This is a genomic window from bacterium, assembly GCA_037147175.1.
Classification (GTDB): Bacteria; Cyanobacteriota; Vampirovibrionia; order Gastranaerophilales; family UBA9971; genus UBA9971.
This window is the reverse complement of sequence record JBAWVS010000012.1, coordinates 1-54079: the sequence shown is the minus strand read 5'-3', so window position 1 is coordinate 54079 and position 54079 is coordinate 1. Positions and strand designations below refer to the sequence as shown.

The following is a 54079-nucleotide window of genomic DNA, read 5'->3' as shown; positions in this document are numbered from 1 at the left end:
GGAGAAAAGAGAATGGTTAACGTATACGAAGGCAATTTGACGGCAAAAGAAGGAAGATACGGCATAGTAATAGGTCGTTTTAACGAGTTTATCGGGTCAAAACTTCTTGACGGAGCGATTGACGCACTAAAAAGACATGGTTTGCCTGAAGAAAACATTGATATTGCATGGGTTCCCGGTGCTTTTGAAATTCCTTTTATTGCCAGGAAAATGGCTGATTCTAAAAATTATGACGCTGTAATTACCCTTGGTGCTGTCATCAGGGGAAATACACCGCATTTTGATTATGTAGCCTCCGAGGTTTCTAAAGGCGTGGCACAGGTTGGATTAAGTTCCTCTATTCCTGTAATATTCGGCGTTTTGACTGTGGATTCTATAGAACAAGCTATCGAAAGAGCAGGAACAAAGTCAGGCAACAAAGGTTCAGAAGCCGCCAAAACCGCTATCGAAATGGTAAACCTAATTGCCGCCATCGATAAGAAGTAAGTAATTTATAAAGTATTATTATTTTTTCACTACATAATATTAATAAAATTACCGGGCGTAATATATCCATTATCTACGATTTCATTTATATCATTATTCTTATGACGAACACAGCCATGAGATGCGTCTTTTCCCATTGACTCGGGATGATTTGTACCATGGAAAAATATACCTGTCGGCTTTGTATCACCTGACTTAGTATCTATAACCCTGTCATATAGAATATGCGGGCCAAATGCGTTTGGACTTTTCTTTGGTGTTGGTGTATCATCAGAAGTTTTATAAGGCGCACTGCCTATTCTCGTTATATATCTTACACCTGCCGGGGTAGGTGTAGTTGGCGCACCCACAGCGTCAGGAAATACTTTAATAAATTTGCCTTCTTCATTGTATATAAATGTTTTATGGGCTTTTCTATCAACTACAGCCTGCGCCAAGACATTTGTATTTTTAATCACCAGTTCAGGCGAAGGCGCACCATGTTTACTGTTAAAAATCTTTATATCCTCAGCCATATGAGAAGAATGTTCTTTGAGTTCTTCTTGTGACAGCTTTAATGACTTAGTAGTTACCGTTGGATTTTTTGTTTCAAAAATTCTAATATTCCCTGCCATTTTTCCTCCTACACTATTACCATATTTTTTTATTCCCTATATGTAATTAAACAATTATTATTTGCAAAAATTGCTAGTAAGAAAAAAAATATAATATAAAACAAGAATTACATTTTGCAGGGTTTAAATTACATTTTCTTTGTAGTAAATTAAATTCAATTAGAAATGTAAAAAATACTATGCGATTAGATAAATACTTAAAAGTCTCCAGATTAATAAAAAGAAGAACAGTTGCAAACGAAGTAACTTCAGCAGGAAGGGTTTTTATTAATAACAAAGCCGCAAAACCCTCTACAGAAGTAAAAGAGGGAGATGTTTTGAGGCTGGAATACTTTAATAAAACGCTAATCGCCAATATTTTAAAAGTTCCGACAGGGAACGTGTCTATACAAGAATCAAAAACATTGTACGAAATAACAGACGAGATAACTAAATTACAGGAAAAAGAATAGGAGAAACAAATGGGTACATTTATTGAACACATTCAAGCCAGACAAATCCTTGATTCAAGAGGTAATCCAACAGTTGAAGTTGATGTGGAACTTTCCAGCGGAGCTGTAGGCAGAGCAGCAGTACCTTCAGGCGCAAGCACAGGTATGTGGGAAGCTGTTGAATTAAGAGATGATGACAAGTCAAGATACGGCGGAAAAGGCGTTCTTCAAGCTGTTGATAACGTAAACGACATCATAGCAAAAGAACTCATCGATATGGACGCAAGCAACCAGTATGAAATCGACAGAACAATGATCGAGCTTGACGGTACGGACAATAAAAGCAAATTAGGTGCTAACGCAATATTAGGCGTGAGTTTAGCCTGTGCTAAAGCTTCGGCTGTCACTTTTGAATTACCTTTATACAGATATGTAGGCGGAATTAACGGAACTACACTTCCTGTTCCCCTTATGAACATAATCAACGGCGGCGCACACGCTGATAACAACGTTGATATTCAAGAATTCATGATTGCTCCTGTTGGCGCTTGCTGCTTTCAGGAAGCTTTAAGAATGGGTACTGAAACATTCCACGCACTTAAATCAGTATTAAAAGGCAAAGGCTATGTTACTTCCGTAGGCGATGAAGGCGGATTTGCTCCTAACCTTTCTTCTAACGAAGAAGCTCTTGAAGTAATCCTTACAGCTATTGAAAAAGCAGGTTATACAACCAACGATATCAAACTTGCTCTTGACGTTGCCAGCTCAGAATTCTACAAAGACGGTAAATATGTCCTCGATGGCGAAGGTAAAACCTTCTCAAGAGACGAAATGGTAGGCTTCTTGAAAGACCTTTCAAACAAATACCCTATTATTTCAATCGAAGACGGCATGAGCGAAAACGATTGGGAAGGCTGGAAAACTCTTACTGACGAAATTGGCGGCAGAGTTCAACTGGTAGGTGATGATTTATTCGTTACAAACACCAAAAAACTTGCTGAAGGTATCGTTAAAGGCGTTGCAAACAGCATACTCGTTAAAGTTAACCAGATTGGAACACTTAGCGAAACAATGGCTGCTGTAAACCTTGCCCATAAAGCAGGATATACCGCTATAATGAGCCACAGATCAGGAGAAACAGAAGATTCAACCATCGCTGATCTCGCTGTAGCTTTAAATTGCGGACAAATCAAAACAGGCTCAGCTTCCAGAAGCGACAGAATTGCTAAATACAACCAGCTCATCAGAATTGAACAAGAGCTTGGATGTGCAGCAAGATACCCTGGAATGAAAGCTTTTGGTATAATCAAAAATGCTTATTCAGCCCAGGAATTATGCGTGTAATTCTTTAAAAAGCGAAATCACTAAAACTAAAACAAAGAGAGCCGACTGAAAAGTCAGCTCTCTTTGTTTTTAAGATTATTTACTTTTTCGAAAAAATTATTAAAATCAACTAAATAGACTACAAAGTTTTTCCCCGTTTTTATCGATATATAAACTATATTGGGGAATTTTTTAGAGAGAACGAGCGATAAAAACTAAAACTGACCGTTTCAGTTTTTATCGCTCCCGCTTCGCACAGAGAGAAAGAAGGCAAAAGTTTTGGGTTTAAATGGCATATATCCGGTAAATTTATACCCGTATAACATTCAGTTTAGTAAAAAAACGCCTGTCAAAAAGGTGTCACCCGAAGCTGAAGGAAAACAGACCCCCTCTGATAATGCTGAGTTTAGCGACAACAAGCAATCTTCCGGATACAAGCAAACTATTGATTATTCTGTCGGCAAAGTTAATATCAGCCAGATTGTTAATGATTTTAAAAACACCCTCACGGCTATCGGGGCGTCAAAAGACGTCAATGAGGAGGTTGAAACCTATCTAAAGCTGGTAGAACTTCAATCTGCTAAAGAAAATCCTTCCCAAAAGATTATTAAATCAAATTTGACCAATGCAGCAGCGCTTCTTGACGGATACATCACAGAAACTCTTAATAAACCATCTGAAGTTGTAAAAAACTGGATAGATGCGATTTTACTGCAAAAAGTTGACTATAAATCAGACAAACCCGTAACTACAGACAATAATTTTATAAATAATATTGAAAAACCCTCTCAAATTTTAACTACACCTGTATCACAGCAGATAGATTCTTCCGCACCGGTAAAAAATGACAATATAACCAAAGCAAACAGACCTGAAGACACCAAATTAGAAGAACTTTACAAAAAAACAGAACAGATTGTCGATTCCGGAAATTTTGAAGAAGCACTCTCTGTCTATGAAAAACTAATTCCTCTCTCTCAAAAGTTCAATAACACAGAAGTTGAAACAAAGTTGTATATGGATAAAGCCTATATTCACGATGAAAGCGGCGATTATATAAAAGCATTGGAAAGTTATAATAAAGCTGCAAATATTGCTTTTAATACAGGAAATCAAGAGATTCAGTCAAAGGCGCATTACAATATGGCATCAATCTATGATGATTTCGGAAAGCTTGACGCGGCACTCTCGCACTATTACGAGTCGATTTCCCTTGACGGGCAGGTTGATAACCTAAAAGGGCAAAGTATCACGTTAAATGACGTAGGAAACGTCTATGTAAGCAAATATGAGTATAAAGAAGCTCTCGGCTATTTCAAAGTAGGATTTTCTCTCACAAAAGAAATCGGCGACAGCAAAGGGCAAGCTTGCATTTTGAGCAACACAGCAGGCGTTTTCAGGGATTTAGGCTATGATGACAAAGCTATTAAGTACTATAAAGATTCTATCAAGATTGACACAAAGATAGGCAACGTTGAAGGCTATGCCAAAAGCTTTGAACAAGCTGGCGACATAATGCTTAGAAATGATTATAAGGAAAAAGCCCAGAATTTGTACAGAAAATCACTTTTTGCCGCTCAAAAAGTAGGTGATCACAGTTGGTCAGCAAAAATTCTCGACAAACTTCAACTAAATTCCTTTTCTTACTAAGATAGTTGTAATTTTTTAAGCACACCCCTGAAATAAGCTTTTGGCGATTTTGCCTTATCGAGATTGTTCAGCGTAATATCAACCGCCATCCGAACAAAAGACGGCCCTTCCCGTTTAATTACCGCCCCTGAAGAACTTACGCCCCACAAAGTCAACTGATTCGCTATGCGATGAAATTCCGGTTTTTCTATCGGATAAAACCCGTTAATTAAAGAAACTTCTGTAATTTTCTCTGTGTTATCCTTTTCCTGCGACTCTTCTTTGTCTAAACTCTTCATTTTTTCTTTAACATGCTGCCTTAGCGGCGAATTTTCCATTTTTTCAGGATCAAAATAAAACTTATTCAACTTTTCTCATACCCGTAATTTTTTTGTTCAATCATCCTGTATAAACTCTGTATTAAACTATGTTTAATAAATTTATTCTATAAACACAGTTTATACCCTGTTTAAACTAAGTTTATACTCTGACTAAACGCACATAAGTAACCACACCAAACTCCTCCTCCTGCAAAAGAGGGTATATAATTGCTTTCTTGACATAAAAACGTTTTTATTATTCACTATAACATATTTTTTTATATCCATGTGGCTATAGTTTATAGCCAAACGGCCAGAGTTTTTAAGAAGCACTTTTGAAATATATTTTGTAATAGCCCAAAACCCTCTAATATGTTAGACTATTGTAGAGAGTTAGGCATTCTAAAAGGGCTATTTAAATGCAAGAAAAAAACATTAATGAAAATCGGGATAAAAAGGATTTTTTACGGACAATAGTTGAAGAACACCTGAAAACAGGCAAATACAACGGGAAAGTTATTACAAGATTTCCTCCTGAACCGAACGGATTTCCTCATATTGGGCATGCAAAATCTATATGCTTGAATTTTGGCATTGCAAAAGACTATAATGGCGTCTGCCACCTTCGCATGGACGATACAAACCCGACAACAGAAGACATGTCCTATGTTGAAGCTATTAAAGATAACATCAGATGGCTGGGATTTGACTGGGATGACAAATTATTTTTTGCCTCAGATTATTTCGGACAGATCTATGATTATGCGGTAAGGCTTATAAAGTTAGGTAAAGCCTATGTTTGCAGCCTTAGCGAAGAAGAAATCAGAGAATATCGCGGCACAATAACGCAAGCAGGCAAAGAAAGCCCTTATAGAACCAGATCAATCGAAGAAAATTTAGATATATTAGCCAGAATGAAAGCAGGAGAATTTAAAAACGGAGAACACGTTCTCAGAGCCAAAATAGATATGGCGAATCCGAATATGAAGATGAGAGATCCTCTTCTTTACAGGATTAAACACGCTCATCACTACAGACTTGGTGATGAATGGTGCATATATCCTATGTATGACTTTGCACACTGCCTTTCTGACTATATAGAAGGCATTACTCATTCAATTTGTACACTTGAATTTGAAAATAATCGTGAACTTTATGACTGGATACTCGATGAGATGGAATTAGAACCTCCTCGCCCTTACCAGTATGAGTTTGCACGGCTAAATCTGAATTATACGGTAATGAGCAAGCGCAGACTGCTTGAACTTGTCGAAAAGAAATACGTGAGCGATTGGGACGATCCTCGTCTTCCGACCCTTTCCGGTATTCGCAGAAGAGGCTACACACCTGAATCAATAAGAGCTTTTTGCGAATCCATTGGAATTGCGAAATCTAACAGCACGGTTGACTTTGCGCAGCTTGAATTTTGCATTCGTGACGACCTGAACCTGAAAGTCCCCCGTGTACTTTGCGTATTAAAACCGCTTAAAATAGTTATTGAAAACTACCCTGAAGACCTGACAGAAATGCTTGATGCGCCGTATTTTCCGCATGATGTCCCTAAAGAAGGCTCAAGAAAAGTTCCTTTCTCGAAAGTTATTTACATTGAGCAGGACGATTTTATGGAAACTCCGTCCAAAGGATACTACCGCTTAGCCCCAGGACAGGAAGTCAGACTGCGACACGCTTATGTTATCAAGTGCGAGCAGGTAATAAAAGACGAAAAAACAGGTAAAATAACAGAACTTCGCTGTTCATATGACCCAACAACCAAGAGCGGTGAAGATACCAGCGGTAAGAAAATAAAAGGCACTATTCAATGGGTTTCCGCAAATCACGCAAAACAGGTTGAAGTGCGCATTTATGACAGGCTTTACCTCATAGAAAATCCTGACGGACCAGAAGATTTGAACCCTGACTCTCTGGAAACTCTTACTAATTGTTACATAGAACCTGCTGTTGCAGAAGAAAAACCCGATGAAAGATACCAGTTCGAAAGACAGGGCTACTTCTATGTTGACCCGATAGACTCGGTTGACGGAAAACTTGTCTTTAACAGAATTGTTCCTCTTAAAGATTCGTGGTCTAAAACCTCTAAAACGGCTGCCCCAAAAGCAACACCTCAAAATGAACAGGCTAAAAAACCTGTAGTTAAAAAACCTCCAGCTTCTAAGCAAGAAGTTTCCGCACTAACTCAGGAAGCAGAAGCCAGATTAAACCGCTTTCAAAGCGAACTGGGGCTTAATGCAGAAGTAGCAGCTATCCTCACAAAAGATGACGATTTATCAAACTTATTTGAGTCCGTTCTCGCTGTTTATAACAACCCTAACAGCGTTGGGAACTGGATAGCTAACGAGCTTTCACGTGAATTAAAAGACAAAAAGTTTGATGAGCTTTTGTTTGATGCAAGTCAATTAGCGGAACTTATTAAGTTAATTGACAAAGGCACTATTTCAGGCAAAATAGCAAAAGAAATATTTGCGCAAATGCTTGAAAAAGGCGGCAATCCGATAGACATAGTTGAAGCAAAAGGGCTTATCCAGATAAATGATTCTGCTCAACTCGAGCCTATTATTGATAAAATAATCAAAAACAATCCTGATAACGTTTCTAAATTTAAAGAAGGCAGAACCAATTTGCTGGGATTCTTTGTTGGTCAGGTAATCAAGGAAACCGGCGGCAAAGCAAACCCAAAACTGGTCAGTGATCTTATTTTAGAAAAATTAAAGTAAAAAAATAATTAAATTAAAGCCCCTCTTTCTGAAATAGAAAGAGGGGCTTTAGTCATTTTAAAATAAGTATTTTTTTATTCAGTTCTTTACACCCACCCCCAACCCCCTCCCTTAAGGGAGGGGGCTAGAGTTATTTTTTGGCTCGCTTTTCGTCGCCTTCGGCGACTCGCTCGCCTAATATTTTTAATGTATAAAAATTCACCTAATAGAGCATAATAAAAGGGGCATAAGCCCCTTTTATTAATGATATTAACGTTTTGAGAATTGGAATCTTTTTCTTGCTTTTTTGCGACCGAATTTTTTACGTTCTTTAACCCTTGGATCTCTTGTTAAAAGACCTTGTGAACGCAAAATCGGTTTGTTTTCTTCGTTTACAACCAATAAAGCTCTGGAAATTCCGTGTCTGATTGCACCGGCTTGAGAACTAACGCCGCCGCCGACTACTTTTACTCTTACATCGAAATTATCCTGTTTTTCGGTAAGAACTAACGGTTGATATACCATCATTTCAAGAGCTGCTCTTCCGCCAAAATATTCTTTAGCTGTTTTATTATTGATTATGACTTTTCCTTTGCCGGGAACTAGTTTAACACTTGCTATTGCGCATTTTCTGCGTCCGGTGCCTCTGATTTCAGCGTCTGCCATTATTTAATAACCTCCGGTTCTTTATATTCTGTCGGTTGTTGAGCTTCATGAGGATGTTCCGATCCTGCATATACTTTTAATTTATTAAATTGTACCTGCCCCAAAGTATTGTGAGGAAGCATGCCTTTAACAGCTTTTTCAATAGGCACTGTAGGATCTTTTTTCATTTGATCTCTGAAACTTATTTGTCTTAAACCACCCGGAAAGCCTGTGTGGTGATAATAAATTTTATCGGTTTCTTTTTTTCCTGTTATTTTAACTTTTTCAGCGTTAATAACAATTACAAAATCACCCATATCAATATGTGGTGTGTATTCCGGTTTAAGTTTTCCGCGTAAAATATTCGCTGCCAAAGATGCCAATCTTCCTAGTGTATAGTTTGAAGCATCTATAACATACCACTTAGCTTCTACTTCAAGAGGCTTTGCAGAGTAGGTCTTCATTATCGTTAATCTCCATAATTGCTTTTCTATTGTACTGTTCATCATAGCCGACAAGCATAAATGTCAATCCGCAAGCTTCTGCAGTTGGTCCTGCACAGGTTCTGTCTTTAGCCTCGAGAACTTCCAGCATATGTTCCGGAGGATAAATGCCTTTGCCGATTTCAATTAATGTTCCTGCTATTATTCTTACCATATTATACAAAAATCTGTTTGCAATCAAATCAATATTGATAACTCCTGCTTTTTCACTGAGTCCAACGTAATACATAACGCACTCCTTAACGGGATTAGGAGAATTTACCTTTTTGAAGCTGGTAAAGTCATGCTTTCCGATCAGATAATCAAGAGCTTTTTGCATTGATTCAATATTCAGTTTTTCATAAATATGACTGCTGGTCTTATTTAACCACACTGAACGCTGTGGTCTGTTGTTTATTGTGTATCTGTACCATCTGTAATTTGCGCTTATTTGGCTGTGAAAGGTTTTATCCACCTTTTGCACATTTTTTACACTCAAATACTCTGATAAAATCGCATTTAATGAGTATAAAAATCTGTTTAAGTTCAGTTCAAAGGGAACATTAAAGTGCGCTACCTGATTTTTGGCATGCACTCCTTTGTCGGTTCTTCCTGAAAAAATAATTTTTATGTCGCATTGCAGTAATTTTTTTAATGCATTTTCAAGCTCGGACTGAACTGTTTTCACTCCGGGTTGTTTTTGACTGCCGAAAAACGCCCAGCCTGCATACTCCACAACTAAACTATATCTGAAGAAATTAATTTCTTCAGATATAAATTTATTATTTTCAATTGTCAGAGTGTTTTTCTGCATTATTTATTCCGATTATCGCCTGATGATTCGCTATACAAATTGTATAAGAGCCATTTCAGCATTATCGCCTCTTCTTGGCGGCATTCTAAGAATTCTGAGGTATCCACCGTTTCTTTCGGTGTAATTTGGAGCAACTTCAGAAAACAATTTTCTTAAAATTGTTTTCTCTGTAGCTTTACCACCACATTCACATTTTTTTGCGTCTTCAGCGGATGGTTTGAATGTTTTGCAATCCGAACAAACTACACCATCAAGACTTTGATCATATATGAAAGCAGCGGCTTGTCTTCTTGAATGCAAATCACCTTTTTTACCGAGAGAAATAACTTTTTCTGCATAAGGTCTTAAAGCTTTAGCTCTTGGCATGGTGGTTTGTATTTCACCATAAGCAAATAAAGAAGTAGCTAATGTTCTTAAAAGCGCTTTTCTCTGATCTGCAGGTTTTGATAAAGTATGTCTTTTGCACTGGTGCCGCATTGTTCTGTTCCTTTATGTTTTATTTGAATTACTAATTATTCTTCGTCAAGATTTTCCGGATTCGGTTTAAGTTTTAAATTAAACGCGTGAAGTCTTTCTATAACTTCATCAGAAGATTTTTTACCAAAGTTTTTGATATTTAACAAATCATGTTCTGATTTTAATAATAATTCTTCAAGAGAATTAATACTTGCTCTTTTTAAACAATTATAAGCTCTTACAGAAAGATCAAGCTCTTCTATGCCTATTGAAGGAGCTTTTGCTTCCGGTTCCGGTTCTTCTTCAATAACAGGTTGAGTTCCTATAACTGTTGTTTGTCCGGTTAAAGAAGCAATCGGGAGGAAATGCTCTATTAAGAGATTAGCAGCTTTACTAAGCGCAGCATTAACTTCGATACTTCCGTTTGACCAAACTTCAATTATAACTTTATCAAAATCAGTTACATTTCCTACTCTGGTATTTTCTACTGTGTAGCTGACTTTTTTGATAGGCATATACACTGCATCCAGAGGCAATACATCAACTGCTTGAGCATATTTACCTTGAGGAAGCATATCAGTCGGAACATATCCTTTTCCTGTTTCGACAACTATATCGGCATGGAAGCTTCCGCCTTCTGCTACTGTACAAATCAACCAATCAGGGTTAATAACTTTAACGCCTGCCGGTAATTGAATATCGCTTGCCAAAATAGGACCTGATCTGTCTATGTCTAATCTTAAATTATAAACATCATTGTCTTCGATTTTAACAACGAGACCTTTAATGTTGAGAAGAATATCTGTTACATCTTCAACAACGCCCGGCATTGAAGTGTATTCGTGTGTTATTCCTTCAATTCTTACTGAAGTAACAGCAGCACCCTCAAGGCTTGATAAAAGAACTCTTCTTAAAGCATTACCTATTGTTGTGCCATAACCTCTTTCTAAGGGTTCAATTACGAACTTGCCGTATATTGAGCCATCAGAATCAGTTGTTGTATTTACGCATTTTATTTTTAAATCCATGACGGGTATTATAACCTCCTAGACCTACTTAGAATAGTATTCAACGATAAGCTGTTCTTTAACTGTAGGATCAATTTCTTCTCTTTCAGGTAAAGATTTTACTGTTATTTTTAAACTTGATTTATCATATTCCAGCCAATTTACGCCTTCAATCGGTGTTAATGAATCAATAATTGATTTAATTAATTCTTCGCTGCCTTTTTTGACAGAAATTTTATCACCGGCTTTTAATCTGTATGAAGGGATATCGACTGTTCTATCATTAATTAAAAAGTGTCTGTGTCTAATAAGCTGCCTTGATTGTTTTCTTCCGGCAGTGAATCCTGCTTTAGCCACAACATTATCAAATCTTGATTCAAGCAACTGTAATAATACAGTACCTGTAACGCCTGATTTGCCTGCTGCTATTTTGAAATATCTGGAGAATTGTTTTTCTGAAACCAGATATGAAAAACGGCATTTTTGTTTTTCTCTTAAATGCACCGCATATTCGGATAATTTTTTTCTGCTCTGACCGTGTTGTCCTGAACCATAAGGTCTTTTTGTTGCAGAACATTTAGCCGAGTTGCAACGATCTCCTTTTAAAAAGAGCTTTTTGCCTTCGTTTCTGCATATTTTACAAACTGCTTCTGTATGTCGTGCCAATTTCCTTGACTCCTTGTTTTATTATCGGTAATTACTTAGACTCTTCTTTTCTTTGGTGGTCTGCAACCATTATGAGGTATTGGAGTTACATCTTTAATTAATGTAATTTCAAGCCCTGCTGACTGTATTGACCTGATGGCTGTTTCTCTGCCTGATCCGGGTCCTTTTACATAAACTTCTACAGATTTCATGCCTTGTTCCATGGATTTTTTTGCAACTAATTCAGCCGCTGATTGTGAAGCAAACGGGGTGCCTTTTCTTGCGCCCTTAAATCCGCTTGTACCTGCACTTGCCCATGCTATTGCATTTCCGAGCATATCTGTCGAAGTTACGATTGTATTGTTAAATGTTGATTGGATATGCACTCTGCCCTGAAGTACATTTTTCTTTTCTTTTTTCTTAACTCTAGCCTTTGGTTTAGCCATGATTAACTATATTCTCCATTATATTTAAATTATTTTTTCTTTGAAACAGGTCCTGTTTTCTTGCCTCTTCTTGTTCTGGCATTAGTTTTTGTTCTTTGTCCACGAACAGGAAGACCTCTACGGTGTCTCATTCCTCTATATGAATTGATTTCACTTAATCTTTTGATATTTAATGCTTCAAATCTTTTTAGATCACCTTCGACCTGATATTTTCCTATTTCAATTCTTAAACTGTTAATTTCTTCTTCAGTTAAATTGTCGCTTCTGGTGTCCTCAGATATGCCGCAATTAGCCAATATTTCACTGGCTCTGGTAGGTCCTACCCCATAAATATAGGTTAAGGCTACTACCATTCTTTTATTACGCGGAAGATCAACTCCAGCTATTCTGGCCATTAATTTCTCCTTTGTTTCCTCTTGTTTATTTTTAACGCTGATTTTTTACACAGGTTTAAATTATAAGTTAATAAAAACATAAAAAACATTCAAGTAAATAAATAAATTTATATATAAATTTGCATTTATTGTTAATTTATTTGATTTTCCCGGGTCAATTTGCTTTTATCCCTGTCTTTGTTTATGTTTTGGGTTTTCGCAAATAACTGCTACTCTTCCTTTTCTTCTAATTGATTTGCATTTTTCACAAATTTTCTTAACAGATGTTCTGACTTTCACGATTATTATCCTTTCGATTTATTATATTTTCGGTTTTTATTTATTTTAATCTATATGTAATTCTTCCTCTGGTTAAGTCATAAGGGGTCAACTCGACTTTAACTTTATCCCCGGGCAGAATTCTTATGAAGTTCTTTCTGATTTTGCCGGAAATATGAGCCAATACCATATGATCATTTTCAAGTTTTACCTTAAACATAGCATTTGGCAAGGATTCAATTATCGTTCCTTCAAATTCTATTGTTTCTTTTGACATTAATACCTCGGAATATTTTATTCACAATTTTACACTCTAAACTTGATTTTACAATGAACATATTATTTGACAAGTTTTTAAGGCATGTTAAAAATTGTAAAACATTTTTCGTTTAATAACTCTAGTCGCTAAATAATTTTTGAATTGTCATGTTGAGCGAAGCGAAACATCTATCCCTTTTGGGTTTTAAGCTTCAATTCTTTTTGGGACAGATTCTTCGGACTAAAGTCCTCAGAATGACAACTCAATATTAATAGGTGTTTTGCCTAATTAACAACTCGGATTTAATATTAATTTTTTTTGAAACAATTTTGAATATTCGATTTTTGGTATTAACAAACTTTTTATAACTTCCAGCACCTGTAGCGGTGGAATGACAAAAGTTATAGCGTCAAAATCTCAGGTCCTTCGTTTGTAACAAGGACAGTATGTTCAAAATGCGCTGAATGCTTGCCATCATCGGTAACTACCGTCCAATTATCCGTAAGTACGTGAACCTCAGGAACTCCTAAATTAAACATCGGTTCTATTGCAATTACCATGCCAGTTTTTAGCATGGGTCCGGGCTCGCCTGTTCTGAAATTATAAATGAACATATTATTTTACAAGTTTTTACTAATTACTGATCTATTACACGACAAATTAAAAAGATGAAGTTATGTAACAAAAAGACAATTAATTTAATACTTGTTTTTATATAAATACAAGTATTAAGAAAGTGTATTTTAAGGTAGAGAGAAAGAAAGAGGAGAGAGAGATTATGACAGTTATTGGACAAAAACAAAGTTTTGCATCGGTTCAAGCACAAAAGAAAGCCAGCGACGCCTATAACTCTGGAGTCGTCAAAGGTTTAGTTGATTCTGTTACAACTGTTGAAGGCTTAAAGCAAACTGCAACAAGCGCTGCTATAGGTGTTGGAACAGGTTTAGCAGCAACGGCAGTAGTAGCAAGCGCACCTATATGGGGAACAGCTGTTGTTGCAGGAGCGGCTGTTGTAGGAACAGGTTTTTTAATTAAAGAAGGTTATGATAAATTTGAACAACACCAACAGCTGGTCGAAAAAGGTAATATCAAAGGTGCAACAGAGGCAGGTCATTCAGCTGGTCAAGGAATAACAAATACCGTTGCAGGTATTGCCGGAGGTTGGGGCGGTTCGAAAATAGGATCTGCTATTTCTAAAGTCTTTGGATTCGGAGCACCGAAAGTAGCATCAGGTGAAGCCAGTGAATCTTCAACACAACCTCAGCCGCAAGCGCAGACACAACCGCCAGCACAGGCACAACAGCCCGTTAAAGCCAGTGCCCCTTCATCACGACCGCGAATAATTGAAGGTGAAGCACGGAGCTGTGATAACCCTTATTCTTATCTCAATCGTCTTAAACCTGCTGATTTGAAAGAAAGGGATGCGATACTAGCAGAAAGATCCCAAAAAGCGTCCAAAGTAGCGTTTGATAAGGCGCAAGAAGACAATTTGAAAGCTGGCGGAAATGGTACTCCTTCGCAGTTCGATTTTAGGTTTTATTATGAACAGGAGTTAGCAAAGTAATTTAAAATATTAAAAATAAAGAATCCATAAATAATTTTATAAAAAACCTCCGAAAATACTTATAGTAGAAAACGGAGGTTTTTTACATGATAAACAAAAAGAAATCATAATTAGTGAATGAAAAATTTCTATCAAAGATTGACCGGCATTTCCGGTTGATCTTTTGTTATAAAGTCAAAATCTCAGGACCTTCGCTTGTAACAAGGACAGTATGTTCAAAATGCGCTGAATGTTTGCCGTCATCGGTAACTACCGTCCAGTTATCCGTAAGTACGTGAACATCAGGCACTCCTAAATTAAACATCGGTTCTATTGCAATTACCATGCCAGTTTTTAGCATGGGTCCGGGCTCGCCTGTTCTGAAATTATAAAGGAACGGGTCTTCATGCATCGCTTTGCCGATACCGTGTCCGCCATATTGCTTAACTACACCGTAGCCATGCAGATTGGCTCTGTCTTCTATAGCTCCTGATACGGTTTCGTAAAGCCTGTTTCCTGCAACCATCTTTTCAATTCCGTCAAAAAGTGCCTGATTAGTTACTTCAAGAAGATTTTTAAGCTCGTCTGTTATGTTTCCCACAGGATGAGTAACTGCTGAATCACCGACCATGCCTTTATAAACCGCACCGACATCAATGCTTATGACATCACCTTCCTTCAAAAAAACTTCTTTGGAAGGAATACCGTGAACCACTTGCTCATTTATCGAAGCGCATATTGTTGCAGGGTATCCATGATAGCCTTTAAAGGCAGGTATTGCTTTGTTTTTCAGAATTGTTTTTTCCGCAACTTCGTCAAGTTCGTATGTCGAAATCCCCGGAACTATCAGTTCTTTTAACACATTATGAACTTCAGCCACAATACTGCCGGCTGACTTCATCAAATTTATTTCGTATCTTGATTTGCGTGTAATCATTTTTTATTTCATATCAAGCTTATCATACAGTTTCATATTTTTATATAAACTATGCGTAACCAAACCCAAAATGAATAATACTAAAGCTCCTGCTATATAAATACTCATTTAAAATTATCTCCTCTTTTTAATTTATCTAATGTAGCACTAATTTTATAATTAAATTCATTTATAAAATTAACAATTAAAATTATAAATACAACACCTGTTAATATAAGAAATATTTCAGCAATATTATGTTTAATATAGAATGCTCTAATTATAAGTCCTATAGTACCACAATAAGCGCAGTCCAGAGATGCCCCTTATCAGCCCTGTAAGTATTTAAAAGTTCTTTTAAGTAATCTTTATCCATTTTTTAAATTTCACTAAAATTTTTACACATAAATTATAGCATTTTTTATTAAAAACTGTCATTTTTCGCTTTTTTGCAAAAAATGACAGTTAATTCAATTTAATGCATTTACTTTGCTACTGAAACGCCCAGTACTTCTAAAATATCAGAAAGAATTATTTCGATATCCTGATTTCCGTTGATATTTCTTACGAGATTTTTCTGAGTGTAGTAATTAATTAACGGTTCAGTTTCTCTTCTGTAAGTTTCAATTCTTTTTGCGGCAGTCTCAACATTGTCATCAGCTCTTTGAGTTAAAGTTGCGCCGCATTTGTCGCAAACGTTGTCAACTTTTGGAGCTTTGAATTTTGTATTGTATTTTTCGCCGCAAGCGCATGATTTTCTGTAAGCCATTCTGTCGACAAGAATATTTTCGTCAACTTCAATGTTTAACACATGCTCGATTTCGATGCCTGCTTCTTTGACTATATCTTCAAACATTTGAGCTTGCTCGGGACTTCTCGGGAAACCATCGAGGATAAAGCCGTTTTTAGCGTCATCTCTCAACAACCTGTTTTTAATAATCCTTACAACAAGTGTTGCAGGTGCGAGCTGACCTTGATTCATAAAAGATTCAGCAAGTTTGCCTTCTTCAGATTGCAATGCGATTTCTTCTCTAAGCATGCTTCCTGTATCAATGTGAGGTATATTAAGAAGTTTTGCTAATTTGTTTGCCTGTGTGCCTTTTCCGCATCCGGGCGCGCCTAAAAAAATTACTCTTGTTTTCATTGTTTTAAAAATCCTTCATATTGCCTGGCTAATAGATGTGTCTTTATTTGGTTTATGAAATCAAGTGCAACCCCGACCATAATGATTAATGAGGTTGAGCCTATTCCTTTTAAAGTTGTAAAATGAGTAACCTGTGTTGCTATTCCTGGAACCAGCGCGATTATTCCAAGTCCGAGAGCTCCTATAAAAGTAACTCTGCTGAGAATTTTTTCCAGTGCATCCGCTGTCGGCTTGCCCGGTTTAATACCCGGAATGGAACTTCCGTATTTTTTTAAATTATTAGCTATTTCTTTTGGCTGCATATTTGGCATAATCGAAGCGTAAAAGAAAGTTAAAGCGACTATTAAAAAGAAATAAATTATGTAATATGAATAACCTGATAACAAATCGTTAGTGATAAAGTCAATAATGTTTTTTACAGTTTCAGGCAGGTTTCCTTTGTTTAGAATACCTAAAATAGTAGTAGGGAAAAGAAGAATAGCTACTGCGAAGATTATTGGCATTACACCACCTGGGTTAAGCTTGAATGGGATGTGAGTATTTACTCCGCCGTAAACTTTATTGCCGACCTGCCTTCTGGCATTAACAATAACCACTTTTCTCATAGCTTCCTGCATTATGACTATCAATACAAGTGTCGCTAGGAAAATTGCAATTACCATAAATAAAGAAAACGCCATTCCGCTGTTACCGCCGATAAGTTTTGCCGTTCCCCCGAAATACATTGGCATTCTGGAAATAATACCTATAAAAATCAATATAGATGCTCCGTTTCCGATACCGTTTTCTGTAATAAGTTCTGCTATCCACATAATTAGCATCGTGCCTGCGGTAAGCGTTAAAACTGATCCTATAAAATTCAAAGCAGGAATGCCTTCGGGTGAGAGCATGCCCATTTTATGCAAATAAGTTATAAAAACTGTTCCCTGAAACAGGCATAAAAATACCGTGAAATACCTTGTATACTGGGAAATTTTTCTTCTGCCCGCTTCGCCTTCTTCCTTCTGGAGTTTTTCTAAAGAAGGTATAGCCGCCGAAAGTAGCTGAAAAATAATTGAAGCTGTAATATAAGGCCCTATGCCGAGTGCGAATACAGAAATTTTTCCCAGCGCACCGCCGGTAAATATATCAAGAAATCCTACAAGTTCGCCCATTTTGCCTGAAGTTAACAATTCTGTATTGTTTATTCCAAAAATGGGAATATATACGCCAAATCTAAAAATTGCTATCATAGCAAATGTAAACAGTAATTTTTCTTTTAATCCCGATGCTTGCCACATTCCTGTCAATTCATCAGGTGTAGGCATTTTTATTTTAGCCATAAATTACTCCTCAAAATACCCCATGCTTTTTTAAAAATAAGAATGTCATTCTGCTTTTGAGGACTTTAGCACTGATACTTCAATTTTAGAAATATCTTCGCTGAGCGAATCAAAATATTCAGAATGACAATAGTATTATACTAAAAGAGCTTTACCGCCCGCAGCTTCAATTTTTTCTTTAGCTGATTTGGTAAAGTGTCTGGCTTTAACCGTTATGGCTCTTGTCAATTCACCATTGCCAAGTATTCTTAATTCATCATATTTTTTGCCGTACAGACCTTTTGCTTTTAATACATCCAAATCGATAGTTTCTTCTTCCATATTGGCAATTTTGGATATATTAATTTCTGCATAAACAATTCTGCTAAGTGAAGAAAAACCGTCTAATTTAGGGGTTTTTCTGTAACCTGGCATCTGTCCGCCTTCAAAACCGATTTTTCTGCTGCATCCTGAACGCTGACCTTCACCGTTATGACCTCTTGTGGAAGTTTTACCGTGTCCTGAACTGCGTCCGCGACCTACACGTTTTTTCTTTTTTGTAGCGCCTTTTGCAGGTCTTAAGTCTTCTATTCTAATTTCTTTAGTTTCCATTTTTATCACCTTATATTTAATTCTTGCGTTTTTTATTTAGAAATTATTCAAATATTGCAATTCTTCGCTTTGCTCAAAAAAGCAATCGAATTATCAAAAGCTATATCAGTTTAACATCTCGTGTAAGGTTAAGCCTCTTTCTTTTGCGACATCACCGAATAATCTTAATTCTGAAAGAGCTTTTATTGTTGCTCTTGCAGCATTTAAAGGTGAGTCTGAGCCTAAAGATTTACACAAAATATTTTCTATTCCCGCCAATTCCAATACAGATCTTGCAGAACCGCCTGCAATTACTCCTGTACCTTCAGCAGCCGGTTTTAATAATACTTTTCCTGCTCCTGCTTTTGCGCTTATCGGATGTGGAATTGATTTTTTGAAAATAGGCACTACTACAAGGTTTTTTCTTGCTTCAATAACTGCTTTTTGGATAGCGCCGATAACTTCACTTGATTTGCCGCATCCTATTCCAACACTGCCATTACCGTCACCGACAACAACAACAGCTCTAAAACTTAATTTTTTTCCGCCTTTTACTACTTTTGTTACTCTGCTTATTTGAATAACTCTTTCGCGCCATTCGCTTCCGGCTTTGGCTCCGGCAAATTCTTCTTTTGGTTCTTCAGGTTTGCGGCGACCGCGTTTTACTTGTTCTTCCACTGATTTAAGCCTCTCTTTTTATATATTTCTACTAATCATTTCATTTCGAATAAGACTATTTAATAATAAACAAAAAAGATAATCAATAATCAAGAATTTATATTTGTTGGTATAAAAATATTAATTAATTATTAAGATTTGTAAATTTTATCTTTTCAAAAAGCAATTTAAATTGTTCAGGATTCTTTTAAAAGCAGTTAGTTAAATAAGGAGTTTCTAAAAATGAGCAGTATAAATTCAAGTTCATCGGTTTATAAGTTACCGCTTCAAAAAAGACAAAATGTTTCTTTTCAAGGAGGCGAAGTAAGTACAGGAGCGCGTGTTTTCAAGACTTTTGTCAGAGAAACTCTTAAAGTTGCACCCGCTGCTACTCTGGGTTTTACAATAGGACAGGTGCCGGGAGCAGTTGCTCTGGGGACAGCTTCTAAATTGTTTTTAGATAACATCGGCACGTATAGAGTACTGCAGAATCCATCTAGATACCTGAGTGAATTAAATACAGGCAAATTAGTTCTGGAACATATTCCCGCAGGATTAAAAAAATTAGCCCAAAAAATCTCGGATATATTTTAATAATTAATAACTGACAAAAAGGCGGTGATTATTTTATCACCGCCTTTTTTAATGTATATAGAACTTATTCTTTAATTTCCGGAGTTTTAGGTTCTTGTCTTTCCTGCTGATGTTCAAAATGAGGTCTGTCAGAAAGACTAAGGCTTATTCTTCTGTCTTCGGGGAAGAATCTTATAACTGTAGTTTCTATTTCATCGCCTTGTTGCAGGGTTTTACCTGTTTTATTCTGATGGTCAAGAATTTCTTTATAAGGCAATAAAGCTTCCACACCCGGATAAACTTCAATAAATGCACCGAAATGCTTAATTCTTATTACCTTGCCGTTTATTTTTTCTCCTTCTTTTATGATTTTTGAAGCTTCAATCCACGGATCAGGCTGTTGGCTCTTAAGACTCAGGCTAACTCTTTGTTTTTCTTCATCGACACCGATAATTTCAACTTTTATTTTGTCTCCGACTTTTAGCACATCGGCAGGATGATCAACCCATCGCCAAGAAATTTGCGATAAAGGAAGAAGTCCGTCTATACCGCCTATATCGATAAAAGCACCGAAATCAGCCAATCTTACAACATCGCCTGTTACAATTTGACCGATCTGGATATTTTCAAACAGGTCTTTTCTTTGTTCTGCTTGCTGTTCTGATACGACTTTTCGGTGTGACATTATGAGGTTGTTCTGTTTAGAATCAACCGAAAGTATTTTTAACTGGACTTTTTTGCCTACAAGTTCTTCAGGATCTCTTGCCCTGATATGACTTGAAGGAACAAAGCCTCTTAAGCCCATAACATCAACCAGCATACCGCCTTTTACCGATGCAGTAACTTCTGCTTCGACAGCTTCATCTTCTGCCTGAATTTTTTCAAGTTCTTTCCAGGCATAAGCAAGGGCAACTTTTTTGTAAGAAATAGTAAGCTGACCGTCTTCATCTTCTTCTCTTATAATGAGAAATTCTTTTTCTGTGTTATCAACAGGTAAAGTTTCTTGAGGAGTTTTGGATTGAGGACCTAACAATTCTTTTTGCGGAACTCTTGCTGTCGTTTTAGCGCCAATATCAACTAAAACGTTATTTGAATCATATCCGATAACTCTACCTTTGACGATATCACCTTTTTTGAAACTATAGTCGAATTGCAACAGCAGTTTTTCAAACTCTGACAATTCTGCACTTTCCTTATTTTTGATAATATCTTCGGTCGTCATTAAAATTTAACCTCCGCAAACAAAAATTGTAGTCTTTTTGTATATACATACTTTTCTATTATATCAAAAGTTAATAATAAAATGTACTAAAATATTAAACATTAAATTTATTAACATATTTTTATCAATATATAAATATAAGTTACAGTAATTAAATTAAATTTAATCATATAAAAACAATTTTCAATATATTAATATTTGTAACTTTTTTAAAAGTTACTTACTTTTTTATCTCATTAATATAGGCAAAAAAAAAACTAACCAACCGGTTAGTTTTTGGTGAATTTTAGTTCAGATATGCAAAAAGCAAATTTTCTTTGTCGCAGAGAGAACGTATTTTTTTAATAGCCCTTAACTCGGTCTGTCTGATACATTCTTTTGTAACACCGTATATTTTCCCGATTTCTTCCAGTGTTTTAGGCTTAATACCAGACGAATCAAGACCATATCTCATTCTTAAAACCAGTTTTTCCCTATCTTTTAATCTGCCTAAAATATTTTTTATATCCGTTTTTAAATGGTTAAATTCTGTATCTTTATCAGAATAAGAGTTTGAATCTTCTAAAAAATCAGAAAGCTTTACTGTTCCGCCGTCTCCTGTCTGATATTCCGCATCAAGAGATATTGAGCGGCTGAACGCTTCTAAATAATTATCAATTTTAGATTCAGGAATATTTAATTTCTCTGAAATTTCTTTTGCAGAAACATTACACTCAGAATTTTTTTCCATTTCTCTTTTAACTTTTGTATATTTCGAAATTATTTCCTGAACATAAACAGGGATTTTCATACTGTAGGTTTGTTCTGCGATTGCTTTGTAAATTGATTGTTTTATCCACCATGTCGCATAAGTGCTGAATTTGTATCCGAGTTTGTAATTATATTTTCCTGCTGCAACCATTAGCCCCATATTGCCTTCCTGAATTAAATCCTGAAAAGATAAACCATAGTTGGTATATTTTTTTGCAATGCTGACAACAAGCCTTAAATTTGACTGAATAAGTTTTTTTCTGGCGTTTTCGTCTCCTTGTTTGATTTTTTTGCCGATTTCCAGTTCTTCCTGAGCGGTTAAAAGTTTCTGGAAATTGATTTTTTTAAGATAATTGCCGTAACTGTCATCAATGCTTTCAGCATTTTTCTTTTGTGAGTAAGCATTTGATGACTTGAAAGAATTTATTTCTTTAGAGTCATTACTGTTCTTGTTCTGCTCAGACAAAGGCATCAAATCCAGCGGCACAGTACTGTAAGCCAAATCACTTCTGCGTTCGCCGCGCAGCTCAAAACGCCTGTTTTCAAACATGGTATCTTTCATAAACAAAAATCTCCTTCAATCCTAACCCTGATTTTTTCTCTAAACTGCAACCGACTTTTAAGCAAGAGTGAATTTGAACTCAGGCTTCTTTATCGGTCTAAAATTTTAAAGTAATTCAAAAAAGTTTAAACAAACACTGAACGGTCAACAGCAGACAAATCTTCACGCAAAAAGACAGTAAATTTTTACCTGCTTAGTTGATTTTGTTAATAATGAACGCAAAATTTAACGGGGAAAGTGTACAAAAATTTTCTTAGCGATATATACTTCTTATATACTTTTATAATAACAAACCAAATGTGATTCGTCAATTCTATTATGAAGAAATGTAATGATAAGTTTATAAAAACAATCGAATTGTTTATATTTCTTAATAAATTAATTAGATTTATTTTAAATAACTTTTTTAGTAAAATGATTTTAGTATATTAGTTTTTGAATGGGCTAAAGCAATGAGTAATCTTAAATACAAAAGAATTCTGCTTAAAATCAGCGGCGAAGCGCTTATGGCAGATCAGGGATTTGGAATAGACCCTGAAACAATCAATAAAGTCGCTGTACAAATAATAAAACTCAAAGAACTCGGCGTTGAAGTAGCAATAGTCGTAGGTGGCGGAAATATTTTCAGGGGCGTGCAAAACAGTGCAAAACTCGGAATGGATCAGGCTTCTGCGGATTATGTAGGTATGCTTGCTACTACAATGAACGCTCTTGTTTTGCAAGGTGTATTCAAAAAATTGAATGTTCAGACAAGAGTCTTGAATGCTATCACTATGAACCAGATAGCAGAACCTTATATCAGGCTTAGAGCGATAAGACACCTTGAGAAAGGTCGTGTAGTGATTTTTGCAGGCGGAACAGGAAATCCTTTCTTTACAACAGACACTGCTGCCGCATTAAGAGCTTCTGAAATCAATGCTGACGCAATGCTTATGGCAAAAAACAAAGTCAACGGCGTTTACAGCAAAGACCCCAGAAAACACAACGATGCTGAAAAATTTGATTATATTTCCTATGATGATATGATTATTAAGGATTTAAAAGTTATAGATACTGCCGCTATTGCTTTATGCAAAAACAACAACATTCCTATTGTGGTTTTTGATTTTGCCAATACAGAAAGTATGGAAAAAATTGTAAAAGGTGAAAAAGAAGGAACATTAGTAGGAGGATTAAGTAATCATGCCTGTTAATCAATTATTTGAACAAGCTGAAGAAAAAATGAATAAAACCATCGCCGGAACTAAAAAAGAATATTCCGCTATAAGAACAGGCAGAGCAAATCCGCTGGTTCTTGATAAAATAACGATTGAATATTACGGATCACCGACATCTCTTAGACAAATAGCAACTGTGAGCGTTCAGGACGGTCAAACACTAGTTATTACACCGTATGACAAAACAATAATAAATGTTATCGAAAAAGCTATTATGAAGTCAGATCTGGGTGTAACTCCTAACAGTGACGGTGTTTGCATAAGACTAACTTTCCCTCAGCCGACAGAAGAAAGAAGAAAAGAACTTGTTAAAACTGTCAAAAAGGTTGGCGAAGAAGGAAAAGTTGCTATCAGAAACATCCGAAGAGATTCGACTGATACGCTTAAAAAATTGGAAAAATCCGAAAACATTCCTGAAGATGAAGTAAAAAAAGCTCAGGATAAAATACAAAAAATTACTGACAAATATATCAGGGAAATGGATGATGTAGTTGCAGAAAAAGAAAGAGAAGTCTTATCAATTTAAATTTCGGAAGTATTAGTATAAATAAAGAAATATAGGTGTTCGGTGGGCTTAATCAAATTTTTTTCTAAAGCACGGGTTTATGTAGCAACCATCTTTTTGTTAATTTGCCTTGTATCATTAATATATGGGGGATTCCCACTGGCTGTCTTCCTTTCTGTATTAATATATTTTGGTCAGGTTGAACTTGTTAATATGCTAAAAGCAAAGGGAATGAACCCTCCTTTAGCTTTGATTCTTTTTATAGATGCTATTCTTATAATTTGCGCCACTTTAAAACAATATAATTACGTTGTTCCTATTTTAGCAATTTCAACAATAGTTATATTTCTTGTGATTTTATTCAGAGGCGCAAAAGCTTCCATAAACGATATAGGTGCATCGTTTCTTGCAATCTTGTACGGCGGCTTTTTGCCGATACACATTATATTTTTGAGAGATATTAAAGGCCCTGACATCTTATTATTCGGCAGGCATTTTGATCTCGGTATCGGATATATTGTTTTGATGTTCGTAGTAATTTCGTTATGCGATATTGCGGCGTTTTATGTCGGAACTAAACTCGGGAAAACACCTTTATGGCCTGAAATCAGCCCGAAAAAAACTATTGAAGGCTCAGTTGGAGGAACTGTTGTTAGTGTTTTAGGCGCTGTATTAATCGGACATTTTATTGATTTATCTCTTGTTCATTCGATAATATCAGGTTTATTATTATCTTTAGCCGCACAGTTTGGTGATTTGGCGGAATCAATGATAAAAAGAGATGCAGGTTTCAAAGATTCAGGCAATTTACTTCCCGGTCACGGGGGTATGCTTGATAGAGCAGACAGCTATGTCTTTACAGGTGCTATAGCTTATTATTATTTCAGTATTTTTGTTAATAATGGTTCATTGTTATCAACATTTATGCCATTTTGATTTGCTAAATTTTTTTAAATTTACCACAGATTAGAGTTTAAAATTATTTCCATACGTCTATTCCAGCTGTTCATTAGATTTTTCACCTGATAATCACCCCATTTAACACCATTTGTTTTAGGAAGCAGCTTATCATTTAAAAGCTTCATCGCATCTTCGATAGAGTCTACTTTAAAAACATTCTGCTCAGGCACATCCTCAAATAATTCATCAACTTTTTTAATATCTTTATTTCTTCTAGCTTTATCAAGTTGCTTAATTTCCGATGAATCAGTAAAAAAAGTTAAAACACTATTTCCTTCTTTTGCAAATGGATGATCTGTATCTGCCAGCAATCTTACAGAACAATCTTTTGAGGCACTATTATGAAGACGAAGACCGGCTTGGTCTAAAGTATCCACAATAAATCGATAAAGATGAGTTGCTTTTGTTACAGCCTCTTTATGGAAGACATCTATAACAGGTTGTTTATTCCGACCCAATAAAAGTTCTTTACCTTTGGGAATTAAAATTCTATAAGTATCAACTCCTTCGATTTAACGCATTTATTTGATATTTTTATAAAGCGTGTGAATAAAAATAATTGCTATAAAAAATATAAGAATTTTTTCAATCTGTCTGAAAATCAAATACCGTTAACGTTTTTTTGATTTTTATATATATTAATATTTCTTAATATTTAAAAAATCATTTTAAATTTGTCAGGTTATTGGTAGAATTTTCTTAGGAACTAAAATTACGGCAATATTAAAGTGAATAAAGACTCAATAAAAACAACTGCATATTTTCAGGAACAGGGTTTAAAAAAAAGACCCTATTTGAAAATTGAATGGTGTATCAATATATACTAAAACGAGTTTATATTTTCGAAAACTCATCGTTTCCGAAAATAACGCTCCTACTATCGAATACCGCTTTTTATCTATAGTTAAAATCCCAAATTTATTTTTGAAGCGGTATAATAAATAAAAAACTGCATAAAACCCTACAAGCAGACGATAGAATAAGATATTGGGGATATATTACAGAAGAAAATAAATATTTACGAGTTATAACATTAGAAGACGGGACTTTGCATAATGCTTTCTTCGACAGAAATTTTAAGGAGAAATAAACTATGAAATTCAATTATTATCTCGAAACTGATTCCCTGTATATAGATTTATCAGAGAAATCAAGCGTTGAATCTGTTGAAGTATCAGAAGGAATAGTTATTGACTACGATAAAAATGGTAGTATAGTTGGCATTGATATAAATCAGGCAAGCAAAAAAGTTAATATATCCCGCCTTGAAACCCATTCACTGCCTTTAGAAAATATATCTATGACTGCATAAATAATGTTGAATGACAAAAGAAAAACTGAACTTGACGAGCTGCTAAATAACATAAATTTAAGCATAGATGATTATTCTTTGCTTGATGTTGCCCTGACTCACAGTTCATATAATTTTGAAAACAAACTTGCCGAGATAGAAGACAATGAAAGACTTGAATTTCTTGGCGATGCGGTGCTTAAATTGCTGGCAAGCAGGTATTTATACGAAAGATTTCCTGAATATCCCGAAGGTGATCTTACAAAAATACGGGCTGTTCTCGTAAGCGACAATACTCTTGCTCATATTGCCGCTAAAATAAATCTTGATAAATTCCTCAAAATTGGCTATCACGAAGCAAAACTTGGCGGCAGGACACGATTATCAACTCTTGCATGCGCGTTTGAGTCAGTATTAGGTGCGTTTTACCTTGACGGAAAAATTGACATTCTTTACGACTTTCTGGTTAATCTACTGAAGGATGATGTTACAGAAATCGACAACTCTGCTTCAAAGTATAATTTTAAAGCGATGCTTCAAGAATATGCCCAGTCTAACGGAATGAAAATCCCCGAATACAAAGTTGTTGAAGAAAAAGGACCTGCCCATAGCAAAGTCTTTGCTGTTGAAGTTTGGGTAAACGGAGATAAAATGGGTTTTGGAGAAGGAAACTCAAAAAAAGAAGCACATCAAATTGCTGCAAGAATTGCTGCTGTTGCTTTAGGTTTATTGGAAGGGCATGAAAAATAATGAAGAAAAATATAATAGTTGCACCGTCAATTTTGTCTGCCGACTTTGCAAACCTCGAAAGAGATATTAATAAAATCGAAAAAGCAGGAGCTGACTGGGTTCATGTTGATGTAATGGACGGAAGGTTTGTCCCGAACATTACTATAGGCGCACCTGTCGTTAAATCTATCAGAAAAACGACAAAAATGCCATTTGATGTGCATTTAATGATTGTTGAGCCTGCTAAATACATAGAAGACTTCGCAAAAGCAGGTTCTGACTACATAACAATCCACGCAGAAGCCTGCGAAGACAATCTTGAAGAAACCATCGACCTGATAAAAAGTTTCGGGGTCAAAGCAGGAGTTTCTATAAAACCCAAAACTCCTGTTGAAGTCCTGAAAAAAATAATTCACAAGCTTGATTTAGTTTTGATAATGACGGTAGAACCGGGATTTGGAGGTCAATCTTTTATAACGGAATGCCTGCCAAAGATTTCAGAAGTCAGAGAGCTGATAGAACAAGAGAATTTAAAACATATTTTTATTGAAGTTGACGGCGGAATTAATGCAGAGACCGCAAAACTTGCAACAGCCGCAGGGGCAAATGCGCTTGTCGCAGGAAATTATGTCTACAGTGCCAAAAATATGCCAACAGCTATAGCTGCTTTGCGACCAAATTCTATCGATTAAACAGAATTGTTAAATAACTCGGGGCACCAATTAGCTAAAACTGTTGCAAATATTGATTTTTGAGAATGTCATCCTGAGCAAATCGAAGGATCTGTCCAATTTATTATTTTGGCTAAAAATGCTTACTGGACAGATTTTTCGGGTTAAAACCCTCAGAATGACAATTTGTATAAATAAATTATTAGTGTTGAGTGAAAATATACAAAATTATTGTTGCTGCAATAAAATACCAAAAAGCCCGTAGATTTAGTCTACGGGCTTTTTATAACAAACTGTATTTTTATTTTTTCACAGGTACTTGTTGAGGAGCTTTTTGTTTTTTTGCAAGTTCTTTAATTTCTGATTCAATGTTTTTAGGATCGTATTCTTTATCCAAAAATACGATTTTTGCGGTATTTCTTGAACTTTCTATGAATTTTTGTATAACTTGCATTTTAGCCTGTTGCTCAAGATATTTTTGGATTTGAGGTTTTACTTCATCAAAAGGCACTGAACCGGATTTTTTACGGTCAACAACTTTTATAATATGGAAGCCGAATTCTGTTTTTACTATGTCGCTAATTTCTCCCGGTTTTGTAGAAAATGCAACTTTTGAAAACGCGGGTACCATTTGTTTATTGTCGAAAAACCCTAAATCGCCGCCTTTAGTTGCACTTGAAGGGTCTTGAGATTCTTTTCTTGCCAGTTCTTCGAATTTATTAGGATTTGCTTTAACTTCTGCGAGAATTTTTTCAGCTTTTTCTTTGGCTGCATTAATTTCAGATTTAACTTTATTACTTAACTCGCCTGTTGATAATTTTTTGCCTTCAGCTTCAATTTTTGACCTGATATCTGATTCTGATGCACTGATTAGAATATGGCTTGCTCTAACTTGCTCGGGATGCTTGAAATATTGATTCTGGTTTTTTACATAAAAATCTTTTGCTGTACCTTCACTGACAATTTGTACGCCTGAGAGGCTATTGACAAGTTTTTCTTTTAACATATCAAAACCTACCATATCGCTAAAAGTATCTTTATCCAGATTATTTTGTGCAAGAGATTCTTCGAATCGTTTTTTTCCGCCAACTTTATTTGTTATTTCGTCTAATTTAGCTTTAATTTCTTCAGGAGAAACAGAGATTTTTCTTTTATTTGCTTCCTGCGTCAATAATTCTTTAACTATAAGGTCATTTACTGTTTTATTTTTATAAATAAGATAAATAAATTTGTTTTCAGGTTTGTTTACATCAATGTTTAAAGGACCTGTTTTAAAAGATGCATCAACCATTCCTTTTGTTATAACAGAATCATTAATCTTTATAACCGCAGGACCTGTAGCGTTTTTTTCTTTTTGTCCGCAGCCGCTCAAAAAAATCATCGAAGCTGCCATTACCGTCAGTGCTATTTTTTTCATATTTTTTCCTCACCTATATCTGTAGAATTATCAATTTCTTTAATCTCATAAAATTATACAATATTAAAATTATTTTGGGTTATTTGTTACAAAATACTTCATTAACAATTTTGTTCTGCGCATCCACGTGGATAATTGCAGGTTTATATGAGTTCAATTCGTCTTTAGAAAGATGCGCATAGGCACAAATAATTATTTTATCGCCTATAGATACTTTTCTTGCGGCAGCCCCGTTTAAGCATATATCACCGCTTCCTGACCTGCCTAATATAACGTAAGTAGAAAATCTTTCTCCATTATTAATGTTATAGATATCAACTTTTTGATTTTCCCGAATGCCGGAAGCTTTTAAAAGAAGCTCATCTATTGTTATTGAGCCTACATAATTAATGTTTGCATCAGTTACCGTTGCTCTGTGAATTTTTGAAAAAAGCATTTCAATTAGCATGACTTACCCTTAATTTTCTGTCTGTTTCTTTAAAATTATAATTCAAACAATTTAAAAAACTCGTGCTGTTGATTAAAAAATTACATTTTAAAGTTAATAATAGAATTAAAAATTTCTTCCAGAATATCGAGTTTTTCTTCATTAGAAAGAGCAAGATTATTTATTAAAATAATAGAATTAAAGTTCTCAGAGCTTTTTGGTGATTGAGTCCATTTAACTTTTTTTGAAAGTTCAGGTCGAAATTTATTTTGAAGAAGCCTGAATTCTGCTAATGAAATATTACTAAAAATCCTGATGCTTTCAAAGGCTTCCCTTACGAGAGAAATTCCGATATCTGTTGCTATAAGCCTTAGCCTGATGACTTTTATAAGTCTTTTAACTTCTTCGGGGATTTTCCCGAATCTGTCAATCCACTCATCTTCCAGCACTTCCAGCTCTTTATAACTTTTTACATCCGCAAGGCGTTTGTATTCTACCATTTTTTGCTCTTTATCACCCACCCATTCATCAGGTATAAAGGCCGTTATGTTAATATCAATGATTGTAGGCTCTTTCTTATCAAGTTTTTCTCCTTTTAATTCTTTTATTGACTCTTCAAGCATCTGGCAATACAAATCAAATCCGACAGAAACCATATGCCCATGTTGCTGTTGACCGAGAATATTCCCCACACCTCTTATTTCTAAATCCCTCAGCGCAATCTGATAACCGCTCCCCAGTGTAGTAAAATCTTTTATAGCCTTAAGCCTGTCTTTTGCTTCTGCTGATAAAACTTTTCCGTCTCTGTAAAAACAGTACGCATAAGCCTGTGTTTCGCTTCTTCCTACCCTTCCTCTTATCTGGTAGAGTTGTGCCAGACCAAATTTATCCGCATCATCAATTATTATGGTGTTAGCATTCGGAATATCAAGGCCGGATTCAATTATAGTGGTACAAATCAAAATATCATACTCATGCGCCCCGAATTCGTACATGATTTTTTCGAGGACTTTTTCGTTCATTTGCCCGTGAGCAACTGCAATTCTTGCCTTTGGCACAAGCTTTTGAAGGTCTTCTTCTGTTTTATATATTGATTGCACCCTGTTATGCAGAAAATAAACCTGCCCTTCTCTTTCCAGTTCGTGATTTATGGCCGTTCTCAGGAGAGATTCGTTAAAATGCCCGACATAAGTCTTTATAGGAGTTCTGTTTACAGGCGGTGTATTAATAATACTCATTTCTCTTAACCCTGATAAAGCCATATTAAGCGTTCTTGGAATCGGAGTGGCTGACATGGTCAAAACATCGACTTCTGATTTAAATTCCTTGATTTTTTCTTTATGCGTTACACCAAATCTATGTTCTTCATCAACAACGAGAAGTCCCAGATTTTTGAACTGTATGTCTTTTTGCAAAAGGCGATGCGTACCGACCACAAGGTCGCAATCTCCTATAAGCAGCTTATTTACAGTAATTTTCTGCTCTTTTGCGCTTCTAAATCTTGACAAAAGCTCAACCCTGACGGGATAAGCCCTGAATCTTTCCAAAAACGTCAAATAATGCTGCTGTGCAAGAATAGTTGTCGGAACTAAAATCGCCACCTGCTTACCCGATAAAACAGCTTTAAACGTTGCTCTTAAGGCAACTTCTGTTTTACCGAATCCGACATCTCCGCAGATTAACCTGTCCATTACTTTTTCTGATTCCATATCGGTTTTAGTTTCATTAATAGACTGAAGTTGGTCAGGAGTCTCATTATAAGGGAATGCATTTTCCATTTCAAGCTGCCACGGGCTGTCTGCTTCAAACATAAAACCCTTAGTTTTGGCTCTCTGTGCGTAAAGTCTTAATAATTGATCTGCAATATCCGCAATAGCGCCTTTAACTCTGTTTTTGACCTTAGTCCATTCGACTCCGCCCATTCTGGTAAGCTTTGGAGCGCTGCCTGCACCTCTATAGCGAGAAAGCATGTTTATTTGCTCTGCCGGCATGTGGAGTTTGTCGCTCTGAGCGTATTCAATCGTCAAATAATCTTTTTCCTGCCCGTCAATTTCCTGCTTACAAAGCCCTATAAATTTTCCTATCCCGTGTTTTGCATGGACAACAAAATCGCCTTCTTTTAAGTCATTCACAGATGTCAAATAATCTATATTCTCTTTTTTAGAAAGTTTTTTCCCTAAAGTAGGTTTTTTGATTTTTTTATTAAAAAGCTCTGTATCAGTGATAACTGCAAGGTTTATTTCGGGAAGAACAAACCCTTCGGTAAATCCTGCCCTTGAAATAATGATTTCTCTTGATTTTATATCAAAAAACTGCGGTGTATTTAAATCTATATCTATTGAATGACAATCAAACTCTTTAAGCGCTTCTACAAGCCTTTGAGGATATTCTGTCGTTACAAATACGCTGTAGCCCTTATTTCTGAGGTCGGTCATATAATAGGCAGCTTTATTAATATCAGCCAAAAACTTTGGTACGGATATATTTTCCATTTCTTCAACAGCGTCTGCCTCGTCATTGATAAAACTTGTCAGGTTTAAAGCCGCGAATTTGCCGATATGTTCAATCACTTCATCGGGTTTTTTGTGCAATAAGCAGGGAAGTTCGAGAGCTAAACCTTCATTTATGTTTTTTTCATACTCTTTTAAGTATTTTTCGTCTTGCACATAGAGTTTTTGCTGTAATTCTATTGATTCATGCGTAATTATTACTGTATCTTCAGGCAAATAATCAAATATATCGCTGAAATTATCATCAAGAAGAGGCGCAAGGTACTCTATACCTTCTGTATAAGTATCAGCTTCAAAAGACATAATAAAACTTTCAACTGTTGTTTCAAGAGTATATTTTGCATTTTCCGAAAGTTTTTCAATCTGTTTATCCTTAATCTCGTTGATTTTGCGAATAAAAAGCTGTTTTTTTTCTTCTGAAATCAAGATATTATATCTGGGTTCTATGATAATTTCTTCAATTCTTCTGATAGAACGCTGGTTATCTATATTAAAAACCCTGATGCTTTCTACTTCTTCACAGAAAAATTCAATTCTTACAGGCTCGTTTGAAATAGGATAAACATCCATTATATCTCCGCGCAAACTAAATTCTCCCGGGTCAACAACAGTTACAACCCTTTTGTAACCGATATCTGTAAGAAATTTTGCAGTTTCTTGCGGATCAGCAGGGGCTTTTAACTTTAAACAGACTGAATTATTCTCTGTTTTAAGTCTTTCTAAGTAAGTATTTAAAAGGTTTTTTGCAGGAGTGATGAGAATATCGGCTTCTCCTGTACGAAAAGATTTCAGCGCCTTAAGCTGTTCTTCCGTAATTGACGGATCACTCCAAACCTGCTCATACGGAGAAGTTTCCTGCGAAAACAAAAAATTGGTTATTTTATTCGTAAAAAGTTTTATTTCGTTATGATATTTCAAAGCTGTTGAAATATCGGGAGTAACAAGCAAAACAGGATGTTGCAGGTTATTAACTATATATGAAACGAGAAAACTTCTTGCCGAACCCGTAAGTCCTGTCAGGCAAGTTGTTTGATGATGATCCAGATTTCTTAAAATTTTCCTGATTTTTGCAGATTGCGAAGCTAAATCGCTAAATATATTATAAATTTCCTGATTGTACAATTTTTAGACCCGACTATATAAAGAATGAAAATCAACTAAATCTTAGCATAGACAGAGAAAAATAAGATTGATTAAAACTGAAGAATTAAATCGCAATTTTGCTTATTAGCAAAAAGGATTAGTCCTTCAGAATATTTGAAGCCGAATTGTATTTACTTAAAAACAACAAAAATAGCCAAATAAGCTTTCTGTGATTATATTTTAGCCATTTACTTATTGTTAAGTATTGTAACAATATTTTTGTGTTTTATTACTATAAATCGTAATTTTGGAGAAAAAATTATACTTTTTGAGTTTTATAAACCGAATTTTAATAAATTTTAACTAAAATTTTAACGAATATTGTAAAAAATTTTACAAAAAATGCTTATAATTTATGTTTTCTTAGAATATTAAGCAAATTTTACAATACAGCCCTGCCTCTTAACAGAAAGAAGTTCATGTTATATATTAAGCCTAAAAGAAACATTTAATCTTAGAGGGATATATGTGCATATTGAGGCAAAGATTGGCCTGTAAAGGCTTTATTTTAGTGCATAAAAAATTTAAACTCACTCACTACCAACATTGCAGCGAAGAAGTTTGAAAAAAACCCTGCAATGTTTATTTTTTTAAAATTATTAAAATTAAGCAGTTAAAATTTAGTATTCATAAAAATTCAGAAAGGGTAAAAGGTAAAAAAATGAGAAAATTTTTGGAAAAACATCTGAAACTGTTCATTTTGGGAATGATAATGGTTTTGAGCCTGTCATTCATTCACAGCACACCGATTTTTGCAAAAGAAACAGCTGCTTCGACTACAGTTGAGGTTATAAAACAAGAACAGGCAACTGTTCCTCCTGCCGTTATAGTCCAGCCTTCACAACCTGCGCCCATTGACAAAGGCGATACTGCATGGCTGTTGATTTCTACTGCTCTTGTTATGCTTATGACTCCCGGATTGGCTCTGTTTTACGGGGGTATGGTCAGGTCAAAAAACATACTCGGCACAGTTATGCAGAGTTTTATTTCTCTTGCCGTAGTAACAATAATATGGTTTTTATACGGATACAGTCTTGCATTCGGGCCTGACAAGTGGTCACTAATCGGAGGACTAGACTATATCGGACTAAAAGGTGTCGGAATGGATCCCGGGCCATTTGCCGCAACTGTTCCTCATATTGCATTTATGGCATTTCAGTTAATGTTTGCCATTATTACACCTGCTCTTATAACAGGTGCTTTTGCTGAAAGATTTAAATTCAAAACATATCTTGTGTTTTTAGTATTATGGGTAACTCTTGTTTACTGCCCGCTTGCCCACTGGGTTTGGGGCGGCGGATGGATAGGCTCTAAACTCGGAGCTATCGACTTTGCAGGCGGTCTTGTTGTTCATATTTCTTCAGGTGCATCTGCTCTTGCGGCTGCGATTATTGTCGGAAGAAGAAGAGACTACGGAGTAAAAGCGATTCCTCCTCACAATCTTGTTTTAACGTTGTTGGGCGCATCACTGCTCTGGTTTGGATGGTACGGATTCAATGCAGGAAGCGCTTTAGTCGCTAACGGGCTTGCCGCTACCGCTTTTGTAACAACTCATATTGCAACTGCCGCAGCTGTTTTATCATGGATGTTCGCGGAATGGATTCACCAGCATAAACCTACAGCACTTGGTGCTGCATCAGGAGCGGTTGCAGGTCTTGTTGCAATTACACCTGCCGCCGGATTTGTTACTCCATTCGGTTCATTAATAATAGGCTTAATAGGCGGATTAGTTTGCTATATTGCCGTAAATCTTAAATCTGTATTTGGTTATGATGATTCTCTTGATGCAGTGGGTGTTCACGGTGTTGGCGGAACATGGGGCGCGATAGCAACAGGTTTATTCGCTTGTGCCGCTATTAACGGAAAAACAGGTTTGTTCTACGGAAGCGCAGGTCTGTTAAATCCACAAATAATCAGTGTCATAACTGCATGGGCATTCTCTTTCGTTGTTACAATCATACTTCTTAAAGTACTTGATGTAACTATGGGACTTAGAGTCAGTGAAGAAGAAGAAAATACAGGTCTTGACTTGAGTGAACATGGTGAAAGAGCTTATTCACTGTAATATAATTGTCTATGTATTATAAATTTATAAACCCGGAGGTATTATGAAAAAAATAGATGCGATAATCAAACCGTTTAAACTTGATGAAGTAAAAAATGCTTTGCATGATATAGGTGTTAAAGGTATGACCGTTACCGAAGTCAAAGGTTTTGGTCGCCAAAAAGGCGTAGTAGAAGTTTATAGGGGTGCTGAATATCATATCCAGTTTATTCCTAAGGTAAAACTCGAAATAGTTGTTAATGACGATATTGTTGCGCAAGTAGTTCAAATTATTCAGGAAAGAGCTCAAACAGGCGAAATCGGAGACGGTAAAATCTTTATCTCGCCTGTTGAAGAAACAATAAGAATAAGAACGGGTGAACGAGGAGAAACCGCAATATAATTAACAAACAGCGCAGAAGCCCATTTTATCAGACTAAATTTTCTTTTACGGCTTTAACGGCTGCCTGTACTCTGTCATTTACACAAAGTTTCTGTAAAATACTGCAAACATGGGCTTTTGAGGTATGAACGCTTATAAAGAGTTCTTTGCCTATTTCTGTGTTGCTTTTTCCTTTTACAACCAAACCAAGCACTTCAAATTCTCTTGCTGATAATTGGGATTTTATAACTGAATGTTCAGGAGGATTGAAACTTTTTCTAGTTTCAGGCTTAGGATAAGTTTTTAATATTACTTCAGCAATTAAGGGGTCAAACCATGCCGCTCCGTTGCTTACATCTTTGATGACGTTCACAAGGGTCTCGGCGTCTATGTCTTTTAAACAATAAGCATTTGCTCCTGAACCCAGAGCCGCAAGGACTTCTTCTGTTCTGTTGTGAGAAGTCAAAATTACTACTTTAATATTTTCATTAAAAGCTTTTATTTGCTGAGTCAGCTCAATGCCGTTCATCTCCGGTAATCCGAGATCTACAAGAACGACATCGGGTCGGATTTCTTTAATTATTTTTATGCCTTCTTCACCTGTTGCGGCTTCACCTGTTATCTTAAGCCACTTATATTCTTGCAGAGCGCATTTTAAGCCAATTCTGCTAAGTTTATAATCTTCAATTAAAACAACTTGAATGATTTTTGTTTCTAAAGTATCGATTTCTATTTCCTCCAATTATTATAATAACCATGTATCTATTAAATACAAATATTTATTCCAACTTTCTAAGCATAACAGTGTAATAATTAAATTGATATAGCCGTTATTCATAATTAACCCGAATGGTCAGGTGATAGTCATGTGGGTATTATTCTATACTGTGCTCGCAAAATAATTTGGTCTAAGATCGCAATAAATATCAAAAGAGTATTTTATTCCTCTATAAATTAAACTATTTAATTATATTTACAGTTGTTATTGTAATAATTGTTAAAATATCATTGTAATTATCTGAATTAAAAGGTAAGATATCTCTGTTGTAAATAAATGAGAGGTTTGTCATGAACAAAGAAGAATTAGTAAAAGAAATCGCTAAAAAAACTAAATTATCACAAAAAGAAGTTACTGAAATTGTTAGTACTACAGTTGACATAATTACTAAAACAGTTTCAAAAGGCAAAAAAGTTACTCTAGTTGGATTTGGTACTTTTGAAGCTCGCAAAAGAGCTGCAAGAACCGGTAGAAACCCTCAAACAGGCGCAGCACTTCAGATCTCTGCTAAAACTGTTCCTGCTTTCTCAGCCGGCAAAAAATTCAAAGAAATCGTCAATCCTGTAAAAGCAACTGCAAAAGCTTAAAACCCAAGTCAGTAATAAAAAGCCGCCTTTTCAAGGGCGGCTTTTTGTTTTAATTATATATTTTGATTTATGCGAATAATTTATTAAAATAGTCTTGATCTTCGAAAGTTTCTTTACCCCGGGCTGTACTTCCATTTTTAAGATTTAAGGTGAATGTTCCGAATATTCCTGTTGAATTTGTATTATCTATTGCACTAAAAGATCTCAAATCAACACCGCTTATTTTATTTAGATCATATTTCCTGTTTGAAATTTTACCGTCAAGTACTTCATTCAAGGAAACACCTGCTGCTGTTAATTCATCCGTGCTGACTTTTCCGTCTTTATTTGTATCCAGTGATTTCATATCTGCAAATAAATTATCTTTTGTATCATTTATACCTAATATTTCTTGTTTTCCATCTACTTTATTGTTTCCGTTTGTATCCCGCGTAAATATATAGTTCTTTCCGTCTATATTCACTTCATATGGATCCCACAGTCCTCTATTATGCAATTCGGTACCATACTTATCATTCGGAATTGAACCTGCAGCTACCCATGCAGCTCGGAGTTCTGCATCAGACATCTGTTGCGGAGTTTTTGCCGCTGCTGCTGCCGCATCTGCAGCTTTTTGCGCTGCCGCTTGTTGTGCTGCTACAGCTGCTGCCTCAGCTGCCGCTTTTTTAGCTGCGGCTTCGGCTGCTTGTTGATTTATTATATTAATAACGTTTCCATAGAGTTTGTTAAAATTATCATACCACCCAACATTATAGTCTGTCTGAACTGCTAAGTTGGTTTGATTAATTGTACCGGCCCAAATACCATTCGTATTTTGAGTAGAATTTACATTCAAATTGTATTGCTGAACATTTACATACAAATTACTAGAATTTACCGCATTAATCATCTTTTACCTCTATCTTATTACCTTACCTATAAATAATTACCTTACCTGTATATATAAAGTATATACAGGTAGCCTAAAATCAATAATAAGGCTTTTTGTTACAAACTTTAACAATATCTGGTTGCTTGAGTTCAATTTTTAATTGCAACACGTTATCAGAACAAACATATATTATAGATATGTAGAAAGATCAGGTGTTAAAACGGGAAGAGTAAAACATCTGACAGGAAAAGAAAGAGATGAAATCTCTATCCTGCATGCAGAAGGAAAAAGTCCTGCACAAATTGGTAAAATTATCGGCAGACATCGATCTATACTGAAACGAGTTTGTTTTCAGGAAAACCGACAAAGCCGCATTTTCCTGAAAAGCATCACTCCTAAAAGCTTTAGTGCTTTCGCAAAAAATATTTCATTTCTTAATTACTTTTTCAGAGCACTATACAATAACAGGATTTTCTCCAAAGATTGCTTTTGTTTGAGCTTTTATATCATTTAAAATATTTTCAACTTCAACAGGAGTTGTAATTTCTGCCTTTTTACCGTCTTTTTCAAGAACATCAAAGATAGATAGGATCTTTTGCGATAATGTTTTGTTCAATTCTTTTTTAACTTTAGTTGTTTCAGGAATATATTTTTCGCCTGAAAGAGAATTGAACGATTCCAATATCTTTTTAAAATCAGATTCCGGCAAATCTATCCCTTTTTTCAAAGCATTAAGAGTTTTATTAAATAATATTTTTTCTTCTTTATTTTTAATATTGAATATTTTTGTTAAATCAATTTCCCATTTTCTGGCTACTTTTGTTATTTCGTTGCGGACTTTGTTATTATCAATAGTTTTTGCCAGATGTTTCCCTCTGTCAAAAACAAATCCGACAAACACAAGACCACAGCCCAGCCATTGAGCAGCTCTGCCCTGTTTGCTGTCAATTCCAACAAGCTGGCTGATTCCATTAAAGATTCCGCCTGTTAAAAAGCCTGCTCCACCGGCAGCATCTTTTAAATTTCTGGCGACTGACACTTTATCTATTCCAAACTTGGTCATTCCGATATTATCAGTAAAAAATCCGCCTTCTTCAACTTTAAGACTACTTTTTTGAGCTTTTTTGTTGTCAATCAAAGAAAATAAAACCACACCGAGTCCTCCAACCGTAAGAACTGCGGAAGCAACTTGCATTAAATAGTTTTTAGGCTGTTTTAAAACCTTATCTATAAACACTTTACCGTCTTTATTAATACTTTCTTGAATAATCACAGACTTTGGTGTTAAAAAGAAAATGTTTTCTCTGAAAAATTTTACAGCCTCAGCATTTTTTGGTGTAAACAATTTAAAAGTATTTTTCGCCAAATCTGAACAGGATTTACCTATTTCAACAATGCTGCTTTTTACATTGCCTAAAATTATTTTTGTTTTTCCTGCGAGTGTTTTTTCAGTTCTAAGTTTATTTTTATCAAGAAGCAGTTCAGGATTGCTTTCTAAAGCCAAGCCCGCAAAAATAGAAGCGATACCCACACCAAAAAGCCCTGTCCCCAGAGGCGTTTCTATACATGGAGCAGCTCCCAGATTTATTGTTTCTCCTATGGTCATCATAGGCATTCCTGCCGTCAAGCCTGTTGTCATCCCTGCTATTGTTGTTGCGGCAATACCTACTTTTGCGGCATTTAATCCGAACTTCGCAAATTCGGTTTCAGGGACAATAGTTTTGACTCCTTCATGGTTTATTTCATTTTTTTTATCCACATTTTCAGGAAAAAATATGTTTTTTATTTTCCCGTTACTTTTTTTATAAGTATCATAATAAAGCCCTGAGCTTCCTATTATATAGCCAACTGCGCCTAATACCGAGGAGGCAAGCGCAATAATCGGCAAAGCAAGATTATCTTTTTTTATAACTTTATAAATATCAGGTTTTGAGCCAAATTTAATATTATTATTCGCAGCTACAGAATTTTTTGCTGATAATGATTTATTAAGATTAATATTAAATTCATAATGATTTTTTGTGCTTAAACTCACCTCAGTAAACCTCTTTAAATTTAAACAGTCCTACTAAGATAATGCTCCTAAAAAAATAAATTGATAGAATTTTTAATAAATATTACACAATCTTTACAGAAACCAATTATTGCCTCTGCATGCTATAGTGTTCTGAAAAAGTAATTAAGAAATGAAATATTTTTTGCGAAAGCACTATAGCTTTTAGGAGTGATGCTTTTCGGGAAAATCCAGCTTTGCCGGTTTTCCTGAAAACAAAAGCGTTTCAGTATAAATCTTTTTGTATTTCCAAAGCATATAAACTTGGATTGCCAGATAGTCAAAATCCCCATAAATATTGGTATTGTCACTCTGAGGGCTAAAGTTCGAAGAATCTGTCCAAAAAAGTATTTAAGCTTAAAACCCAAAAGGGCTCGATATTTCGCTTTGCTCAACATGACAAGAAAAAAATTAACCGGCAATTAGAATTATAAATTATTTTTTTATTTCTGATTCTAATAATTTCTGATTTAGTCTTAGAATGAGCTTATCAACATCTTCATCTTTTATCTCAGAATTTGAATCAGGATAAAGTTTATATAATTTCTGATAAATATTTGTCTTCTCTAAAGCTTCTGTATATTTTTTTTGTTTTTCAAGCAAATAAATATAATTCAGGTAAGCTTTTTTGTCTGTAGGATAATATATCAAAACCTGTTTTATTATAGCTTCCGAAGTTACATAATCATTTTTCTTATTTTTTTTATTACTATAAAGACTTATCGACTGATTTAGTTTTTCATCAGCGACAGAAAATTTAACAGCTATTCGATTTACTATAGGGACAAGCTCTTCATTATGATAAGAAGTTTTTTTCAGCTCTTCTACAAGGTTTAACGCTTCATCATAGTTATGGTCATAACATAAGCTTTTTAGGACTTTGAATTTTTCATAATTTGAGAGCTTAAATGTTAATAATTTTTCAAGTTTTTCATGGCTATCTTCAAAATTTCCCAGAAAAAATTCTGCTCTTACTTCGTTTAACAGGTCATAAAAATCAAAAGTTTCGCTTATGGAAAGATTAATAAATTTTTGTCTGACCTCTTCAGGCATTTGGTCTTCATTAATCAGTTTGAATTTTGTAAGAGGAATAACTACTCTTGAATTTTCTTTTGTTTTCAAAATATATTTTGAATCATTTACAAAATCCGCTGAACTTGCAAAACCTTCAATCCATTTTGCATAATATAATTCTGCCAGTCCCGTTATTGCATTGATATTCTTGGGATTTTTATTAAGAACACTTATATAGGACTCTCTTGCTTTTGTAAATTCATCTGCAACAAGATATAAATCTGCCTGCATTATTGTATTTAATTCATCATTTATATTGTTAAACAGATCAGTTGTTGATTTTTCTTTAGTTGAAAGCATTTCTGAATCGTTATAAGAAATTTTTATTAACCTGTCTAAATTTTGCTGTGATTGTTGATGCTCAGGTTTTAATTTAAGCGATTTAATATAATTTTTTTGTGCGTTTTCATTATTGCCTTCCTGCTCGGAAAGCTTTGCCAACATATAATAAGTTTTATAATTGGAAGTTAAACCTGCTGAAATGGACTTTTGGAGATAAATTTTTGATTTGGCAAATTCTTTAGTTTTATACAAATATTCTCCGATTAAATACAGTGCCTGTGCATTATTTGTACTGAGTTCTTTTGCTTTTAATATTTCATCAAGGGCCAGAGCGCTCTGACCATTTATATAATAAACATCTGCAAGACCAATATGTGCAAAAGGAGAAGAAGGATTATACTTATATGCGGTATAAAAATTATCAAAAGCCTTTATCAGGCAAAGTTTTTTTAATTCCAATTCCTCCGGTGTATTTCCAAGAGAATTAGCTTTTTTAAAATAAATATTTCCAAGTGAAATAAAAGCGTCAATATTGTTATAAGAAATTTTTACGGCTTTTTTGGCCATATTTTCAGCTTCTTTGTACATCCCCCTGCTCAATAGTGAATTTGCCGCAGAAATAAAAAACCTTGGGCTATTATTGACCCTTTTTTGTATTCTATTAAGCTCTATCATGGCTTTTGCCTCTTGATTACTATCAAGATACAAGTTTATAAGCTGAATAGAAGCATCTGTATTTTGCGGATTCTTATTTATAGCTGAAGTTAAAGCTCTTTCTTTAACCAAAACACCTGACCGATTAGTATTCCAACTCGAAGCACCGCAAGAGAAGCAATTTCCCGCGAAAAAAATTGTAATGGCTGCTATTATTATTTTTTTAAACTTCAAGTGCATAATTTTATCTTTGCATAGCTCTACATTTATATTGTAATAAATTATTTTTTTCTGACATCAATTTTGTAATGTATTAACAGAAATTATTCAACTCAAATCGCCAATTAGCTAAAATTATTGCAAATATTGATTTTCGAGAATGTCATCCTGAGCAAAGCGAAGGATCTGTCCAATTTATTATTTTAGCTAAAAATGCTTACCGGACAGATTATTCGGGCTTTAGCCCTCAGAATGACAATTTGTAAAAATAAATTAATAGGTGACCGGGATTAATTAAATTCATGCGTCATTGCGAAGGGTACCCGCTTTTTTGATTAATTATCAAAAAAGGAGGGGGCAGCCAAAGCACTCGACGCGGCAATCCATTTTGTTTCTATAGATTGCTTCGCTATGCTCGCAATGACGATTTTAACGACTTAGCAATTTGAATTAGTCAGTCTCTTTTGCATGACAATTCGATTGTGTTTCGTGTATATTTAACGGTAGATAAAGTAGGAATATAAGGAGAATAAAATGTCAAAACTCTGGGGCGGAAGATTTCAAAAATCAACAGACAAGCTGGTAGACGACTTTAATTCTTCTATCAGATTTGACCGGAGGCTTTATAAACAAGATATTTTAGGCAGTATAGCCCACGTTAAAATGCTGGGAAAGCAAGAAATAATTCCTGTTGCTGATTCACAGCTCATAGAAAAAACTTTAATTGAAATTCTGCAAGATATAGAAGCATGCAAAGTTGAATTTGATATTGCGGCAGAAGATATTCATATGAATATTGAACAAATTTTAATATCAAGAATCGGCGATATCGGAAAAAAGCTGCATACCGGAAGAAGCCGAAATGATCAGGTTGCTCTTGATATGAGAATGTATGTAAAAGATGAAATCAGGATTATTCAGGATATGATTTCCAATTTGCAAGAAGTTCTTTTGGATATAGCAAAAGAAAATCTCGAGACAATACTTCCAGGATACACACACCTTCAAAAAGCACAGCCAATTTCTCTGGCACACCACTTTATGGCGTATTTTGAAATGCTGAAAAGAGATAAATCAAGACTTGAAGATACATACAAGAGAACAAATTCCCTTCCTCTGGGTTCAGGGGCTCTGGCTGCGACTACTTATCCGCTGGACAGAGAATTTGTAGCGGAAGAATTGGGTTTTGAAGCTGTTTCTCTTAACAGCCTCGATGCTGTTTCTGACAGAGATTTTTGCATTGAGCTTTTAAACAGCCTTTCAATTCTCATGATGCATTTAAGCAGGTTTTCAGAAGAAATTATTATCTGGTGTTCTCATGAATTTCAGTTTATAGAACTTGATGATGCTTTTTCTACCGGAAGTTCTATTATGCCGCAGAAAAAAAATCCTGATATTGCCGAGCTGGTGAGAGGAAAAACAGGCAGAATCTACGGCAGCCTTATGGCTCTTCTTGCAACAATGAAGTCGCTCCCTCTTGCTTACAACAAAGACATGCAGGAAGACAAAGAACCGGTTTTTGATGCTATAGACAACGTTAAAATGTGCCTTCCCGTGTTTACGGATATGGTTAAAACTATGAAAATAAAAAAAGACAGGATGTACGAAGGCGCGAAAGGCGGATTTACCAACGCAACAGATTTGGCTGATTATCTGGTTAAAAAAGGCATCGCTTTCAGAGATGCGCATGGCATCGTGGGGAAAATTGTTTTTTCCTGCATCCAGCGAAATATTGGGCTTGATGATATGACACTTGAGGAGTACAAACAAATTTCTCCGTTTATAGAAGAAGATGTTTTTAAGGCTATATCCCTTGAAGAATGCGTGAACAAACGCAATGTCATTGGCGGACCTTCAAAAGAAATGATGGAAAAAGTTATACAAATAAATGAAGAATATCTGAGTTTTTAATAACTCGAATTGCTAAATAAAAAAGACTTACTTTTTAAAAAGTAAGTCTTTTTTGTATCTATAGAAAGAAATTAAATTTATTCTTCGGTTTCTTCAACAGTTTCAGTTTCTTCAGAGAGATCTTCTAAATCTTCAACATCTTCCTGAATTACTGCACCCATTGCTTCTTCTATTGAAAAATCAGGAGCTCCGAACAACCCTTCGATTTCTTCAAGAATCGCTGAAGGTTTTCTTGCGCTGTTTCTGTTTCTTCTTTTTCTTTCTTCTTCTTCAAGATCTTCGGAAGAATGTGTAAGATGGTAGTAGCCTGTACCTGCAGGAATCAATCTACCAATAATTACGTTCTCTTTCAAACCTCTTAACATGTCTTTTTTACCTTCGACAGCAGCTTCTGTCAGAACTCTTGTGGTTTCCTGGAAACTTGCCGCTGATATAAAGCTTTCTGTGTTTAAACTTGCTTTTGTAATACCGAGAAGTACAGGATGCCATGTTGCAAGTTCCCCGCCCAGTTCGGCTACTGCTTTATTTTCAACTTCTACAGTGTACATTTCTGTAAGTTCGCCCGGTAAAAGTTTTGTATCACCTGATTCATCAACTTTAACTTTTTTAGACATCTGACGAACAATAACTTCAACGTGCTTATCAGCAATTTCTACACCTTGCGAACGGTATACTCTTTGAACTTCATCAAGAAGGTATTGCTGAACAGCTTCAACACCACTAAGCCTTACAACGTCATGCGGATTAAGAGGCCCGCTGGTAAGAGGTTGTCCCTGCTTGATTTTCTGTTTGTCAGTTACAATAATACTTGAATCGATAGGAACTTTGATTTCCTGACGACCAGTTTCTCCTGCGAGGAAAAGTCTTACCGCATCTTCTTCATATTCAAGAACAGCTTCTCCGTTTTCTTCTGCAAGAATAGCACTTTCTTTCGGTTTTCTTCCTTCTAAAAGTTCTTCAACTCTAGGAAGACCCTGTACAATATCTCCGGTTTTCTGACGTTCAAATACTAAAGTTGCAAGGAAATCACCGCGCTGTACAAGACTTTCATTATCAACCTGAAGCTGTGCGCCCTGACTGATTAAGTACGGTCTTGATTTATGAATAACAATTTCGTTTTTATTAACTTCAAGAATTTGACCTGCAATTTGAGATTTTTCTCCGCTTTCAGAAATTATCTGATCAAGACTTACTAAATCGCCTTCTTTAACTACAGGAGCTGTTTTTAAATTAATAATTTCTTTTGATTCAGGAGAAATCAGAAGCAATCTTCTCATTTCTGCTTTTTCTGCTGCGCCCAAACTCACTTTTGCATCGTTTCTTGCAAGTACCTGTGTTTTAGAAACCGGCGTCTTCGCTTCGATTATCTGTCCTGATTTCACAAGAAGTTCTGTCTGAAGTGAAGCTTTTTCTCTTGAGCCTGTTTCTGTTTCTCTTCTAACTATTAAGTTATCAAGAACAACGATTTTAAGGTTTTGCTCTTCGCTATCTTTTGATGTAAGTTCAACAAGCCCTTTTAAGTGGCTTAAATATCCGCTCATTTGAAGAACAAGGCTAACTCTTGTCAAGCTTGCACCTTCTAATTGACGAATTCTTGCTCCATCTCTATATTGAAGTTGAGTTACAGGAACAATTTCAATCAAATCTTCAGTTGTATTGAAAGCAATATTAACTTCTTTTGGAGTTATATCATATTCCTGAACAGGTCTTATAAGCAATTCTATTGATTTTGAAGAAAGTTCAATATCTTCTTCAATTTCAACTTCGACATCATCGTCAGTTATATCAATAGCACCGACTTCAGCAGTCAATCCTGAAATAATGCTGACCATGCTTTTTTCTTTAGCTTTAATGCCGACAGCAATTTCTGTTCCTGCATCGACTATTTCACCATCTTCAACTTTTAAAAGATTAACATCATCTAGTTTTACAAGTTTACCTGGTCTTACAATAACTTCATGAATGATATCGTTGTATTCTTTAATTTCAACAACGCCGTCAATATGAGTTCTTACATCTTTTACGACTTCTGTTCCGGCAACAACAAATGTACCAGACTCAACCATTTTTAATGTTGAATCTTTATTGACCTGATGAATTTCTTCAGGAATGAAAACGACTTTTCCCGGATTAGTTACTATCTGGTTTTCATCAGTTTCTACACCTGCATAACGGATTTCACCGCTTGATGTAACTGTATTTTCTTCATCAATAAGTTCCGCAATTACCATTCCGTTTTCTACAAGAGTATCAATAGGTGATTTTATAACGTAATTTTCATCACATCCCTGAACTTTCCAGAGCTGTTCTTTTTTGGTTGACTCTAATTCAGCGTTCTTAGGAGTTATAGATGCAATAACGATAGTAATTTCTTTACCGTTTACAATTTTTTTGATTTTTTTACCGTTTTTTGTAATTTCTTCAAGTTCCAACTCGGAAGAAAGTCTGACTTCTCCTCCATGTTCGCTTAAAGTGATAGTTTCAGCGAGGACATCTCCCTGCTTTATAAGTTGATTATTTTTAACAAGAATTTCTGAACCACCCGGAAGATTATATACATCACCTGAAAGAATCCAGATTTTTCCGCTTCTGTTTGCAGTTCTGCTGATGTTTCCTTGTCTGTCGCGTTTTTCATCAACGCTAAATCCGTCAAAATGGATTTTTCCGCCAATATCAGTAGTTATATCTTTTGTTGCTCTTTCTGTCAGACGACCGCCGTCCGCACCTGCACCGGGTTCATACTCGGCAATAGCTTCACCTGCTTTAACAACATCTCCTGTATTATAAAAAATTGTTGCTCCGTAAGGAATAACATAAGAATGTTTTTTGCCTTTTGCATCTTCGATTTCAAGTTTGCCTTCTCTGGTGCTTACCTGAACGTCATCACCATGTCTGGTTCTCAAATCTTTTGTATTAAGACCTGTAACAATTTTACCTGCTACTTTTGTATTAATTTTACGCATACTTGAAGAACCTCTGAATACACCGCCTGTGTGGAATGTTCTCATAGTAAGCTGTGTTCCGGGTTCCCCGATACTCTGTGCAGCGATAATACCAATGGCTTCACCGATATCAACAGGGTTATTTTTGGTTAACGCCCATCCATAACATTTTTGACAAATCCCATACTCTGATTCACATGTTAAAGGAGAGCGGATTTTAATTTTTTTCAACTTTAATCCTGAAATTTTTCTTATGTCTTCATTATTTAAAGTTGTAGTTTTTGTTATTAAAACATTTCCTTCTTCATCAACAATATCTTCAAGAACAGTTCTTCCTAAAAGTCTGTCGTGAAGGGAAACATATTCTTTTTCAGCATCTCTGATGGATTCAATTTCAATGAATTTTTCTGTTTTACAGTCTTCTTCCCTGATAATAACGTCTTGAGCAACGTCAACCAGCCTTCTTGTAAGGTATCCCGAGTCAGCTGTTTTAAGCGCTGTATCTACAAGACCTTTTCTTGCACCGTAACTGGAAATAATGTACTCTGTTACGCTTAATCCTTCTTTAAAGTTTGATTTAATCGGAAGATCGATGATTTGCCCCTGCGCATCTGCCATCAATCCACGCATTCCGACTAACTGGCTTACCTGAGAAAGGTTACCTCTAGCACCGGAAAATGCCATCATATAAACAGGGTTTGTTCTACTGAAATTTTCTACCACACTGTTTGTTAATTTTTCTGTTGTTTCGCTCCAGGTATCGATTACTTTTGTGTATCTTTCAACTTCGGTAATTTCACCTTTCAAATAACGATAAGTTGCTCTGTCGATTTCATCTTCAGCATTCTTAATAAGTTGTTTTTTAGCTTCCGGAATTGTCAAATCTTCGATTGAAATTGTTGTACCTGCCTGGGTTGCAAATTTAAAACCAAGATTTTTTAATTGATCTGCCAAAAAAGCTGTCTTAGAAGTGCCATAATCCAAATATATTTGAGAAAACAAATTATTTAAAGCTTTTTTATCCATAACTTTATTTATAAAATCAAGTGATTTTTTTTGATTTTTAGAAAGAATTGTACTCATTGTTTTATATTTTCCTCTTATGAATTATTGATCAGTTTCCCTAATAATGCCATTCTGAACTTTTTAGCCCGAACAATTCGGTTAAGTTTGCTTTTGAATAGATTTTTCGCTTCGCTAAGAATGGCAAAAGAAAGCGAAGAAACTAATAAAGCTATATTATGAGGTTAAAACTGCAGTTCTTACCGTTTGATTAAATATAATTCTTCCGGGAGATGTTATGATTTTTTCACCGGATTCATCTCTTACACAGATTTTTGAGTGTAATTTAATCACTCCTGCGTCAAGAGCTGTTATAGCATCTTCAAAATTAAGGAAGGATCTTTGCACATCTTCTTCCGTTAAGTTTGTATCAAGTGTTAAATAATAAATACCAAGAATCATATCCTGTGTTGGAGTAATACAAGGCTTTCCTGTTGCCGGCAACAGAACGTTATTGGCAGAAAGCATAAGCATTCTTGCTTCTGTTTGCGCTTCGATGGAAAGCGGTACGTGTACAGCCATTTGGTCACCGTCAAAGTCAGCGTTGAATGCTGCGCAAACTAACGGATGTAATTGAATAGCTCTTCCTTCTACAAGAACAGGTTCAAATGCTTGAATACCTAATCTGTGCAGTGTAGGAGCACGGTTTAACATCACCGGGTGTCCTTCAATTACTTCTTCCAACACGTCCCAAACAACGTTTTCGGAACGTTCTATTTTCTTTTTAGCTGATTTAATATTTTGAACAATGCCTCTTTCAATGAGTTTGTTTACAACGAAAGGCTTGAATAGCTCAACAGCCATTTCTTTCGGCAAACCGCACTGATGAAGTTTAAGCTGTGGACCGACTACGATAACGCTTCTTCCTGAATAATCAACCCTTTTTCCTAAAAGGTTCTGTCTGAAACGACCTTGCTTACCTTCAATAATGTTGCTTAAGGATTTAAGAGGTCTATTATTAGGACCTATTACGGTTCTTCCTCTTCTACCGTTATCGATTAAAGCGTCTACTGCTTCTTGAAGCATTCTTTTTTCGTTTCTGATAATAATTTCGGGAGCGCCCATTTCTATTAATCTTATTAGACGGTTATTTCTGTTAATAACCCTTCTATATAAGTCATTTAAGTCGCTGGTAGCGAATCTTCCGCCATCAAGCTGAACCATTGGTCTTAAATCAGGAGGTGTTACAGGTAAAACATCCATAATCATCCATGTAGGATCTGTATTACTGGAAGTTAAAGATTCTACCAGACGGAGTCTTTTTATAATTTTTGAACGTTTTTGTACTGAACCGCCTGCGTTTGAAAGTTCTTCTCTCAATTCTTCAATCATATCGGAAATACTTATTTCAGCGAGTAATTCTTTTATGGCTTCAGCACCGATTCCGACTTTTAAAGTCGTTGTTTCATGCTCATTGACATAATTTTCATATTCTTCTTCGGATAAAAGCTGAGTTTTTTTGTATTCAGAATCCCCCGGATTAAGAACAATATAATTATTAAAGTAAATTACCTGCTCTAAATCTCTTAGGGTCATATCCAACAATAAACCAAGATAACTTGGAATACCTTTCAGGAACCAAATATGTGAAACAGGCGCCGCAAGTTTAATATGCCCCATTCTGTGGCGTCTAACTTTGCTGTCTGTAACTTCTACTCCGCATCTTTCGCAGATAATGCCTTTATGGCGGACTCTTTTGTATTTACCGCAATAACATTCCCAGTCTTTAGACGGTCCAAAAGTTCTTTCACAGAACAAACCGTCTCTTTCCGGCTTTAATGTACGATAATTGATAGTTTCAGGCTTTGTAACTTCGCCGAAAGACCATTTTAAAATTCTTTCCGGTGATGCTATGCCTATTCTTATATAATCAAAATAATCAATACTGGTAGACAATGTTTTTCTCCCTTGATCTATTGTATGTATATCACTATATTACTTAATCTGAGACACTTCCGGGTGTTTGAAAGAAATTAATATTAAGTAATTCTGAATCTATATCGCTGAGTGTTCTTTTGGGAACGGCTCTTTTCATTTCGTCAGTATCACTCATAAGGTCAACTTCGAATCCACCGCGTTTGGCTACTGTAATATCAAGACCGATACTTTGAAGTTCGCGAACCAATACTTTAAATGATTCTGGAATACCCGGTCTTTGTAGATTTTCACCTTTTACAATGGCTTCATAAGCCCTACTTCTTCCATTAACGTCATCAGATTTGATTGTTAACATTTCTTGAAGTGTATAAGCAGCACCGTATGCTTCTAATGCCCATACTTCCATCTCTCCGAAACGTTGTCCGCCAAATTGAGCTTTACCACCGAGCGGTTGTTGCGTTACAAGACTGTATGGTCCTGTACTTCTTGCGTGAATCTTGTCATCTACAAGGTGAACAAGTTTCAATATATATGCAAGACCGACAGAAACAGGGTTATCAAATGGTTCTCCCGTTCTTCCGTCGTAAAGCAATACTTTACCGTTTGGATTTACCCAATCATACCCGTTTTTATCTATTCCTTTTTGAACTTCCGTAGATGTTGCAATAAGAGAAGCCTCTGTAATACCGCATCTTTCATCAAAAGCAGGAACTTCATAGTAATTTCCTGTCAGATAAGCTGCAAGTCCCAAAAGGGTTTCATAAGTTTGTCCTACGTTCATCCTACTAGGTACGCCAAGTGGATTGAGGACTATATCAACTGCTGTACCGTCAGGTAGGAAAGGCATGTCTTCTTTAGGAAGAATTTTGGAAATAATACCTTTGTTTCCGTGTCTTCCTGCCATTTTATCGCCTACTCTGATTTTACGTTTTTGTGCAATATAAACTCTAATAACAGTGTTAGCACCCGGTGGAAGCTCATCGCCTTTTTCTCTGTCGAATACTTTTACGTCAACGACTCTTCCGCCCTCACCGTGAGGTACTCTTAAACTGTTATCTTTTACATCTCTTGCTTTTTCGGCAAAAATAGCTCTTAAAAGCTTTTCTTCCGGCGGATGCTCGGACTCGCCTTTAGGTGTGATTTTGCCTACTAAAATGTCATCAGCTTGAACCATAGCTCCGACACGCACGATACCTCTTTCATCAAGGTGTCTTAAGCTGTCTTCGCTAACGTTAGGAATTTCTCTTGTAATTTCTTCAGGTCCTAACTTTGTTGTTCTTGCATCAATTTCAAGTTTTTCGATGTGAATACTTGTATAAACATCGTCATGAGATAACCTGTCGCTTATCAGGATAGCATCTTCATAGTTGTAGCCTTCCCAAGGCATAAATGCGACAAGCACGTTTTTACCCAGAGAAAGTTCTCCGCCATCTGTTGAAGCTCCATCTGCAAGAGGAGTACCTTTTTTGACAGGCATTCCTGCTGACACAATCGGTTTCTGATTAAGACATGTGTCCTGGTTGCTTCTTACAAACTTCATCAACTGATATTTATGAATTTTTCCGAAATTGTCTTTTATTCTTACTTCATCGCTGGTCACATAATCAACGACACCTTCATGTTCAGAAAGAACTACCATTCCTGAATCACAAGCGGCTCTTTTTTCAAGCCCTGTACCAACAACCGGTCTTTGTGCTTTATAAAGAGGAACTGCCTGACGTTGCATGTTTGAACCCATCAAAGCTCTGTTAGCATCGTTGTGTTCAACAAACGGTATCAAGGATGTACCTACAGATATAATCTGAATTGGGGAAACACCGACATAGTCAACTTTAATTGACTCGCCCATTGTAAATTCACTTCTGTAACGAACAGGAACCATATCTGTTGCGATTGTACCATCTTCTTTTATAGGAATATCGCCGGGCGCAACACGGGAGGTTTCTTCTTCGTCCGCACTCAAGTAGTTGATTTCATCTGTAACTATTCCGTCTTTTACGACATAATAAGGTGTTTCAATGAAACCGTACTCGTTAACTCTTGCATAAGTTGCCAAACTTCCGATAAGCCCGGCGTTCGGGCCTTCAGGTGTTTCTACAGGACAGATTCTTCCGTAATGTGAAGGGTGAATATCCCTTACGGCAAAGCCTGCTCTCTCCCTAGCCAAACCACCCGGTCCAAGAGCTGATAATCTTCTTTTATGTGTTAATTCCGCTAACGGGTTTGTCTGGTCCATAAACTGAGATAACTGTGATGAACCGAAAAATTCCTTAATAGCAGCAATTAAAGGTTTTGTATTTAATAAATTAAGAGGAGTTAAAGTTTCAGCATCCTGAAGTGTCATTCTCTCTCTTACAATTCTTTCAAGCCTTGTAAGACCGATTCTGAACTGATTCTGTAACAATTCTCCAACTGATCTGATACGTCTGTTGCCTAAATGGTCAATATCATCGACTACACCTTCATCATATGTAAGGTTTACGAGGTATTCTATTGAAGCAACAATATCCTGAACAGTTAATGTTCTTTGTGTTTCGGCAAGATTAAGTCCAAGTTTTTTGTTTAACTTATAACGACCAACTTTACCGAGATCATATCTCTTATCATCAAAGAATCTGCTTTCTATGATTGACTTTCCGCCGCTTGCGCTTGCAGGATCACCCGGTCTTAATTTTTTGTAAACTTCAATTAAAGCTTCATCATTTGTATTGGTAGTATCTTTATCCATAGTTTTCTTCAAGAAATCACTATGTCTAAATACTGAATCCATATCATTTATTCCTATGCCGAGAGCTTTAAGGAATGTGGTAGCCAGAATTTTTCTGTTTTTATCAATTTTTACATATATAACATCATTAATATCAGTTTCAATTTTTAGCCATGCTCCTCTGTTAGGAATCAAAGTCGCATTATATATACGTTTTCCGGTTGTTGCAATTTCTCTTTTGTAATAAATACCGGGGGATCTTACTATTTGGCTGACGATTACTCTTTCTGCACCGTTAATAATAAAAGTACCTCTGTCAGTCATCATTGGAATATCACCAATATAGACTTCCTGTTCTTTTATTTCACCGGTATCTCTGTTTACAAGCCTCATCATAATTCTTAGCTGTTTTGTATAGCTTGCATCATGAATTCTTGCTTCTTCAACAGTATATTTTGGATTATCGAATGTGTAATTCGGTAAAAAATGTAATTCTAATCTGCCCGTATAATCTTTTATAGGAGAAAAAGACAAAAGTTCTTCTTTTAATCCTTCTTTCAAAAACCATTCAAAAGATTTTTTCTGTATCTCTGTCAAATCAGGCATTTGATCCAGACTGGAAGCTTTCATTCCGTCTGGTATAACGCGTTCAACATACTTAATTGCCATTATTAACCTCGCCTAATATGTGTGTTGCACCCATAATAATTATTTAAATTATAAAAATTTAATTATTATTCCTATACATTATTATATTTTTCCTATAATATCGTATAGCAAAAAATATGATAGTCAAGAACTCAGGTTTTATATCGGCTTTCTTATATTTTTGACTTCAGCTTTCAAAAAATTTGCGGTCTTTTGTTGTTATTAATCGACCTTTTTAAGAAAACGAATTCAAGCCGTATGTCCTAAGTTCTTAACTAAAATTTATTTTGTTTTATTTTTTATATCTATTTCCAAAATAAATTATCTTTGCCCTTCATTCAAATTGTAACTTTATACAATAATGTATTCAAATTGAATGAGTTAATAAAAATAAAAATTTGTCATTTCCATTTTTGTTTTAACTCCTGCTATCGCAGTTGAAAAAGGCTCGGACTATTTAACGGAAACTGTAGCTCCCACTGCTTCGAGTTTAGCTTTGATTTCAGCAGCTTCTTCTTTTTTAACGCCTTCTTTAACAGGTTTTGGAGCTGAATCAACAAGATCTTTTGCTTCTTTTAAGCCAAGACCGGTTATTGTTCTAACTTCTTTAAGAACGTTAATTTTGTTAGCGCCTGCGCTTTCAAGAATTACATTGAATTCTGTAACTTCTTCAACAGCTTCAGCAGGTGCAGCAGCAACTGCAACAGCAGCTACAGGAGCAGCAGCTGAAACGCCGAATTTTTCTTCCATTAATTTTACTAATTCGGAAGCTTCTAATAATGTTAAACCTTCTATTTTTTCTAAAATTTCTGCTACTACGCTCATTTTGTTCTCCTTTTTTCTATTACTATTACTTAACTTCATTACTTTTATTTATGCTGACTTAATTCCTCTGCCTTTTGCAAAGGATGACAGGGTGATTAACCTTGTGCTTCTT

The 54079-nt window shown here is 35.5% G+C and carries 48 protein-coding genes and 1 pseudogene; 17 read left to right on the top strand and 32 right to left on the bottom strand.

The window, feature by feature from the left end:
• Window positions 1–12 precede the first annotated feature (12 nt).
• Complete coding sequence (ribE, locus tag WCG23_04605; protein MEI8389150.1) at window positions 13–486, top strand: 6,7-dimethyl-8-ribityllumazine synthase; 474 nt, start codon at window positions 13–15, stop codon at window positions 484–486.
• Window positions 487–515: 29 nt separating this feature from the next.
• Here ribE and WCG23_04600 read toward each other — a convergent pair whose 3' ends face one another.
• Complete coding sequence (locus WCG23_04600; protein MEI8389149.1) at window positions 516–1100, bottom strand: L,D-transpeptidase; 585 nt, start codon at window positions 1098–1100, stop codon at window positions 516–518.
• 179 nt (window positions 1101–1279) lie between these two features.
• On the opposite strand from WCG23_04600, the gene WCG23_04595 reads away from it, so the two are divergent.
• The 3 genes from WCG23_04595 (at window position 1280) to WCG23_04585 (ending at window position 4504) form a co-directional block, all read left to right on the top strand.
• Window positions 1280–1552: an RNA-binding S4 domain-containing protein gene (locus WCG23_04595; protein ID MEI8389148.1), complete on the top strand. Its 273-nt coding sequence runs from the start codon at window positions 1280–1282 to the stop codon at window positions 1550–1552.
• A 9-nt stretch (window positions 1553–1561) separates the two neighbouring features.
• Window positions 1562–2875, top strand: a complete 1314-nt coding sequence (gene eno / locus WCG23_04590; GenBank protein ID MEI8389147.1) for a phosphopyruvate hydratase — start codon at window positions 1562–1564, stop codon at window positions 2873–2875.
• A gap of 258 nt (window positions 2876–3133) precedes the next feature.
• Window positions 3134–4504, top strand: a complete 1371-nt coding sequence (locus tag WCG23_04585; protein MEI8389146.1) for a tetratricopeptide repeat protein — start codon at window positions 3134–3136, stop codon at window positions 4502–4504.
• On the opposite strand, the gene WCG23_04580 is transcribed toward WCG23_04585, so the two are convergent.
• Entirely contained in the window at window positions 4501–4851 is a 351-nt protein-coding gene (locus WCG23_04580) for a hypothetical protein (GenBank protein ID MEI8389145.1), read from the bottom strand. The genes WCG23_04585 and WCG23_04580 overlap by 4 nt on opposite strands.
• Window positions 4852–5222: 371 nt before the next feature.
• Between WCG23_04580 and WCG23_04575 the strand changes: the two genes are divergently transcribed.
• The gene (locus WCG23_04575) at window positions 5223–7535 is read left to right on the top strand and encodes a glutamine--tRNA ligase/YqeY domain fusion protein (GenBank protein ID MEI8389144.1); all 2313 of its coding nucleotides are present in this window, start codon (window positions 5223–5225) and stop codon (window positions 7533–7535) included.
• Between the two features lie 249 nt (window positions 7536–7784).
• On the opposite strand, the gene rpsI is transcribed toward WCG23_04575, so the two are convergent.
• The 11 genes and pseudogenes from rpsI to WCG23_04520 all read right to left on the bottom strand — a co-directional run bounded on the left by rpsI (window position 7785) and on the right by WCG23_04520 (window position 13508).
• Entirely contained in the window at window positions 7785–8180 is a 396-nt protein-coding gene (rpsI, locus tag WCG23_04570) for a 30S ribosomal protein S9 (GenBank protein MEI8389143.1), read from the bottom strand.
• On the bottom strand, window positions 8180–8623 hold the full coding sequence (rplM, locus tag WCG23_04565; GenBank protein MEI8389142.1) for a 50S ribosomal protein L13: 444 nt from the start codon (window positions 8621–8623) through the stop codon (window positions 8180–8182). Before rplM ends, rpsI begins: the two co-directional genes overlap by 1 nt.
• On the bottom strand, window positions 8595–9455 hold the full coding sequence (gene truA, locus WCG23_04560) for a tRNA pseudouridine(38-40) synthase TruA (protein MEI8389141.1): 861 nt from the start codon (window positions 9453–9455) through the stop codon (window positions 8595–8597). The genes rplM and truA overlap by 29 nt, the downstream gene beginning before the upstream one ends.
• A 30-nt stretch (window positions 9456–9485) precedes the next feature.
• Window positions 9486–9932 (bottom strand): 50S ribosomal protein L17, encoded by a 447-nt coding sequence (rplQ, locus tag WCG23_04555; protein MEI8389140.1) that lies wholly within the window; start codon window positions 9930–9932, stop codon window positions 9486–9488.
• Between the two features lie 35 nt (window positions 9933–9967).
• Entirely contained in the window at window positions 9968–10939 is a 972-nt protein-coding gene (locus WCG23_04550; protein MEI8389139.1) for a DNA-directed RNA polymerase subunit alpha, read from the bottom strand.
• A gap of 24 nt (window positions 10940–10963) precedes the next feature.
• Window positions 10964–11584 carry a 30S ribosomal protein S4 gene (gene rpsD / locus WCG23_04545; GenBank protein MEI8389138.1) on the bottom strand — a complete coding sequence of 207 codons (621 nt, stop codon included), beginning with the start codon at window positions 11582–11584 and terminating at the stop codon, window positions 10964–10966.
• A 35-nt stretch (window positions 11585–11619) separates the two neighbouring features.
• Window positions 11620–12009, bottom strand: coding sequence for a 30S ribosomal protein S11 (rpsK, locus tag WCG23_04540; GenBank protein MEI8389137.1), 390 nt, complete (start codon window positions 12007–12009; stop codon window positions 11620–11622).
• Between the two features lie 29 nt (window positions 12010–12038).
• Entirely contained in the window at window positions 12039–12404 is a 366-nt protein-coding gene (gene rpsM, locus WCG23_04535; GenBank protein ID MEI8389136.1) for a 30S ribosomal protein S13, read from the bottom strand.
• Window positions 12405–12569: 165 nt separating this feature from the next.
• Window positions 12570–12683, bottom strand: coding sequence for a 50S ribosomal protein L36 (rpmJ, locus tag WCG23_04530; GenBank protein ID MEI8389135.1), 114 nt, complete (start codon window positions 12681–12683; stop codon window positions 12570–12572).
• Between the two features lie 40 nt (window positions 12684–12723).
• Entirely contained in the window at window positions 12724–12939 is a 216-nt protein-coding gene (gene infA, locus WCG23_04525) for a translation initiation factor IF-1 (protein MEI8389134.1), read from the bottom strand.
• Between the two features lie 383 nt (window positions 12940–13322).
• Window positions 13323–13508, bottom strand: a pseudogene (locus WCG23_04520) (M24 family metallopeptidase).
• A gap of 191 nt (window positions 13509–13699) precedes the next feature.
• Here WCG23_04520 and WCG23_04515 point away from each other — a divergent pair.
• Entirely contained in the window at window positions 13700–14485 is a 786-nt protein-coding gene (locus WCG23_04515) for a hypothetical protein (protein MEI8389133.1), read from the top strand.
• Window positions 14486–14651: 166 nt separating this feature from the next.
• On the opposite strand, the gene map is transcribed toward WCG23_04515, so the two are convergent.
• The 5 genes from map to rpsE form a co-directional block, all read right to left on the bottom strand.
• Window positions 14652–15401: a type I methionyl aminopeptidase gene (gene map, locus WCG23_04510; GenBank protein MEI8389132.1), complete on the bottom strand. Its 750-nt coding sequence runs from the start codon at window positions 15399–15401 to the stop codon at window positions 14652–14654.
• Between the two features lie 463 nt (window positions 15402–15864).
• Window positions 15865–16524 carry an adenylate kinase gene (locus WCG23_04505; protein MEI8389131.1) on the bottom strand — a complete coding sequence of 220 codons (660 nt, stop codon included), beginning with the start codon at window positions 16522–16524 and terminating at the stop codon, window positions 15865–15867.
• A complete protein-coding gene (gene secY, locus WCG23_04500) occupies window positions 16521–17846 on the bottom strand; it encodes a preprotein translocase subunit SecY (GenBank protein MEI8389130.1) in 1326 nt (441 codons plus the stop codon). Before secY ends, WCG23_04505 begins: the two co-directional genes overlap by 4 nt.
• A gap of 135 nt (window positions 17847–17981) precedes the next feature.
• Window positions 17982–18422, bottom strand: a complete 441-nt coding sequence (gene rplO / locus WCG23_04495; GenBank protein MEI8389129.1) for a 50S ribosomal protein L15 — start codon at window positions 18420–18422, stop codon at window positions 17982–17984.
• Between the two features lie 120 nt (window positions 18423–18542).
• Window positions 18543–19094, bottom strand: a complete 552-nt coding sequence (rpsE, locus tag WCG23_04490; GenBank protein MEI8389128.1) for a 30S ribosomal protein S5 — start codon at window positions 19092–19094, stop codon at window positions 18543–18545.
• Between the two features lie 222 nt (window positions 19095–19316).
• Between rpsE and WCG23_04485 the strand changes: the two genes are divergently transcribed.
• On the top strand, window positions 19317–19667 hold the full coding sequence (locus tag WCG23_04485; protein MEI8389127.1) for a hypothetical protein: 351 nt from the start codon (window positions 19317–19319) through the stop codon (window positions 19665–19667).
• A 64-nt stretch (window positions 19668–19731) separates the two neighbouring features.
• On the opposite strand, the gene WCG23_04480 is transcribed toward WCG23_04485, so the two are convergent.
• Both WCG23_04480 and WCG23_04475 read right to left on the bottom strand, forming a co-directional pair.
• Window positions 19732–20868, bottom strand: a complete 1137-nt coding sequence (locus WCG23_04480; GenBank protein MEI8389126.1) for a S1 RNA-binding domain-containing protein — start codon at window positions 20866–20868, stop codon at window positions 19732–19734.
• A 286-nt stretch (window positions 20869–21154) separates the two neighbouring features.
• Window positions 21155–22180 carry an RNA polymerase sigma factor RpoD/SigA gene (locus WCG23_04475; GenBank protein ID MEI8389125.1) on the bottom strand — a complete coding sequence of 342 codons (1026 nt, stop codon included), beginning with the start codon at window positions 22178–22180 and terminating at the stop codon, window positions 21155–21157.
• Between the two features lie 452 nt (window positions 22181–22632).
• Here WCG23_04475 and pyrH point away from each other — a divergent pair, with 452 nt between their 5' ends.
• Genes pyrH through WCG23_04460 form a run of 3 tightly spaced genes read left to right on the top strand, consistent with a single transcriptional unit; the run spans window position 22633 to window position 24838 of the window.
• Window positions 22633–23373 carry a UMP kinase gene (pyrH, locus tag WCG23_04470; protein MEI8389124.1) on the top strand — a complete coding sequence of 247 codons (741 nt, stop codon included), beginning with the start codon at window positions 22633–22635 and terminating at the stop codon, window positions 23371–23373.
• On the top strand, window positions 23363–23923 hold the full coding sequence (gene frr / locus WCG23_04465; protein MEI8389123.1) for a ribosome recycling factor: 561 nt from the start codon (window positions 23363–23365) through the stop codon (window positions 23921–23923). Before pyrH ends, frr begins: the two co-directional genes overlap by 11 nt.
• 42 nt (window positions 23924–23965) lie before the next feature.
• Window positions 23966–24838, top strand: a complete 873-nt coding sequence (locus WCG23_04460) for a phosphatidate cytidylyltransferase (protein MEI8389122.1) — start codon at window positions 23966–23968, stop codon at window positions 24836–24838.
• Between the two features lie 20 nt (window positions 24839–24858).
• Here the strand turns inward: WCG23_04460 and WCG23_04455 are convergent, their stop codons facing one another.
• Complete coding sequence (locus WCG23_04455) at window positions 24859–25320, bottom strand: hypothetical protein (protein ID MEI8389121.1); 462 nt, start codon at window positions 25318–25320, stop codon at window positions 24859–24861.
• 635 nt (window positions 25321–25955) lie between these two features.
• Here WCG23_04455 and WCG23_04450 point away from each other — a divergent pair.
• The 3 genes from WCG23_04450 to rpe are packed head-to-tail and all read left to right on the top strand — an operon-like array spanning window position 25956 to window position 27574.
• Window positions 25956–26174, top strand: coding sequence for a DUF2283 domain-containing protein (locus WCG23_04450; protein MEI8389120.1), 219 nt, complete (start codon window positions 25956–25958; stop codon window positions 26172–26174).
• Window positions 26175–26177: 3 nt separating this feature from the next.
• A complete protein-coding gene (gene rnc / locus WCG23_04445) occupies window positions 26178–26903 on the top strand; it encodes a ribonuclease III (protein ID MEI8389119.1) in 726 nt (241 codons plus the stop codon).
• Window positions 26903–27574 (top strand): ribulose-phosphate 3-epimerase, encoded by a 672-nt coding sequence (rpe, locus tag WCG23_04440; GenBank protein MEI8389118.1) that lies wholly within the window; start codon window positions 26903–26905, stop codon window positions 27572–27574. Before rnc ends, rpe begins: the two co-directional genes overlap by 1 nt.
• Window positions 27575–27854: 280 nt before the next feature.
• Here the strand turns inward: rpe and WCG23_04435 are convergent, their stop codons facing one another.
• The 3 genes from WCG23_04435 to mfd all read right to left on the bottom strand — a co-directional run bounded on the left by WCG23_04435 (window position 27855) and on the right by mfd (window position 33029).
• Entirely contained in the window at window positions 27855–28970 is a 1116-nt protein-coding gene (locus tag WCG23_04435) for a peptidylprolyl isomerase (GenBank protein ID MEI8389117.1), read from the bottom strand.
• 79 nt (window positions 28971–29049) lie between these two features.
• Window positions 29050–29418: an aspartate 1-decarboxylase gene (gene panD / locus WCG23_04430; GenBank protein MEI8389116.1), complete on the bottom strand. Its 369-nt coding sequence runs from the start codon at window positions 29416–29418 to the stop codon at window positions 29050–29052.
• Between the two features lie 80 nt (window positions 29419–29498).
• The gene (gene mfd, locus WCG23_04425) at window positions 29499–33029 is read right to left on the bottom strand and encodes a transcription-repair coupling factor (protein MEI8389115.1); all 3531 of its coding nucleotides are present in this window, start codon (window positions 33027–33029) and stop codon (window positions 29499–29501) included.
• Between the two features lie 874 nt (window positions 33030–33903).
• On the opposite strand from mfd, the gene WCG23_04420 reads away from it, so the two are divergent.
• A complete protein-coding gene (locus WCG23_04420) occupies window positions 33904–35115 on the top strand; it encodes an ammonium transporter (GenBank protein ID MEI8389114.1) in 1212 nt (403 codons plus the stop codon).
• Window positions 35116–35158: 43 nt separating this feature from the next.
• The gene (locus tag WCG23_04415) at window positions 35159–35497 is read left to right on the top strand and encodes a P-II family nitrogen regulator (GenBank protein MEI8389113.1); all 339 of its coding nucleotides are present in this window, start codon (window positions 35159–35161) and stop codon (window positions 35495–35497) included.
• A gap of 28 nt (window positions 35498–35525) precedes the next feature.
• On the opposite strand, the gene WCG23_04410 is transcribed toward WCG23_04415, so the two are convergent.
• Window positions 35526–36218, bottom strand: a complete 693-nt coding sequence (locus tag WCG23_04410; GenBank protein MEI8389112.1) for a response regulator transcription factor — start codon at window positions 36216–36218, stop codon at window positions 35526–35528.
• A gap of 326 nt (window positions 36219–36544) precedes the next feature.
• On the opposite strand from WCG23_04410, the gene WCG23_04405 reads away from it, so the two are divergent.
• A complete protein-coding gene (locus WCG23_04405; GenBank protein MEI8389111.1) occupies window positions 36545–36841 on the top strand; it encodes an HU family DNA-binding protein in 297 nt (98 codons plus the stop codon).
• Window positions 36842–36908: 67 nt separating this feature from the next.
• Here WCG23_04405 and WCG23_04400 read toward each other — a convergent pair whose 3' ends face one another.
• From WCG23_04400 to WCG23_04390, 3 genes are all read right to left on the bottom strand, one after another.
• Window positions 36909–37730, bottom strand: coding sequence for a hypothetical protein (locus tag WCG23_04400; GenBank protein ID MEI8389110.1), 822 nt, complete (start codon window positions 37728–37730; stop codon window positions 36909–36911).
• A 436-nt stretch (window positions 37731–38166) separates the two neighbouring features.
• Window positions 38167–39747: a hypothetical protein gene (locus tag WCG23_04395; protein MEI8389109.1), complete on the bottom strand. Its 1581-nt coding sequence runs from the start codon at window positions 39745–39747 to the stop codon at window positions 38167–38169.
• A 453-nt stretch (window positions 39748–40200) separates the two neighbouring features.
• Window positions 40201–42015 (bottom strand): tetratricopeptide repeat protein, encoded by a 1815-nt coding sequence (locus WCG23_04390; protein ID MEI8389108.1) that lies wholly within the window; start codon window positions 42013–42015, stop codon window positions 40201–40203.
• Between the two features lie 513 nt (window positions 42016–42528).
• Here WCG23_04390 and argH point away from each other — a divergent pair.
• Window positions 42529–43905 (top strand): argininosuccinate lyase, encoded by a 1377-nt coding sequence (gene argH, locus WCG23_04385; protein MEI8389107.1) that lies wholly within the window; start codon window positions 42529–42531, stop codon window positions 43903–43905.
• A 77-nt stretch (window positions 43906–43982) separates the two neighbouring features.
• On the opposite strand, the gene WCG23_04380 is transcribed toward argH, so the two are convergent.
• The 4 genes from WCG23_04380 to rplL form a co-directional block, all read right to left on the bottom strand.
• Entirely contained in the window at window positions 43983–47930 is a 3948-nt protein-coding gene (locus WCG23_04380; GenBank protein ID MEI8389106.1) for a DNA-directed RNA polymerase subunit beta'', read from the bottom strand.
• 156 nt (window positions 47931–48086) lie between these two features.
• Window positions 48087–49805: a DNA-directed RNA polymerase subunit gamma gene (gene rpoC1 / locus WCG23_04375; GenBank protein MEI8389105.1), complete on the bottom strand. Its 1719-nt coding sequence runs from the start codon at window positions 49803–49805 to the stop codon at window positions 48087–48089.
• 43 nt (window positions 49806–49848) lie between these two features.
• Window positions 49849–53124: a DNA-directed RNA polymerase subunit beta gene (gene rpoB / locus WCG23_04370; protein MEI8389104.1), complete on the bottom strand. Its 3276-nt coding sequence runs from the start codon at window positions 53122–53124 to the stop codon at window positions 49849–49851.
• A 471-nt stretch (window positions 53125–53595) separates the two neighbouring features.
• Window positions 53596–53967: a 50S ribosomal protein L7/L12 gene (rplL, locus tag WCG23_04365; protein ID MEI8389103.1), complete on the bottom strand. Its 372-nt coding sequence runs from the start codon at window positions 53965–53967 to the stop codon at window positions 53596–53598.
• Window positions 53968–54079: the final 112 nt, after the last annotated feature.

Excerpts from the sequence above, each read along its gene's own strand:
- ribE (MEI8389150.1), top strand. The coding sequence starts at position 13 with ATGGTTAACGTATACGAAGGCAATTTGACGGCAAAAGAAGGAAGATAC.
- WCG23_04600 (MEI8389149.1), bottom strand. The coding sequence starts at position 1,100 with ATGGCAGGGAATATTAGAATTTTTGAAACAAAAAATCCAACGGTAACT.
- WCG23_04595 (MEI8389148.1), top strand. The coding sequence starts at position 1,280 with ATGCGATTAGATAAATACTTAAAAGTCTCCAGATTAATAAAAAGAAGA.
- eno (MEI8389147.1), top strand. The coding sequence starts at position 1,562 with ATGGGTACATTTATTGAACACATTCAAGCCAGACAAATCCTTGATTCA.
- WCG23_04575 (MEI8389144.1), top strand. The coding sequence starts at position 5,223 with ATGCAAGAAAAAAACATTAATGAAAATCGGGATAAAAAGGATTTTTTA.
- rpsI (MEI8389143.1), bottom strand. The coding sequence starts at position 8,180 with ATGGCAGACGCTGAAATCAGAGGCACCGGACGCAGAAAATGCGCAATA.
- rplM (MEI8389142.1), bottom strand. The coding sequence starts at position 8,623 with ATGAAGACCTACTCTGCAAAGCCTCTTGAAGTAGAAGCTAAGTGGTAT.
- truA (MEI8389141.1), bottom strand. The coding sequence starts at position 9,455 with ATGCAGAAAAACACTCTGACAATTGAAAATAATAAATTTATATCTGAA.
- rplQ (MEI8389140.1), bottom strand. The coding sequence starts at position 9,932 with ATGCGGCACCAGTGCAAAAGACATACTTTATCAAAACCTGCAGATCAG.
- WCG23_04550 (MEI8389139.1), bottom strand. The coding sequence starts at position 10,939 with ATGGATTTAAAAATAAAATGCGTAAATACAACAACTGATTCTGATGGC.
- rpsK (MEI8389137.1), bottom strand. The coding sequence starts at position 12,009 with ATGGCTAAACCAAAGGCTAGAGTTAAGAAAAAAGAAAAGAAAAATGTA.
- rpsM (MEI8389136.1), bottom strand. The coding sequence starts at position 12,404 with ATGGCCAGAATAGCTGGAGTTGATCTTCCGCGTAATAAAAGAATGGTA.
- infA (MEI8389134.1), bottom strand. The coding sequence starts at position 12,939 with ATGTCAAAAGAAACAATAGAATTTGAAGGAACGATAATTGAATCCTTG.
- WCG23_04515 (MEI8389133.1), top strand. The coding sequence starts at position 13,700 with ATGACAGTTATTGGACAAAAACAAAGTTTTGCATCGGTTCAAGCACAA.
- map (MEI8389132.1), bottom strand. The coding sequence starts at position 15,401 with ATGATTACACGCAAATCAAGATACGAAATAAATTTGATGAAGTCAGCC.
- WCG23_04505 (MEI8389131.1), bottom strand. The coding sequence starts at position 16,524 with ATGAAAACAAGAGTAATTTTTTTAGGCGCGCCCGGATGCGGAAAAGGC.
- secY (MEI8389130.1), bottom strand. The coding sequence starts at position 17,846 with ATGGCTAAAATAAAAATGCCTACACCTGATGAATTGACAGGAATGTGG.
- WCG23_04485 (MEI8389127.1), top strand. The coding sequence starts at position 19,317 with ATGAGCAGTATAAATTCAAGTTCATCGGTTTATAAGTTACCGCTTCAA.
- WCG23_04480 (MEI8389126.1), bottom strand. The coding sequence starts at position 20,868 with ATGACGACCGAAGATATTATCAAAAATAAGGAAAGTGCAGAATTGTCA.
- WCG23_04475 (MEI8389125.1), bottom strand. The coding sequence starts at position 22,180 with ATGAAAGATACCATGTTTGAAAACAGGCGTTTTGAGCTGCGCGGCGAA.
- pyrH (MEI8389124.1), top strand. The coding sequence starts at position 22,633 with ATGAGTAATCTTAAATACAAAAGAATTCTGCTTAAAATCAGCGGCGAA.
- frr (MEI8389123.1), top strand. The coding sequence starts at position 23,363 with ATGCCTGTTAATCAATTATTTGAACAAGCTGAAGAAAAAATGAATAAA.
- WCG23_04450 (MEI8389120.1), top strand. The coding sequence starts at position 25,956 with ATGAAATTCAATTATTATCTCGAAACTGATTCCCTGTATATAGATTTA.
- rnc (MEI8389119.1), top strand. The coding sequence starts at position 26,178 with ATGTTGAATGACAAAAGAAAAACTGAACTTGACGAGCTGCTAAATAAC.
- rpe (MEI8389118.1), top strand. The coding sequence starts at position 26,903 with ATGAAGAAAAATATAATAGTTGCACCGTCAATTTTGTCTGCCGACTTT.
- WCG23_04435 (MEI8389117.1), bottom strand. The coding sequence starts at position 28,970 with ATGAAAAAAATAGCACTGACGGTAATGGCAGCTTCGATGATTTTTTTG.
- panD (MEI8389116.1), bottom strand. The coding sequence starts at position 29,418 with ATGCTAATTGAAATGCTTTTTTCAAAAATTCACAGAGCAACGGTAACT.
- WCG23_04415 (MEI8389113.1), top strand. The coding sequence starts at position 35,159 with ATGAAAAAAATAGATGCGATAATCAAACCGTTTAAACTTGATGAAGTA.
- WCG23_04405 (MEI8389111.1), top strand. The coding sequence starts at position 36,545 with ATGAACAAAGAAGAATTAGTAAAAGAAATCGCTAAAAAAACTAAATTA.
- WCG23_04400 (MEI8389110.1), bottom strand. The coding sequence starts at position 37,730 with ATGATTAATGCGGTAAATTCTAGTAATTTGTATGTAAATGTTCAGCAA.
- WCG23_04390 (MEI8389108.1), bottom strand. The coding sequence starts at position 42,015 with ATGCACTTGAAGTTTAAAAAAATAATAATAGCAGCCATTACAATTTTT.
- argH (MEI8389107.1), top strand. The coding sequence starts at position 42,529 with ATGTCAAAACTCTGGGGCGGAAGATTTCAAAAATCAACAGACAAGCTG.
- WCG23_04380 (MEI8389106.1), bottom strand. The coding sequence starts at position 47,930 with ATGAGTACAATTCTTTCTAAAAATCAAAAAAAATCACTTGATTTTATA.
- rpoB (MEI8389104.1), bottom strand. The coding sequence starts at position 53,124 with ATGAAAGCTTCCAGTCTGGATCAAATGCCTGATTTGACAGAGATACAG.
- rplL (MEI8389103.1), bottom strand. The coding sequence starts at position 53,967 with ATGAGCGTAGTAGCAGAAATTTTAGAAAAAATAGAAGGTTTAACATTA.